General features: G+C 47.6%; 43 protein-coding genes (2 of these 43 cut by a window edge). 23 read left to right on the top strand and 20 right to left on the bottom strand.

The features are described 5' to 3' along the window. The 3 genes from NC994_RS06945 to patD all read right to left on the bottom strand — a co-directional run. Nucleotides 1–1,410: the 5' portion of an ABC transporter ATP-binding protein gene (locus tag NC994_RS06945; RefSeq protein WP_190437057.1), read on the bottom strand. Its footprint begins 249 nt before the window's first position; 1,410 of the gene's 1,659 nt are visible here — the first part of the coding sequence; the start codon lies at nt 1,408–1,410; its stop codon lies beyond the left edge, outside the window. A gap of 64 nt (nt 1,411–1,474) precedes the next feature. Then, nucleotides 1,475–2,044: a zf-TFIIB domain-containing protein gene (locus tag NC994_RS06940; protein ID WP_190412661.1), complete on the bottom strand. Its 570-nt coding sequence runs from the start codon at nt 2,042–2,044 to the stop codon at nt 1,475–1,477. A gap of 166 nt (nt 2,045–2,210) precedes the next feature. After that, nucleotides 2,211–2,600 (bottom strand): heterocyst frequency control protein PatD, encoded by a 390-nt coding sequence (gene patD / locus NC994_RS06935; RefSeq protein ID WP_190437054.1) that lies wholly within the window; start codon nt 2,598–2,600, stop codon nt 2,211–2,213. A gap of 375 nt (nt 2,601–2,975) precedes the next feature. Here patD and NC994_RS06930 point away from each other — a divergent pair, with 375 nt between their 5' ends. The 11 genes from NC994_RS06930 to NC994_RS06880 all read left to right on the top strand — a co-directional run bounded on the left by NC994_RS06930 (nt 2,976) and on the right by NC994_RS06880 (nt 20,396). After that, complete coding sequence (locus tag NC994_RS06930; RefSeq protein WP_190430481.1) at nt 2,976–5,282, top strand: bifunctional (p)ppGpp synthetase/guanosine-3',5'-bis(diphosphate) 3'-pyrophosphohydrolase; 2,307 nt, start codon at nt 2,976–2,978, stop codon at nt 5,280–5,282. 108 nt (nt 5,283–5,390) lie between these two features. Beyond that, the gene (locus NC994_RS06925) at nt 5,391–6,377 is read left to right on the top strand and encodes a YegS/Rv2252/BmrU family lipid kinase (RefSeq protein WP_190412886.1); all 987 of its coding nucleotides are present in this window, start codon (nt 5,391–5,393) and stop codon (nt 6,375–6,377) included. Nucleotides 6,378–6,861: 484 nt separating this feature from the next. Next, nucleotides 6,862–11,550, top strand: coding sequence for a response regulator (locus tag NC994_RS06920; protein ID WP_199299676.1), 4,689 nt, complete (start codon nt 6,862–6,864; stop codon nt 11,548–11,550). Between the two features lie 56 nt (nt 11,551–11,606). Further along, on the top strand, nt 11,607–12,539 hold the full coding sequence (locus NC994_RS06915) for a PleD family two-component system response regulator (RefSeq protein ID WP_190437050.1): 933 nt from the start codon (nt 11,607–11,609) through the stop codon (nt 12,537–12,539). Nucleotides 12,540–12,713: 174 nt separating this feature from the next. Continuing rightward, nucleotides 12,714–13,547, top strand: a complete 834-nt coding sequence (locus NC994_RS06910; protein ID WP_199299675.1) for a FecR family protein — start codon at nt 12,714–12,716, stop codon at nt 13,545–13,547. Nucleotides 13,548–13,797: 250 nt separating this feature from the next. Continuing rightward, nucleotides 13,798–14,148, top strand: a complete 351-nt coding sequence (locus NC994_RS06905) for a hypothetical protein (RefSeq protein WP_190412657.1) — start codon at nt 13,798–13,800, stop codon at nt 14,146–14,148. Continuing rightward, complete coding sequence (locus NC994_RS06900) at nt 14,088–15,983, top strand: diguanylate cyclase (protein ID WP_190437047.1); 1,896 nt, start codon at nt 14,088–14,090, stop codon at nt 15,981–15,983. The genes NC994_RS06905 and NC994_RS06900 overlap by 61 nt, the downstream gene beginning before the upstream one ends. A 491-nt stretch (nt 15,984–16,474) precedes the next feature. Then, nucleotides 16,475–17,089, top strand: a complete 615-nt coding sequence (locus NC994_RS06895; RefSeq protein ID WP_242030581.1) for an outer membrane beta-barrel protein — start codon at nt 16,475–16,477, stop codon at nt 17,087–17,089. 184 nt (nt 17,090–17,273) lie between these two features. Next, complete coding sequence (locus NC994_RS06890) at nt 17,274–17,426, top strand: hypothetical protein (RefSeq protein WP_190412655.1); 153 nt, start codon at nt 17,274–17,276, stop codon at nt 17,424–17,426. Between the two features lie 117 nt (nt 17,427–17,543). After that, entirely contained in the window at nt 17,544–19,526 is a 1,983-nt protein-coding gene (gene sir, locus NC994_RS06885; RefSeq protein WP_190412654.1) for a sulfite reductase, ferredoxin dependent, read from the top strand. Between the two features lie 300 nt (nt 19,527–19,826). Beyond that, nucleotides 19,827–20,396: a general stress protein gene (locus tag NC994_RS06880; protein ID WP_190429239.1), complete on the top strand. Its 570-nt coding sequence runs from the start codon at nt 19,827–19,829 to the stop codon at nt 20,394–20,396. 165 nt (nt 20,397–20,561) lie between these two features. Here the strand turns inward: NC994_RS06880 and NC994_RS06875 are convergent, their stop codons facing one another. Continuing rightward, nucleotides 20,562–23,015, bottom strand: a complete 2,454-nt coding sequence (locus NC994_RS06875) for an ATP-binding protein (RefSeq protein ID WP_347276595.1) — start codon at nt 23,013–23,015, stop codon at nt 20,562–20,564. A gap of 868 nt (nt 23,016–23,883) precedes the next feature. Between NC994_RS06875 and NC994_RS06870 the strand changes: the two genes are divergently transcribed. The 5 genes from NC994_RS06870 (at nt 23,884) to NC994_RS06850 (ending at nt 31,952) form a co-directional block, all read left to right on the top strand. Further along, nucleotides 23,884–24,048, top strand: a complete 165-nt coding sequence (locus tag NC994_RS06870) for a helix-turn-helix domain-containing protein (protein WP_339380422.1) — start codon at nt 23,884–23,886, stop codon at nt 24,046–24,048. A gap of 114 nt (nt 24,049–24,162) precedes the next feature. Beyond that, entirely contained in the window at nt 24,163–29,097 is a 4,935-nt protein-coding gene (locus NC994_RS06865) for an ATP-binding protein (RefSeq protein WP_190437174.1), read from the top strand. Nucleotides 29,098–29,856: 759 nt separating this feature from the next. Then, nucleotides 29,857–30,036: a hypothetical protein gene (locus tag NC994_RS06860; protein ID WP_347275937.1), complete on the top strand. Its 180-nt coding sequence runs from the start codon at nt 29,857–29,859 to the stop codon at nt 30,034–30,036. Between the two features lie 191 nt (nt 30,037–30,227). Next, nucleotides 30,228–31,295: a zinc-binding dehydrogenase gene (locus NC994_RS06855; RefSeq protein WP_190437032.1), complete on the top strand. Its 1,068-nt coding sequence runs from the start codon at nt 30,228–30,230 to the stop codon at nt 31,293–31,295. 63 nt (nt 31,296–31,358) lie between these two features. Continuing rightward, a complete protein-coding gene (locus NC994_RS06850; protein ID WP_190437029.1) occupies nt 31,359–31,952 on the top strand; it encodes a hypothetical protein in 594 nt (197 codons plus the stop codon). A gap of 160 nt (nt 31,953–32,112) precedes the next feature. Here the strand turns inward: NC994_RS06850 and NC994_RS06845 are convergent, their stop codons facing one another. Further along, nucleotides 32,113–32,397 (bottom strand): hypothetical protein, encoded by a 285-nt coding sequence (locus NC994_RS06845; RefSeq protein ID WP_190437026.1) that lies wholly within the window; start codon nt 32,395–32,397, stop codon nt 32,113–32,115. Nucleotides 32,398–32,749: 352 nt separating this feature from the next. On the opposite strand from NC994_RS06845, the gene NC994_RS06840 reads away from it, so the two are divergent. Next, nucleotides 32,750–33,235 carry a hypothetical protein gene (locus tag NC994_RS06840; RefSeq protein WP_190437022.1) on the top strand — a complete coding sequence of 162 codons (486 nt, stop codon included), beginning with the start codon at nt 32,750–32,752 and terminating at the stop codon, nt 33,233–33,235. Nucleotides 33,236–33,541: 306 nt separating this feature from the next. Here the strand turns inward: NC994_RS06840 and NC994_RS06835 are convergent, their stop codons facing one another. From NC994_RS06835 to NC994_RS06810, 6 genes are all read right to left on the bottom strand, one after another. Then, nucleotides 33,542–34,510, bottom strand: coding sequence for a polyphosphate kinase 2 family protein (locus tag NC994_RS06835; protein ID WP_190437018.1), 969 nt, complete (start codon nt 34,508–34,510; stop codon nt 33,542–33,544). Between the two features lie 383 nt (nt 34,511–34,893). Then, nucleotides 34,894–36,603, bottom strand: a complete 1,710-nt coding sequence (locus NC994_RS06830; RefSeq protein ID WP_190437160.1) for an ABC transporter permease subunit — start codon at nt 36,601–36,603, stop codon at nt 34,894–34,896. A 143-nt stretch (nt 36,604–36,746) separates the two neighbouring features. Further along, complete coding sequence (locus tag NC994_RS06825; protein ID WP_190437013.1) at nt 36,747–37,502, bottom strand: phosphonate ABC transporter ATP-binding protein; 756 nt, start codon at nt 37,500–37,502, stop codon at nt 36,747–36,749. 8 nt (nt 37,503–37,510) lie between these two features. Further along, nucleotides 37,511–37,966, bottom strand: a complete 456-nt coding sequence (locus tag NC994_RS06820) for a GNAT family N-acetyltransferase (RefSeq protein WP_190437012.1) — start codon at nt 37,964–37,966, stop codon at nt 37,511–37,513. A gap of 5 nt (nt 37,967–37,971) precedes the next feature. Then, complete coding sequence (locus NC994_RS06815) at nt 37,972–38,886, bottom strand: putative selenate ABC transporter substrate-binding protein (RefSeq protein WP_190437157.1); 915 nt, start codon at nt 38,884–38,886, stop codon at nt 37,972–37,974. A 418-nt stretch (nt 38,887–39,304) separates the two neighbouring features. Next, the gene (locus NC994_RS06810) at nt 39,305–39,436 is read right to left on the bottom strand and encodes a hypothetical protein (RefSeq protein ID WP_277881134.1); all 132 of its coding nucleotides are present in this window, start codon (nt 39,434–39,436) and stop codon (nt 39,305–39,307) included. Between the two features lie 166 nt (nt 39,437–39,602). On the opposite strand from NC994_RS06810, the gene NC994_RS06805 reads away from it, so the two are divergent. The 5 genes from NC994_RS06805 to NC994_RS06785 all read left to right on the top strand — a co-directional run bounded on the left by NC994_RS06805 (nt 39,603) and on the right by NC994_RS06785 (nt 45,226). Further along, nucleotides 39,603–40,988 carry a serine/threonine-protein kinase gene (locus tag NC994_RS06805; protein WP_190437008.1) on the top strand — a complete coding sequence of 462 codons (1,386 nt, stop codon included), beginning with the start codon at nt 39,603–39,605 and terminating at the stop codon, nt 40,986–40,988. 198 nt (nt 40,989–41,186) lie between these two features. After that, nucleotides 41,187–41,816, top strand: a complete 630-nt coding sequence (locus tag NC994_RS06800) for a DUF4178 domain-containing protein (protein WP_190412641.1) — start codon at nt 41,187–41,189, stop codon at nt 41,814–41,816. A gap of 7 nt (nt 41,817–41,823) precedes the next feature. After that, the gene (locus tag NC994_RS06795; protein ID WP_190437005.1) at nt 41,824–43,287 is read left to right on the top strand and encodes a spermine synthase; all 1,464 of its coding nucleotides are present in this window, start codon (nt 41,824–41,826) and stop codon (nt 43,285–43,287) included. Beyond that, on the top strand, nt 43,280–44,338 hold the full coding sequence (locus NC994_RS06790) for a peptidoglycan bridge formation glycyltransferase FemA/FemB family protein (protein WP_190437002.1): 1,059 nt from the start codon (nt 43,280–43,282) through the stop codon (nt 44,336–44,338). The genes NC994_RS06795 and NC994_RS06790 overlap by 8 nt, the downstream gene beginning before the upstream one ends. A gap of 36 nt (nt 44,339–44,374) precedes the next feature. Next, nucleotides 44,375–45,226, top strand: a complete 852-nt coding sequence (locus NC994_RS06785) for a DUF350 domain-containing protein (RefSeq protein WP_190436999.1) — start codon at nt 44,375–44,377, stop codon at nt 45,224–45,226. A 1-nt stretch (nt 45,227) separates the two neighbouring features. On the opposite strand, the gene NC994_RS06780 is transcribed toward NC994_RS06785, so the two are convergent. The 7 genes from NC994_RS06780 to NC994_RS06750 all read right to left on the bottom strand — a co-directional run bounded on the left by NC994_RS06780 (nt 45,228) and on the right by NC994_RS06750 (nt 52,310). Beyond that, nucleotides 45,228–45,587 carry an S-adenosylmethionine decarboxylase gene (locus tag NC994_RS06780; RefSeq protein ID WP_190436997.1) on the bottom strand — a complete coding sequence of 120 codons (360 nt, stop codon included), beginning with the start codon at nt 45,585–45,587 and terminating at the stop codon, nt 45,228–45,230. 11 nt (nt 45,588–45,598) lie between these two features. After that, nucleotides 45,599–46,813, bottom strand: coding sequence for a bifunctional phosphopantothenoylcysteine decarboxylase/phosphopantothenate--cysteine ligase CoaBC (gene coaBC, locus NC994_RS06775; RefSeq protein WP_190436992.1), 1,215 nt, complete (start codon nt 46,811–46,813; stop codon nt 45,599–45,601). After that, nucleotides 46,814–47,026 (bottom strand): DUF2555 domain-containing protein, encoded by a 213-nt coding sequence (locus NC994_RS06770; RefSeq protein ID WP_190412635.1) that lies wholly within the window; start codon nt 47,024–47,026, stop codon nt 46,814–46,816. Between the two features lie 228 nt (nt 47,027–47,254). Then, nucleotides 47,255–47,875: an alpha/beta hydrolase gene (locus NC994_RS06765; RefSeq protein WP_190427142.1), complete on the bottom strand. Its 621-nt coding sequence runs from the start codon at nt 47,873–47,875 to the stop codon at nt 47,255–47,257. Nucleotides 47,876–47,899: 24 nt separating this feature from the next. Next, nucleotides 47,900–48,529: a Crp/Fnr family transcriptional regulator gene (locus tag NC994_RS06760; RefSeq protein WP_190436990.1), complete on the bottom strand. Its 630-nt coding sequence runs from the start codon at nt 48,527–48,529 to the stop codon at nt 47,900–47,902. Nucleotides 48,530–48,847: 318 nt separating this feature from the next. Beyond that, complete coding sequence (ilvB, locus tag NC994_RS06755; protein WP_190427129.1) at nt 48,848–50,710, bottom strand: biosynthetic-type acetolactate synthase large subunit; 1,863 nt, start codon at nt 50,708–50,710, stop codon at nt 48,848–48,850. Nucleotides 50,711–51,053: 343 nt separating this feature from the next. Then, on the bottom strand, nt 51,054–52,310 hold the full coding sequence (locus NC994_RS06750) for an MFS transporter (protein WP_190436987.1): 1,257 nt from the start codon (nt 52,308–52,310) through the stop codon (nt 51,054–51,056). A gap of 457 nt (nt 52,311–52,767) precedes the next feature. Between NC994_RS06750 and NC994_RS06745 the strand changes: the two genes are divergently transcribed. After that, the gene (locus NC994_RS06745) at nt 52,768–53,082 is read left to right on the top strand and encodes an RNA-binding protein (protein ID WP_190412631.1); all 315 of its coding nucleotides are present in this window, start codon (nt 52,768–52,770) and stop codon (nt 53,080–53,082) included. A 463-nt stretch (nt 53,083–53,545) separates the two neighbouring features. On the opposite strand, the gene NC994_RS06740 is transcribed toward NC994_RS06745, so the two are convergent. Together NC994_RS06740 and NC994_RS06735 are read right to left on the bottom strand one after the other, a co-directional pair. After that, nucleotides 53,546–56,401 carry a hypothetical protein gene (locus tag NC994_RS06740; protein ID WP_190436984.1) on the bottom strand — a complete coding sequence of 952 codons (2,856 nt, stop codon included), beginning with the start codon at nt 56,399–56,401 and terminating at the stop codon, nt 53,546–53,548. A gap of 105 nt (nt 56,402–56,506) precedes the next feature. Next, a protein-coding gene (locus NC994_RS06735) for a hypothetical protein (protein WP_190436981.1) crosses the window boundary here: on the bottom strand, nt 56,507–57,671 show its 3' portion. The gene runs 1,001 nt beyond the window's last position; the window shows 1,165 of its 2,166 coding nt (coding positions 1,002–2,166); its start codon lies beyond the right edge, outside the window; its stop codon occupies nt 56,507–56,509.

The raw sequence follows: 57,671 nt of genomic DNA, 5'->3' as shown, positions 1-57,671 counted from the left end.
TAGCATACTCACTGGTTCATCGCAGATTAGCAGTTTGGGTCGAGTAATCAAAGCACGAGCGATTGCGACCCGTTGCTGCTGTCCCCCCGACAAATCCGAGGGATACCGCTGATAATACTCGCTTGTAGGCGTTAAACCTACTCGCTCTAGCATCTGCATTACCTGCACTTTCGCTTCATCGGGGCTAGCCAGTTTGTGGATAAACAGGGGATCGGCAATACTTTCACCGACTGTCATCAGCGGATTGAGACAAGCATGGGGATCTTGAAACACCATTTGCATTTGCCGTCGCGATGCCCTCACGGCTTTAGTAGACATCTGAGCTAAATCCTGTCCCAGAAACTCAACGCTTCCTTTCGTTGGGCGAATTAACTGCAAGATCGTCCGGGACAAGGTACTCTTCCCGCATCCGGATTCTCCCACTAAGCCTAAAATTTCCCCTGGATAAAGTTCCAAGTTGATATCATCTACCGCTTTAATAACGGGGACATTCTTGGAAAGAAACTGTCCGATGAAATTGCTCTCTAAGGTGTAGTACTGCTGCAAATTTTTGATTCGCAGAAGGGGAGTTGGTAATGAATGATTGCTCTTCGGCTCCTCAACTTCCGTGTCATATTTCCTGATGTGAAAAGCCGCGTCCAAAAGCGATCGCGTATATTCGTGTTGCGGTTGCCGAAAGATAGACTGGGGTGAGCCAGTTTCTACCATCTTCCCGGCATACATCACTGCAATGCGATCGCAATACTCTCCCACCATTGCCAAATCGTGAGAAATCAGCAACAATGCCATCTCTCGTTCCCGGCACAGTCGCGTCAATTCTTGTAAAATCTGTGCGGCTACGGTTACGTCCAAACTGGTCGTAGGTTCATCTGCCACAATTAGCTTTGGGTTGAGAAGCAAGGCCAGCGCGATCGCGACTCGTTGCCGCATTCCTCCACTAAACTCGTGAGGATACTGCGACCATCGACTTGCCGGGATCTTCACCGCATCCAAGGTTTCGAGTACCTTTTCCTTCATCTGCTGCCGTGACAGATGAGGTTGATGACTCTGAAGCGTTTCCAGACAGTGCTTCCCAATCGTCATCAGGGGATCGAGGCGCGTCATCGGATCTTGAAACACCAGCGCCACCGCTTCCCCCCGAAACCGCCGTAACTGTGCCGGAGTCAGATCGAACACGGAATTCCCAGCAAACGTCACCCGCCCCTCAACGCGAGACGAAGCTGGTAACAAGCGCATCGCCGCCCTTCCCAGAGTTGATTTACCGCAGCCCGATTCTCCCACTAATCCCAGTTTCTCTCCAGGTTCTAAAGTGAAAGAGACATCATCCACTGCCCAAGAAGGCATAGCAGTAGATCGACGGCTGGGATAAGCAACCCGCAGATTTTCTACACAAAACAGGCTCTCAGTCATTCGGTAACGGGGAATAAGGAATGGGTGATGAACAATTAGTAATCCAACAAGGTCGCAATTTCCGCTATTTTGTGACGCCTACTTGCCGCATCAGATAGGCGACACCAAAATCTCCATTCGGATGTTTTGCTAACTGTTCCGCCAGCTCAAACACACGCGCTGCCAATTCGGGACCGAGTTTTTCCATTGTGGCTTCACGTTCTTTCTCGGATTGTTGCTGTTTTTCCACCTTGATCTGCCATTCACTGGAAAACAGCTGCTCAATCGTCGTGTGCAACCCTAATTGAGATAGTACCTCCCACTCTCCGCGATCGCACCAAATCCCATTACAATTCAGGCAACGCTCTACATAAAACGGCGTTTTCAGCCTTACCTTGGCGCGAGATAAATAACGACCGCACTCCGGACACAGTGCTGCTTTGGTATCAAAGGGAGACTGCACAAAATCCACATTTAGGATTTGAGCGATAGATTCCGGATCTGCGGGAGTCAGTTCCGGTTGCTGTGCTTGCCATGCTTCGTATTCCGCAGAGGGAATCCAGGTTCCCTTGCAATCGGTGCAGTGTTTTACAGCTAAATTTCCCGCTAGGGTGCCATCGAGTAGCGATACACTCTTACATTTTGGACAGTTCACCAGTTTTTCTTCCTCTCCTAGTTTAATTTTTTATTAATTTACTCTGTTTTTTCGGACATCTTGCACTTGCACCAGGACAGCGACTCCTGCGATCCCTTGCTGTCAAAGCGGGTGGGTTTATCAAGGCAATCTGCGAGATACCAGAGAAAGCCGGTGAAATCCGCCCCTATATTTCTCCCTGGCTTTCCCGATCTCCGTCTGCTTGCAGGAGGGCTTGACAGTAGCCAATCAGGGTTGATAAGCGATCGCTTATCGCCGCTTGTCGAGGATTAGCGGTTGCCGAACGGCGAGACGCCTGTAAAAATGTCATATCCATCTCTAAAAGTCGCAGCGCTCGATAGATTTCCGTCTGGAAAGACCTCCACCGAGGCTCAATCTCTGGGTCTAATTCATCACCCGTCAAACTGGTAATTTGCTGTGCAAAAACTTGTTTGACGTGTTGAAATTTTTCACCGGTCCCTTCTTGTTCTTGATTAGCGGCTGTCATTGTATGCAGCAGCTGTTCTAGAGCTGTCAAAAGTTCCTGATAACGTTGTTGGTAAGACTGAGGCAACATTGGCACGTTGTTCCGCTAGAATCAATGTAAAGAATTTTGTCTATTCAACAAGGCAATTGCTAAGCACCAGCTAACTGGTGTAGGCTTGCAATCTTCAAGCAAGCTTTAGGTAAGGGCAAGAGCGATACGTCGCACCGGAAGCGCGACGCGCAGTAAGCGTAGGCATTAGCCAAGCGGTATCTTGGTGGATCGCTCTATTTCTGACAATATTCTTACCCTCGACCCTTGACAATTGAAAATCCAAAATTCAGCGAACCTAGGGACTCTTCAATGCAGACCCTAGGAGATGCCCTTTTAGCCTCTAGACAAAATCATTTTCCACGTCAGCACAACTCCTCGCTATTTTTACTCTTTATGCTCGACCTGCTCAACACTATGAACTCACAAGCTCCAACTTCTACAATTAGTTGTGTCATTCCTGACTGGCTACAGGAATGTTTGATTGCGCGCCATGAGGACAATCAAACCACCAAACAGCCCACAACGCCCGAAGGGGGAAGTGTCAAAGTTTTCCCAACGCCTGCGGACGCTGATTTAATCTGCCGCGCCTTTGAATTTGCTTACCAGTTACATGAAGGTCAGACTCGTAAATCCGGGGAAGCTTACATCTGTCACCCGGTCGCCGTTGCTGGTCTTTTGCGAGACCTAGGCGGTGGCGCTGCCATGATTGCAGCTGGCTTTCTGCACGATGTGGTAGAAGATACGCCCGTCACCCTCGACGAAATCGAACAGCGCTTTGGCTCAGAAGTGCGGCTGCTGGTAGACGGTGTCACCAAACTTTCTAAATTTTCAGAAACCTTTTCCAGCAAGACCGAACGCCAAGCTGAGAACTTCCGCCGAATGTTTCTGGCAATGGCTCAAGATATTCGGGTAATTGTGGTGAAGCTAGCCGACCGGCTGCATAATATGCGGACGCTAGAACACCTGCCTGATGCCAAACGGCGGCGAATTGCCCAGGAAACGCGAGAAATCTTCGCACCCCTGGCAAATCGCTTGGGGATCGGACGATTTAAGTGGGAACTGGAAGATTTGACGTTTAAGTATCTCGAACCCGAAGCCTACCGGCAAATACAAGAGTTGGTGGCAGAAAAACGGGCAGACAGAGAGATTCGATTGGCGAACGTCAAAGAAATTCTGCGGCAGGGACTCGCCTCATCTAGTATTACCTGCCTTGACATCAGCGGGCGTCCCAAGCATTTGTATGGGATTTACCAGAAGATGCAGCGGCAACAGAAGGAATTTCACGAAATCTACGACTTGGCAGCAATTCGGATGATTGTCCAGACGAATGAAGAATGCTACCGCGCCTTAGCTGTCGTTCATGATGCCTTCCGACCGATCCCCGGTCGGTTTAAAGACTACATTGGTTTACCTAAGCCCAACCGCTATCAGTCTCTGCATACGGTAGTCCTCGGAATTACGGGTCGTCCCTTAGAGGTGCAAATTCGGACTTTGGAAATGCATCACATTGCCGAGTATGGGATTGCGGCTCATTGGAAATATAAGGAAACGGGAAGTTCCAACCGTACCCAAATGACCGCAACCGATGAGAAGTTTACCTGGCTGCGGCAGCTCTTGGAATGGCAAAGCGATCTCAAGGATGCTCAGGAATACCTGGAAAACGTCAAAGACAACTTATTTGACGATGATGTTTATGTGTTTACGCCCCAAGGGGATGTGGTGCCTCTAACTGGGGGTAGCACTCCCGTCGATTTCGCTTACCGGATTCATACAGAAGTGGGGAATCACTGTGCGGGGGCGCGGGTCAACGGACGGATGGTGACGCTGGACACGCTGCTGAGGAATGGAGACATTGTTGAAATTATCACTCAGAAAAATAGCCGTCCCAGTTTAGATTGGCTGAATTTTGTGGTGACAACCGGGGCGAAAAACCGGATTCGCCAATGGTACAAGCGATCGCATCGGGATGAAAATATTACTCGCGGTCGAGAACTCCTAGAAAAAGAATTGGGCAAAAGTGGCTTTGAATCTCTGCTGAAGTCAACCCCCATGCAGTCGGTCGCCGAACGATGTAATTACCACAGCGTCGATGATTTATTGGCTGCTCTGGGTTACGGGGAAGTCACTCTCAACCTGGTAGTCAATCGCATTCGAGAAGCCGTGAAAGCAACTCAAACGATTGCGACTGCCCCCGACCCAATAAAAGATTTTGCAGCGGCTGTTGCACTTCCAACCTCGAAAAGCCCCATCCCAGCTCCCAGCACCAAAACGCCTATCGCTGGTGTGGAAGGGTTACTGTATCATCGTGCTGGATGTTGCGGGCCGCTCCCTGGTGAAGCGATTATTGGTGCAGTCACACGCGATCGCGGAATTTCCATTCACCGCCAAGGGTGCAATAATGTGGCGAATGTCCTAGGCGATCGCTTAGTCCCCGTTAGCTGGAACCCCACTGACTCAAGCGGACGTCCTCAAACCTATCAAGTTAGTATTCAAATTGAAGTGCTTGACCGCGTTGGAGTCTTTAACGATATCCTGTCCCGTTTAAGCGATGACAATATTAATGTGCGGGGTGCAGGCGTGAAAACATCCGACGGGCGACCGGCAATCATCGACCTATGCATTGATATCCGAGATCTCCAACAACTGGAGCGGTGTTTTACCCAAATTCGCCAAATCAGCGACGTTCTCAATTTACGTCGCTTCGGTCAAGGATGTGAATAGAGATACTGCGGTGATTCGTCATTCGCCACTGGTAATAGACTCATACAGTGGGCGAATGACAACGACTCACCGCTGATCACAACGGACTAATGACTAATGACTAATGACATAAAACGCTCTGCCTGTCTCATCTTTAATCCAGTTGCCGGTCAAAGCGATCCCGATCAAGATTTGGCAAAAATCCGGGCACTTTTAGAGCCGGAAATTGACCTAGATATTTATCTGACAACGCCTGAAATTGACGCTGCTCAACTGGCAAGAGAAGCAGTGGAACGCGGTGCCAGTACCATCATTGCCTCTGGTGGTGACGGTACCCTCTCAGCCGCCGCCGATGCCTTGGTGGGGACGAACATTCCAATGGGCGTGATTTCAAGAGGAACCGCAAATGCCCTGGCGTCTGCTTTAGGGCTACCGGATACGATAGAGGCCGCCTGCGAGACAATTTTGGGAGGTATAACGCGGGTCGTGGATGCCGCCTACTGCAACGGCAAACCGATGATATTACTCGCGGGGATTGGTTTTGAGGCAGAAGCCGTCGAACGGGCGGACAGAGAGACGAAGAACCGCTTGGGGATGATGGCATACATCCTGGCAGGAATTCAACAGTTGCGGCAGTTCAACACGTTTGAGGTTGAGATTGAGACGGAAGACAAAATCGTGAAACTAACCGCTGCTGCTGTAACAATTGCCAATGCTGCACCCCCCACATCCATTTTGGCTCAAGGTCCAGCGGGCATTCTTTTTGATGATGGGTTGCTCGATTTAACCGTTGTGGCACCGAGTAATGTTGCCGGAGCGATCGCTGCCTCCTATCATTTACTTCAAACTGCCCTAAGCGGCAGTGCCACAGAACGAGATGACATCGGCTATCTGCGAGCCAGACGGATTCAGGTACGAACCAATCCACTGCAAAAAGTTGTCGTAGATGGGGAAATTATCGGCACCACTCCGATTGATGTCGAGTGCATTCCTGGCGGCCTAACGCTCTTAGTCCCCCTTCTCGAAGAATTGCCAGTTACAGAAAAACTTGAAGGTTTACCCAGTGTAATCATCGAATCCAAGCAGGACTTAATTCCGCCTGAAGAGGTTGATTAGTCTGTCATTCGTCACGATAGCGGTTCTCGCTTTGTTGCAATATATCCTCGTAACCTCACCCTAAAGCCCTCATCGAAAAGCAGTGAAGGGTTTGGGGTGGGGTTAAACTCTTAAGACGTTGAGGAGCATAGGTTTGAGGGACGAAACTCATCATTGTCAAGGGTTTGATGTTAACGAAACGCGCTCTACCTATCCTCCAAATCATTAACTTTGTCTGTTAGGGCAGTCATACCCAACCAAAGACTCGTAACTAAGCGCTAAAAACGACTCACAAGTGAGCGATCGCCTAGCGCCAACGAATATGCTTTCTTAAATGTAAGGGCAGCTTATATTGGACACAGGTTGAAGTGGGAGTTATCTGCCCGGAAAGTTAACCTGGAAGCCGAACAACCGCTCGCAAAAGCCAGACAGACCTTCAGGGGATGAAAGCCCGCAAACATCAAAGGAAGAGTTTCTGGGGCTGTATCGGCTCTAGTTCATATTGATGATGAAAATCCTCCGTCCTATCCTGCGATCGCTATACAGACACCTTAGCAAGCCGCCTCTAAGGTATTTGCTGTTTCAGCAACCCAAAAAAAACCCAAGTCTTCTGCCTCAAGGGGAGAGCGAATATTCTTCTTTTGAGCCGCAACCATTCTTGCCCCTAAACAGCGACGCAGCCAGCCTTGAGGCTGAAGCAAATCGGCTCAAGGCACTTTATCGCTATGAAATTCTCGATACTCCGGCAGAACAGGCATTTGACGATCTGACTGCACTGGCTTCCCACATTTGTAACACTCCCATTGCCCTCATCAGCCTGGTTGATGGCAATCGCCAGTGGTTTAAGTCAAAAATTGGTCTGAAAGCAACAGAAACAGCAAAGTATTTAGCGTTCTGCGCTCACACAATTTTAAAATCAGATGAATTATTAATTGTACGCAATACGTTAGTTGATGAACGTTTTGCCAGAAATCCTCTGGTGACATCTGACCCTTATATCCGGTTTTATGCCGGAGTTCCCTTGGTAACGCCCGATGGCTTTGTTTTGGGCACCTTATGCGTAATTGACCAGATTCCTCGAAAGCTAATGAGCCAACAAATTGAAGCGCTCAAAGCGTTGGCGCGGCAAGCGATCGCTCAGATGGAACTCCGAATTCATCTCAATCAATTAGAACGCACTGTTTCTCAGCATCAACAGGTAGTGGAAGCGTTAGGAGAAAGCGATAAAAAATATCGCTCTGTCGTCGATAACGTCAAAGAAGTAATTTTTCAAACAGACGTCACGGGTTTGTGGACCTTTCTGAATCCGGCTTGGACAGAAATCACCAAATTCTCGATTGCCCAAAGTCTTGGCACTCACGTTCTAAACTACGTTCATCCTGAAGATCGCCAACGCAATATAAAACTGTTTCAAGCTCTGATTCAATCCCAAACAAAATTTTACCGACAGGAGATCCGCATCCTAACCGCTGATGGCAGCTTTTGCTGGCTTGACGTTTATGCCTGCGCGACACTGGACGCTAGCGGAAGTATCGTGGGTATTTCCGGCACCTTGAATGACATTACGGATCGCAAGCAAACTGAAGAGGCACTCCAAAAGACAACCAGCTTGCAGCGGGCAATTTTGGATAGTGCCAACTACACGATCGTATCTACAACACCAGATGGCACAATTTGCACCTTTAATGCCGCCGCCGAGAGATATTTAGGATACGCTGCTGCTGAAGTCGTGGGCAAAACAACACCCCTGCGATTTCACGATTCACGCGAAGTATTCCGGCGTGCCCAAGAATTGTCACAGGAGTTGGGAATCCCCATCGATCCAAGGTTTGAGGTTTTTGTTGCCAAGGCGCGTCGTGGAGAAGTGGACGAGCGCGAATGGACGTTTATCCGCAAAGATGGTAGTCGTTTTCCCGTGCTGGTGTCGATGACGGCGTTACGGGATACTGAGGGCAACATTACTGGGTTTCTCGGAATTGGCAGCGACATCACGCAGCGCCAGCAAGCGGAACACGAACTGCGAGAGAGCGAGGCAGGGTTACGAGCGCTGTATGAAGTGACGGCAGCTCAAGGCGGAAAAGGAACGCCGCTACACTTCGACCAACGCATCCAGCGGATGCTGAAAATGGGATGCTGGCGATTTGGCTTAGAAATCGGGACGCTAGCGAAGATTGAAGAGGATAAATATTACCTGATTGCTGCTCAGGTGCCCGAAAACTCACCCATTCATCTTGCCAAAGGAAATCTTTTCGATGTTAAGCAGACTTATTGCGGTGAAGCACTGCGCTGCGACGAACCGATTTGCTTTGAGTCCGTTGAGCGATCGCAATGGTACCAGTATCCGGCAAATACCCCTTTCAGAATAGAGGCATATATTGGTACTAGGGTAGTGGCAGGCGGGATTGTTTACGGTACCCTCAGTTTCTCCAGTTTAAAGGTGCGATCGCAACCATTCACGGTGGTAGACAAAGAGCTAGTGAAGCTCATGGCACAGTGGGTAGGAGGTGAAGTTGAGCGGGCAAAAGCCCAAGAAGCCCTACAACAGCAAGTTACCAGGACTTTGCTGCTTAAACGGATTACCCAAGAGATTCGCGCCAAGCTAGAAACACAAGAAATTTTTCAAACGACTTGTAAGTTATTGGGCGAAACATTCGCCGTGAATCGCTGTTTGATTTACTCATACATCGCCACCCCTAAACCACAAATTCCCCTAGTGGCGGAGTATTTGGAGACTGGGTATGATTCGATAATGGGTGTACAAATCCCCGTTGTTGGCAATCCCCATGCCGAACAAACAATTGCTCAAGATCGCGCGATCGCTTCCTCAAATGTCTATGCCGATTCGCTGCTCAAAGAAACTGTTTCTCTGTGTCAGCAAATTCAACTCAAATCGATGCTGGCGATTCGCACTTCCTATCAAGGAGAAACCAACGGTGTGATTGGCTTGCATCAATGTAACACCTTCCGTGAGTGGACTAAAGAGGAAATTGAATTACTCGAAGCAGTGGCAGATCAAGTCGGTATTGCTCTGGCTCAAGCTTGCCTATTAGAGCAAGAAACCCGCCAACGCGAACAATTAGCTCAGCAAAATGTTGCCTTAGAAAAAGCAAAACAAGAGGCAGAAGCAGCTAACCGTGCTAAGAGTGAATTTTTAGCGACCATGAGCCACGAAATCCGCACTCCCATGAATGCGGTAATTGGCATGACCGGGTTACTACTGGATACCGAACTCAAACCACAACAGCGAGACTTTGTAGAAACCATTCGCAACAGCGGCGATGGCTTACTCACAATTATTAATGACATCCTTGACTTCTCTAAAATTGAGTCCGGTAAGCTGGAACTGGAACAGCAACCTTTCAATCTGCGAGATTGTATCGAAGAATCGCTTGATTTGCTAGCTCACAAAGCAGCAGAAAAAAACTTGGAATTAGCGTATTTAATAGATCCGTCTGTACCGAAAATGATTGTGGGGGATGTGACGCGACTCCGCCAAATTCTGGTAAATCTAATTGCGAATGCAGTTAAATTTACACACCAAGGGGAAGTTGTGATTTCGGTAAAAGCTCGTCAATTGGGAGAACGAGGCAGAGGGACAGGGGGGCTGGGGAGCTGGGGAGCGAATTTAGAACAAGAAATTGCTCATCTTACAGATGAGATGAACAAACCGATTTCTGTTGAAGAACTAGAAGAAAAAGCTGCAATCCAACATCGGAAACCCAAAATAAAAAATCTCAAATATGCGATTCGTTTTACCGTTAAAGATACCGGAATTGGGATTCCTTCTGACCGTATAGACCGTCTATTTAAACCCTTCAGCCAGGTTGATTCCTCTACAACTCGTAACTATGGCGGTACGGGGTTGGGATTAGCGATTAGCCGACAATTAACAGAAATGATGGGCGGTAGAATTTGGGTAGAAAGTGAAGGGGGTCAGGGTTCCACATTTTATTTTGCTGTTGTCGCCACCTCCGTTCCCACTTCAACGCTTGCTGACAGCAGCGACTCCCAACAACTGTTAGCTGGAAAACGGTTGCTGATTGTGGATGATAACGCGACCAATCGGCAAATTTTGACTTTGCAGGCGATCGCGTGGGGAATGATCTCCCGCGCCGCCACCTCTGGGGAAGAAGCCCTGAACTGGCTGAGCAATCAGGAGACCTTTGATATTGCGATTCTGGATATGCAAATGCCGCAGATGGATGGCTTGAATTTAGCCGCAGAAATTCGCAAACTACCCAATACTCGGACGTTGCCATTGGTGATGTTAACTTCTCTGGGCAAGTCGGAGATAGAGCTACAAGCACAGCAAGCAAATTTTGCCGCCTTCCTGAATAAACCGATTAAACAATCTCAGCTCTACAATGTCTTGAGCGGTCTGCTTGGCGAACCCGCTGCGCTGCCAAGTCCGCGTCCCCATCCCGAACCGATTGACCCAAATCTAGCGCAACGGCTACCACTACGAATTCTGTTAGCCGAAGACAATGTCGTCAACCAAAAGGTGGCGCTGCATCTATTGGGGCGTCTGGGATATCGAGCGGATATCGCCAGCAACGGTTTGGAAGTGCTGCAAGCGCTGCAACGCCAGCCCTATGATGTTGTTCTGATGGATGTGCAAATGCCAGAAATGGACGGATTGAGCGCTACGCGACGGATCTGTGAGGAATGGCCCTACGAGCAACGTCCCTGGATTATTGCCATGACGGCGAATGCGATGCAGAGCGATCGCGAGGAGTGTTTGAGCGCGGGGATGGATAATTACGTCAGCAAGCCGATCCAGATGGAGGCGCTGCTGAAGGCACTCGCTGCTTTGCAGCCGCTTCCCCGCCTCCCCATCTCCACCTCTGCCGTTGATTTCCAGGCAATCCAAGCGCTTTGCGATATGTTTGGAGAGAATGCTTCATCCGTTCTGGTGGAAGTCATTGATAGCTTTTTGGAAGATACCCCCCAAATATTGCAAGTCATTCGGAATGCAGTAGATGCTGGAGATGCCGTGGCGCTGCGACAAGCGACCCACACGCTTAAGTCAACCAGTGCGACGCTGGGTGCTATGACCCTATCCAATTTGTGTAAGCAACTCGAAGCGATCGCGAAAGACGATACTCTAGCAGGGGCACCGGAAATCGCATCGCAGATGGAGGCGGAGTATGAGCGCGTGCGCTGTGCGTTGCAAGATTTTCCTCTTTGCTCGTGATTGAAACCTCCGTCCGGAGTACATCCTATACCAATTTACGGATAGGTCTAATAAAAATGCTTTCCCTTCCCCAAGAACCCTCTATCGTCCTCGTGGTAGACGACGACAGAATCATGCGTCAGCTACTGTGTCAAGCAATGCAACAGGAAGGATACCAGGTTGTTGAAGCGAGCAATGGAGAGGAGTGCTTGAGTGCTTATGTTCGCTTTCAGCCGCATATTGTCTTGCTCGATGCCATGATGCCGGTAATGGATGGCTTCACTTGCTGCTCCAGGCTACAAGACATCCCTTCATGCGATCGCACTCCCGTATTGATGATTACAGGTCTTGACGACAAAGAATCCGTTGACCGAGCTTTTGAAGTCGGAGCCATTGATTTCGTTACCAAACCTATTCACTGGCCCGTACTGCGTCAGCGGGTGAGGCGTTTAATCCAACAATTTCAACTTTATCAACAACTGGAGGTGGCAAACCGAGACTTGCAGCGACTTGCGACCTTCGACAGTCTGACGGGACTGGCAAACCGCCGTCGATTTGATGAGTATCTTGGTCAAGAGTGGCGGCGAATGTTACGCGAACAACTGCCCCTGTCTCTCATCTTCTGCGATATCGATTTTTTCAAAACCTACAACGATACTTACGGGCATCAAGCTGGAGATATTTGTTTACAAACTGTTGCTAGTGCCCTGTTTCGGGTGGTCAAGCGCTCGACAGATTTAGTCGCACGCTATGGCGGCGAAGAGTTTGCAGTGATTTTGCCTAATACCTCTGCTGCGGGTGGGTTGCAAGTCGCAACGGAAATTCGACAGGCTGTGAAATCTTTAGAAATTGTTCATGCCAAGTCTGCTGTTAGCCAGTATGTAACGCTGAGTTTGGGTGTTGCTGGCGCGATTCCTTTGCATGACGCCTCGCCAGAAGCGTTACTTAAGGAAGCTGATGAGGCGTTGTATCGGGCAAAAGCAGGGGGACGCGATCGCGTATGCTCCTAGACGCAGCTTCTTGCGACGATGCATCGGTGGATACAATCAGCCACGCAGATATAAAGGGCGATATTAAAGTGCGATCGCACGAGTCAAGTTAATATGCACAAATCATCTGAAAAAATTAAAACTGCAAAATCAAATTAGTAATTTTTAATTTTTAATTTCTACAAGAGGTGAGCGGTGAAAAGTCGTAGAGCATTCGTGTCTCTCCTGCTGTTGGTGGCTCTCTTAAGCATCGGTACAGACTCAGTGGCAAAACCTTTGCAGGTTCGACTCAACCGACGGTTAGAAGTCGTTTCCTATGCAGGTAAAGTCACCTATAAACTTAGAGACGCTGCCGGGTCGGTTAGAGTCGGCTTGCGCCTTGAGGATGTGGGGGATACTATCACGACGGGCGACGAGTCTAAAGCCGTCCTAGCCGTCGATACCGGCGTTGGCTTCGTGAATGTCTCAGAAAATACCACTCTGCAAGTACAACAATTGCAGACAATGCCTGATGGGGGAAGAATTACGCGACTTCAAGTAAAGGGGGGACAAGCTCGCCTGGAGGTACGACCGTTTACGAATCCTAATTCGCGGTTTGAAATTGAAACACCTGCCGGTTTGAGTGGCGTTCGCGGGACGCAATTTGGTGTGAGCGTCAAACCCAATGGCAAAACGAGCGTTGCCACCCTAGAAGGGAGCGTGGTCGAGGAAGCTCAGGGGCAAGCGGTAGAAGTCAATGCTGGGTTTCGGACTTTAGTGATTCCTGGCGAACCCCCTTCCCAACCAATTCCTTTGAAAGAAGAGGGTGAATTAGAGATCCGAGTTCTAGCGGCGATAGAGGGCGATCGCGTACGCATTCGCGGTCTAATCGATCCGTTCAATCTGTTGATCGTGGCGTCTACTTTACAGAATGTGGAGCGCACGGGTGAATTTGATATTACAGTACCACTGCCTAAGCAACGGAAAATTCAAGCGGTTGTGGTAACTCCTTTGGGACAACGGCAGGCGTATGAACTGCTGGTTCCGTAAGGTTGCTCGTTAGACTTGCTCAGTGCATTTTATCTGCAACCCTTCTCCCTAAAATCGCTTCGCTTTTGCCAACACATTTTATGTTCGCAAAAGCGAATTACGCGATCGCTTAAACCTTTCGACAATAATAGAATTTAGAACCTTGGGGCATCTCAACTGACTTTTTTGGATGACCGGGGAGTGTCGTTTTGATTTAAACCCCCGGTAGATTGAGACTCTTTAAAACACCCCTCTTAAACAACAAACTCAAATGCGCTTTGATTGCCCAGCTTCCTGGCATGATTTCCAGGATGAAGCCTTCGTGCTTACGTTCCAGCAACCCCAATCGCATCTAGAACGTCGCCAACTAGAGAAAGCGCTGCGTCAAAAGGTAGGGAAATTGAAGCAATATTTTAGCACCCTCTTCCAACCTGCCTCGATGTACTTCATCCCAGTGCAGGTGGGGACAAATCAACCGCAAGTTTGGAATGCAGGCACATTCGCAGCCGAAGGCAGGAAAAATAAAGCATTCTTCACGGATGCCAACAAAGCGTGCGGGCTGTGTTGGGACAACTTTTTAAAAGTTTTTGCCGATTTATTTACGGGCGCGATCGCTTTATGACGGACATGACTCCTGCTTACCAGGCAGAGGAACGCTATGTCCTAGCCGTTAATGCCGGTCAAGTAGGACTTTGGGACTGGGATCTCCAAACTGGTGAAATGTATCTCACCGCTAGCTGGAAAGCGATGCTGGGCTATCGCGAAGACGAAATTGACAACCGTATAGAGGCTTGGCTCCATCTGGTACATCCGGATCAGCGGGAATGGGTGATGACGGCTGCAAGTATTTATCTCGAAGGGTTGACACCCCAGTATGAAATCGAACATCGGATGATCCACAAGAATGGCAATATCCGGTGGTTTCTCTGTCGGGGGATTGCATTTCGAGATGAGCAAGGCATACCTTATCGTATGGCAGGGTCAATCACTGATATCACCGAGCGCAAGCGAACCGAGGAAGCGCTTCAGGAAAGCGAGTATCGGTATTACACCTTAGCTAAAATGTCGCCGGTAGGGATTTTCCACACAGATGTAGAAGGGAACTGTTTGTATGTCAACGAGCGCTGGCGCGAACTGGCAGGATTAACCCTGGCGGAAGCACTCGGAGAAGGTTGGACGAGAGCGCTGCATCCCGACGATCGCGATCGCGTCATCAGCGAATGGAAGCAGGCGATAATAGAAAACCGGCGATTTGCCTCAGAGTATCGGTTTGGGCGTGCGGATGGAGTCGTCACCTGGGTGTTTGGTCAGGCGGTGGCGGAACAAGGAGTAGCCGGTGCGACGGTTGGTTTTATTGGCACGCTCACCGATATCACCGAACGCAAGCAGGCGGAGGAGGCACTGCGACTGCAAGTTCTCAGGGAGCAACTGATAGGGGCGATGCTAGAGCGCATCCGTCAGTCTCTCAATCTCAGCGAGATTTTGAACACGACGGTGGCAGAAGTGCGGCAATTTCTAGCCTGCGACCGGGTGATTATTTATCGTTTCGAGGCAGGCTGGCGCGGGGTTGTGGCGGTGGAGTCTGTAGACCCCAATTGGACTTCGATGCTGGGAACTCCCGTCTACGATCCCTGTTTTAAGGAAAAGTACGCCCAGCTGTATCAGCAGAGTCGGGTTCAAGCAATCGCAGATATTTACAACTCAGGACTGGGCCAGTGTCATATCGATGTGCTGGAGCAGTTTCAGGTTAAAGCGAACTTAGTCGTTCCGATTCTGCAAGGGCAACAGTTGTGGGGGTTGCTGATTGCTCATCATTGTTCGCAACCCCGACATTGGCAACCGTGGGAAATCGATCTGCTCTCTTCTTTGGCGATGCAGGTGGGTATTGCGATTCAACAAGGGCAACTCTATGAACAATTGGAGGCAGCTAACCAAAAGTTGCAGCGCCTTGCGACTTTGGACGGTCTGACGGGTCTGCCGAACCGACGCCGGTTTGATGAGTACCTAGATCAGGAGTGGCGGCGTCTGAGACGAGAAAAAGTCCCCCTGTCTCTGATCTTGTGCGATATTGACTTTTTCAAACTCTACAATGACACCTATGGTCATCAAGCCGGGGATACTTGTTTAATTACCGTCGCCAGTGCGATCGCTCAAGCTGTCAAGCGACCAGCGGATTTAGTCGCTCGATACGGGGGCGAAGAATTTGCCGTAATTTTGCCCAACACTACACAAAATGGGGCATTGCAAGTGGCAGAAGAGATTCGAGTGGCAGTGCAAGACTTAAAGATTGTCCATAGCCATTCTTTAGTTAGTCAGTATGTGACGCTGAGTTTGGGCGTTGCGACTACGGTTCCCGACTGCGATACTTCACCAGAAATATTGTTAAAGACAGCGGATGAGGCGCTTTATCAGGCAAAAGCTCTGGGACGCGATCGCGTTAGCCGATGCTGCTCTTAGCCACTCTTCGGGTTAGTGTCTGCGGTTCTTAACAGCTATAACCATCCGGCACTTTCCCGATGACCTGTGATGAGTGAAGTTTAGTCTATTTTTAAAAATATCGTTACAATTATAACTTTTTAAAGTTGTTTTCCCTAATCCAGCCAGCTCCCAACTTCTTAGCTTTATAGAGCAATTTTATAGGGTTATGAGACTTTACGATTACTTTTTTTTGATGAAAATTGCCCTTAAATTTTAGACTGCTAAGACAACAAAATAGTTCCTTGAATCTTTCATAGATTTGTGCCACTTTCCAAACAGTCCACTGGTAGGAAGCCTCTATTTGAAGAAATGCTACTTCAACCCATTGCCAGAGGTAAAAACATTATTCAGGCACTAAAATATTTACTGTTATTTTGGGATTTAAAGAGCTTAAAGCCATTGCCTGTAGGGGAATACTGAGACTTAAAAGATTTAGCAATCCTTGATTTGAGCGGGCGGAAAAAATTTTTATGGATTTCTGGAACCTTTTGCTTTGGCTAACGACTTTGAATGTAACAAAGCAACTGAAAACCAGAGAATTGAAGGAAGTAATTATGAATCGCGCTCTCAAATCCGTAGCTAAGATTTCCGTACTATCTGCACTAGCGATCGCTCCTGTTTTAATGTCTAGTTTGGATGCTTCTGCAAAACCCACTGGAACACGAGCAAATTATGTCGGAGTTGGTGGTTCTGCTAGCGTTACAAATGGCGGACAAGATGGCGATGCTGCCGCAGTCGGCGGTGTGATTCAAGGCCGCTATGCGGTTCCCAAGACGCCAGTTTCTATTAGAGGTTCCGTGCAGTTCACCAACGAAACCAGCACTATCATTCCGATGGTTACTTATGATGTGCCTGTTACCAATAAAGCCAACTTCTACGTTGGTGGTGGCTACGGTTTGCATGAATCGGAAGGCAAACCATCTACCTTCGGCAACCGCAATGCGCCTGTAGTCACGGCTGGCGTCGAAGCAGAAGTTGCCAAGAACGTTGTAGTCTTCAGCGATGCCAAACTGGGAATCAAGCCTTACGAAAACAGTCCCGCTTCTTCTGTTAGCGTCCAGCTAGGAGTCGGCTACGGATTCTAAGATTAACGCTCTCTCTATCGTTCTTGGCGGTGTTTGGTTCGAGATATTTTGACTTAAGTGACTTCTAACAAAGTGGGACAGGTTGATAAAGCCTGTCCCACTTTGTTTTTATAGCGGTTCTCACTTGGGTTTGATACACCGCACAGTAGGGTAGCTATGCTAACCTACCGATGGAGCTGATTCAATGGACGGCTTAAGACTGCTTGGCTCAAAAATCGGGTTAGGCACGAAAGACTTGACGCTCTTACTTGCATCACTGCATCACTGCATCAAGGTGTGGCAAACCCAAGGGCGTCCTCTGGGGATATCCCTTTCTGCAAGAATTGTTAAAATCTAGGGATTTTCTCACCTATCGCTAAAGATTAAGAATGGTGATAGTACCATGAATGTATACGCCGTAATCCCGATAGATTTTCCGGTGATCCAGTTCAACCGTTCAGCCCCCTAGTTTCCGATGGTTAAATCTCCGATTTCCCCTGTTCAAAAGCTTTCTAAAGTAGAAGGACTCAAAGAACGCAGCAACTTTTTACGCGAACCTGTGGCAACTGAGCTACTGGAAGACACCAACAGCTTCACAGAAGATGCCACCCAGATTCTCAAATTTCACGGATCGTACCAGCAGGATAACCGGGACAACCGGGTGAAGGGTCAGGAAAAAGATTACCAGTTCATGCTGCGTACCCGTAATCCGGGGGGCTTCATTCCACCACAACTGTATCTGACCTTAGACCGACTGGCTGAGGAATATGGCAATGGAACGCTACGCGCTACGACTCGCCAGGGTTTTCAGCTGCATGGAATTTTAAAGAAAAATCTCAAAGCATCCATCGCTGCCATCATTAAAAACATGGGGTCAACGCTGGGAGCCTGCGGCGACCTCAACCGCAATGTGATGACGCCCCCAGCGCCTTATAAAAATCGCCGGGACTACGAATATACCTGGGAGTATGCCAACAATATTGCTGACCTACTGGCACCGCAAACAGGTGCATATTATGAAATTTGGCTAGATGGCGAAAAGTCCATTAGCGCGGAAGAAAACCCAGAGGTAAAGGCGGCGCGGCAACGCAACGGCAACGGCACCGTCGTTCACGGGAAAGAAGAACCGCTATATGGCGATCGCTATATGCCCCGGAAATTTAAGTGTGCCGTAACGGTACCAGGGGATAATTCGGTTGACCTCTATTCCCAAGATGTCAGCTTGGTGGTGATTACCAACACCGAGGGAGAACTAGAGGGATTTAATGTCTTTGCGGGTGGTGGTTTAGGACGCACTCACAACAAAGAAGAGACATTTCCCCGGATGGCAGATCCCATCGGGTATGTAGAGAAACAAGATATCTACGATCTGATCAAAGCAATTGTCGCCACTCAAAGAGATTATGGCGATCGCACTAACCGCCGTCATGCGCGGATGAAATACCTAATCGAAGATTGGGGCGTCGAGAAGTTCCGCGCCAAAGTCGAAGAATACTTTGGCAAACCGCTGGCAGCTTTTAAAGAGTTACCGCCCTTTAAATACAAAGATTTCTTGGGATGGAACGAACAAGGCGACGGCAAGCTGTTTCTAGGAATTCCGATTGAAAATGGTCGGGTAAAGGACGAAGGTAACTTCAAGCTAAGAACTGCACTGCGGGAAATCGTGCAGAAGTTCTCGCTACCGATTCGCCTGACACCCAACCAAAACTTGCTGTTTTACGAAATTGACCCGGCGCAGAAAACCGAAATTCAGCAGATTCTTGACCGCTGTGGCGTTCAGGCAGACCCCAATCAACTTGACCCATTGGTGCGCTATTCGATGGCTTGCCCCGCAATGCCGACTTGCGGCTTGGCGATTACCGAATCGGAACGGATCATGCCGGATCTCTTGAATCGGGTTCGGGCGCTGCTGAAAAAAGTGGGATTGGAAAACGAACACTTTATCGTGCGGATGACGGGTTGCCCGAATGGTTGCGCTCGTCCCTATCTGGCAGAATTAGGATTTGTCGGGAGTGCGGCTGAATCTTATCAGATTTGGCTAGGGGCTTCACGCGACCAAACGCGACTCTCTAGAGCCTATATGGATCGGCTGCACATCAACGAGCTAGAAACCGAATTAGAGCCGATTTTCGTTTACTTCAAGCAGTCGCGGCAACCCCAAGAAGGTTTTGGGGATTTCTGCGATCGCGTCGGTTTTGATGCGATTCGTCAATTTACAGTTGACTATGAGTCAGAAGCAGTCTCTCCTCAGTCAGATACCGGGTTGATTAATGAGGTGGTGCTGCCAGAAGAATCAGAAATTGCAGTTGCAGCTAAAATCCGTCGTCGGATCAATGTCCGGGATGATGTTTACAGCCGCTTGAAAGCAGAAGCAGCCCGTCAGGGTAAGCCCATGACTCAATTGGCAACTGAGGTAATCGAAGCTTTCTTGCAGGCGAATCAAAAGCCTAACGAGTAATCCGGCTGGCGACTCAGTAATCTTAAAGTCTGGTTGATTCCCCTAATTTCCCAGAACCCCAACCCTTTCCCGCTTGCGGGGAGGGGTTCTTTATATGATGGGCAAGTAGACGGATTTGAGATGAGTCTTCAATCATTCAACTCAGCCGTAACAAAACGCCCGGAGAGACTCTACCTCCGAGTTACATCTAGGGATTGATGGATCTAGTAGCAGAAAATACCAAAATTTCAACATCAAGGATTAAAAAATCAATTCTGCATTTGTGGATTCGCGATGCAGATATGGCAATCGGAGGGAAAAATGACTGTAGCTGAAAATAAGCGTGCTGTGGGGGTATTTTCTAATCGTCAAGATGCAGAAACTGCACTCGATGAAGTTAACAAAACTGGCTTCCCAATGGATAGGGTTTCGGTAATTACCACACAAGCAAAACCTGACGATCAACTTGCCGGTGCGAATATGAGCGATCGCATTGGTGATGAAGCTAGCGTCACTGCTGCCACAAAAGCCAACGCAAATACTAACGTTGGGCTGTTTGGTGGCATATTCACCAGTCTTAGCACTTTAGCAGTTCCTGGTGTGGGGGCTGTAATGGCAGCGGGTGGTCTGGGCTTGACACTAGCCGGTACGATTGCTGGTGTTGGGATTGGAACAGCGGCAACGAATCGCCTGATTGAGGCATTAACCGATCTCGGCATTCATGAAGATGATGCTAAAGTTTATAGCGATCGCCTGTTCTACAATTACTATTTGGTAATTGTGGATGGAACAGACGAGGAAATCGCCAAAGTTGAAGGAGTTTTTCGCGAGCGGGGAATTCAAGATTGGGCTGTTTATAACCGACCCAACGATTCACCTGTCTTGTCCTAAATTTCCAAGAATACCAAGATCCAATTTTCACCAAGTTAGGTGAATCTAGATTTGAGAAAGTTTCACTAAACTTTTCTCAAATCTATTTTGTCCTTACTTTTTTGTTGATCGGTAGTGGGGAATTGTGCCCTAACTTTCCCCCTAAACTGATTGCTCAATCAATTCCTACGATGGTTGCGGTGATTGTTGGATGGGAATCTCGATCGCAAATTCTGCTCCTCGTCCCGGTGCCGAAATGCACCGCAACTGTCCCCCATGTGTCTCTGTCACTATCTGATAGCTAATTGCTAATCCCATCCCGGTTCCTTTGCCAACCGCCTTGGTGGTGAAGAAGGGGTCAAATAACCGTTGCTGAATATCTTCAGCAATCCCCGCTCCATTATCTGCAATCCGAATCGCAATTTGTTTTGATGCCAAAACTTGCGTGCGAATTGTAATTCGACCGGGGTTGGCTTGCCGGTCTTGGTAGCTGCGCTTGAAGTTAAACTCCTCTATAGCATCAATCGCGTTGCTGAGGAGGTTCATAAATACCTGGTTGAGTTGTCCGGCATGGCACTCAATTTTAGGTAACTGACCATACTCCTTGACAACTTCAATGGCTGGATGATCTGGCTTCGCCTTAAGACGGTTTTGCAAAAGCATCAGTGTGCTATCAATGCCCTGGTGAATATCCACATCCTTGACTTCTGATTCATCCAAACGGGAAAACACACGCAGCGAGTAAACAATATCACGAATACGCTGAGCGCCAACTTGCATCGAGGCAAGGAGTTTGGATAAATCTTCTTTGAGAAATTCCAGTTCCATGTCCTCTGCTTTGTCTTGAATCTGGGGCGTGGGCTGAGGATACTGCTCTTGGTACAGCTGAATCAACTCTAGTAAATCTTGGATGTAAGAGCTGGCATGAGTGAGATTGCCGTAGATAAAGTTGACTGGATTATTGATTTCGTGGGCAATGCCTGCTACCATCTGACCCAAACTAGACATTTTCTCGCTCTGGACCAGATGGAGTTGGGTCTGGTTAAGTTTGCTCAGCGTTTGGTTGAGCAGTGTAATCTGTTGTTGGGTTTGGTTGTAAAGCTGAGCCTGAGTAATGGCAACTGCTAACTGATCGACAACTGCTTTGAGTAATTCCCGATCTAGTGGACTTAGGGAATGAGCGTGCAACCCAATGAGATAGCCGCAGCAGCCATCTAGAAGCGGGATAGGGAGTGCAAGGTAGGCGTGAGCTTTCAACTCTAGAGGTGTTTGCTCTAACTCAGCATCAACAAACAACAGATGAAGTGCTTCTGTCTGCTGTAGACAAGCTGCTATGTCTATACACGAATTGGACTGAAACTTTCTTGGCTGAATCGTCAATGTTTGGGCGTGAGAGTCGCCAACCAGCTCAAGGGTTTGGGATTGGGGATCGTACCAGCCAAACAGCACTCTATCAAGCTGTGTTAAGGTTGCCAGTTCTGTAACCGTCGTCTGAACAATGGTTTGTAGCTCTAAAGATTCTCGAATGCGACGCACCAAACGATTCAGTAGAGCTTCCTGTTCGGCACGAGTGCGAGTTTGCTCAAACAGCTGCACCTGTCGCCATGCACCCATTAGGGCAATCAGCAACAATCCGCCTAAAACGGTCGCTAGGAGGTTGAGTGCGCCTAAGTTAGATTCGATATTCTGGCGAGGAATAACCAGCGCAATTGACCAATCCGCTTCCTTTAGGGGCACGTAGGCAACGTAGTTCCAGCTGTCATTGACTCGTATTAGTTTAATCCCTGCTTGTTTGGCAACCATTGACTGGGCGATCGCTGCCAGACCCGGATTGGAAGATTGTAAGAAGCTGGGTGCCTGACGCTCTGCGGAGCCAATCATCTTGGGGTCAGGGTGGGCAATCGCCACCCCTGTGGAGTTGAGTGCAAAGGCATAGCTGCCAGCTCCCTCTTGGAGCCTGCTGACTACCTGAATCACTCGGTCAACTTTAATCGCTCCACCCATTGCTCCCAGCACTTGAGTCCCTGAATCCCCCATAATTGGAGCGCTGATATTGATTTGTAGAAGGCCTGTGGTGCGACTGACTACGGGATTCGCGGCACTGACTTGCCCTGACATTGCCTTGATAAACCATTCCCGGTCTTTAATATTTTTGCGATGAGGACCGACGCTGGTATTCGCACCCCAACCCTCGGAGTTGACAATTGACAGCTGGTGAATTTCTTTAAACCGTTGCAATTCCGACTTTAAATAAGGCTGGGCGACTGACCAATCTATAGAGCGCACGAGGGGACTGTTCGCCAGCATCTCTACCTCAGTCTTCCGATTAGATAGCCACTGGTCAATCTCATCTCGTCCCTGCTGGACTTTCAGTAAGGCTTGTTGCTGGAGGTTCTCCAGAATCAGTCCCCGCACAACCTGATAGCTAACTACAGCGATCGCACTCACCCCCAAAGTTGACCCTGCCAGTATCGATAAAACAATTAGGTCACGAGGTTGCCATCTTTGCTTGTAGCGATGCTGCTTTTTTGGCAGCCTTAACCAAAACGCTTTAGAAAAATTGAATTTCCCCAATTTGGGAAATGCTTCCCGGCTACTTTTTTGGCTAGCTGAGTTAGCCTGGTTGTTTAGGATGGACACTCTTACTGCTACCTGCTATCGACTTGAGAAATAGGAGATTTCCAAGGAATTTAAGATTGCAAAAGTTGAAAGAGTTCAATGTTATGCTCCACAATCAGCTAGTTTTCTCTAAGAATCATATGGAGATGTTCTGCTCTCGCAACTCTTTTACCTGTAAATTTAGATACTACCACCGGATAATTGAACCAGCATTGGCACAATTGCTGAATCTTCATCCTGTTAAAAATCTCAAGTTTAAAGGTCAATTGAATAAATTCGATTCTTCCTCAAGTCGCGAGCAATGAGCGTGTCGAGGGAACTCAAGCTCAGTGCGGCTTAGGGTTAACAATGGATTCGCAAGTTAAGCTCGCATCTTTTCCCTTTTCGGGCAGGGCATTGGGAAAGGATACCTATATTTTCCAGCTTTACAGATATATCGCACATTCTGCACCCCTACTGTCACAATCGGTTATTTCGGTTTTTTTTCCTAACAAAGGTGATTTCTTATACAAAAAAATGTAAATATGTTTTGCGATCGCAAGCCCAAAATTTTTAAATGTCGAAAATTCGGAGTATGGCAGTTTAGGTTGTGGAATGGGGGTTAAATCAGCGTGCAGATAGCGGCTGGTTGTGCAAGCAGCATTCTTCCGCTCCAGGGTCGCCTGCATTAGATGGTACGGGGAGAGATCGCCTGTGAAAATTGACCTGTTCAAAGACAGTTACTTAGTGATAAAAATCCTTTCTGTCAATGACTAGGAGGGGAAGAGAATGAAGAGAAACTAGCCCCATTCTGGCTAATAGATGGAAGGATATCGCACCGGCTATCGTTCAATTTTACGCATTAAGATAGAGGGATTTGTGCCCAAGAACCACACTTGAACAGCTAGAGGTGGCGGGGTTAGTCCGCGAGACTCGCCCGCGGCTTGAACTTTCACAGGAAAAGTTCGCAACGCTACTTGGGGTATCGTTCCATAGTGTGAATCGATGGGAAAACAAACGAACGTGCCCCTTACCACTCGGTTGGAAGCAGATTGAAACACTGCTGCAATCATAATGGGGGAACAGGTCGAAGACGACTAGCCAGGTATTTCGAGGAGCAGGAGTTGCGCCAGTGACATTTGCAGACAAAGGAAGGGCTGCTGACAGCATTTTTGTTACAGGCGGCGAAATGGGGAATTTGATGCGATCGCTCGATTGGTCGCAGACTCCCTTAGGAGATGTAACCTACTGGCCCCAAAGTTTGCGGAGCGCTGTCAGCATTTTGCTGCCTTCAAAAGCTCAGATTTGCCTGTTCTGGGGAACTGAATTGATCGCGCTCTACAACGATGCTTATCGCCCTGCTTTGGCATCGAAGCATCCTTGGGCGCTGGGTCGCCCCGCCCGTGAGCTGTGGAGCGAAGTTTGGGACGCGCTCAAACCCTTGCTTGAGGGAGTTGTCACGACTGGAGAAGCCTTCTGGGCGCGAGATTATTTGTTCTTTCTCAATCGCTACGGGTACAGCGAGGAAACTTACTTTGATGTCTCGTATGACCCCGTGCGGGACGAGAGCGGGGAAGTCGGCGGCGTTTTTTGCATCGTTAGCGAGACAACCGGGCGAGTTCTGGGCGATCGCCGCTTACAAACTTTGGGACGGCTGGCGAACGAAACGGCTCAAGCCAAGACGGTTGAAGCTGCCTGTCGAACTGCAATTCAGGCTTTAGCAACCAATGCTCACGATATTCCGTTTGCTCTGCTCTATCGAGTGGAGGCAGATGGCAAGCAAGCCACGCTGGTTGAAACGGCTGGATTCGAGGCGAAAACCTCAGCAACGCCCACGAGCGTAGACCTGACTCAAGCCAATGACAACTGGGGATTGGGACAGATTTATCAAACTGGGCAAGCAGTCATTGTTGATGTAGCAACTCGATTCGGGAGATTACCAAGGGGAGCCTGGGACAAGTCGCCTGCTGCTGCCTGGGTTGTGCCAGTGACCCAATCGGGACAACCTCAGATTGTTGGGTTTTTGGTGTTGGGAATCAATCCCCATCGAGCCTTTGAGAATGAGTACCGAGAATTTTTTGATTTAGTGGCAGGCAATGTCACGAATGCGATCGCAAATGCCCGCGCGTTTGAAGAAGAACGCCAGCGAGTCGAAGCACTGGCAGAACTGGATCGCGCCAAAACGTCCTTCTTCAACAATATCAGCCACGAATTCCGTACTCCCCTGACGCTGATGCTATCGCCGCTAGAGCAGACGCTAGCCGAATTAGAGGGAAGCATTCCGACCAAAGCGCGATCGCAACTCGAACTGGTGCAGCGCAACGGGAAGCGCTTGCTGAAGCTCGTCAATACCCTGCTCGATTTTTCGCGCATTGAAGCCGGACGCGCTCAGGCAAACTACCAGCCAACCGATTTGGCAACCTATACGGCTGAATTAACGAGTCTATTTCGTTCTACCGTTGAGCAAGCGGGACTGAAACTTACGGTTGATTGTCCTCCCTTGCCAGAACCGATTTATGTAGATCGGGATATGTGGGAGAAGATTGTGTTGAATCTGCTCTCGAATGCCTTTAAGTTCACGTTTGAAGGAGAAATTGCGGTTGTTCTGCGTCCGGTTAGCGACCAGGTGGAACTGATGGTGCGCGACACGGGTACAGGTATCCCATCTGCCGAGCTTCCCAAACTGTTTGAGCGGTTTCATCGCGTTGAGGGGGCACGGGGACGCACCTTTGAAGGTACAGGAATCGGGCTATCGTTGGTGCAGGAACTCGTGCAGTTGCAGGGAGGAGCGATCGCTGTTGACAGTACGCTGGGTCGGGGCAGTACCTTCACGGTTCGATTGCCAATGGGAACGGCTCATTTGCCGAGTGATGACATTCACTCCAGCCGCGCCCAAGCCTCCACCGCTTTTGGTGCAATTCCTTATGTTGAAGAAGCTTTAGGTTGGCTACCCGAAGAAAATGCAGCGCCGAGGTTGCAGACCGCAGAAAACGCTCAACGAACCTCAGATGCTCCAATCTCGACGGCTACCGCCCGGATTCTGCTAGTCGATGATAACGCCGATATGCGCGACTATCTGCACCGCCTCCTCAGCCAGTTTTATCAGGTGGAAATGGCGAAAGATGGCGAAACCGCTCTAACTGCCGTATATAATCGTGCGCCTGACCTGATCCTCAGCGATGTGATGATGCCAGGAATGGATGGTTTTGAGTTGCTCAGGCGGTTAAGAGCTGATGCCAAAACTCGCGAAATTCCATTTTTGCTACTATCTGCTCGCGCCGGAGAAGAATCGGCTATCGCAGGACTGGAAGCTGGAGCCGATGATTATCTGGTGAAGCCCTTTAGCTCCGGTGAATTGCTTGCCCGCGTCGCTGCCAATTTAGAACTCGGGCGATCGCGCCAAGCAGCTAATCAGCAGCGCTTTCGCTTCCTGGCTGAATCTATTCCCCAAATGGTTTGGACGGCTGATGCCAGCGGTTGGGTAGATTATTACAGCCCCGGCTGGTTTGACTACACCGGATTGACGTTGGAGCAAATCCAGGGGAGCGGTTGGCAAAACACACTCCATCCAGACGATCGGCTCCGGACTATTGAAGCGTGGACTCAATCCACTGAAATGGGCACAAACTACGATATCGAACATCGTTTGAGAAGGGCAGATGGAATTTATTGTTGGCATCTCACCCGCGCCCTACCCATGCGCGACGAAAACGGTCAAGTCATTCGCTGGTTTGGTACCTGCACGGATATTACCGAGCGCAAACAAGCAGAAGAAGCTTTGCGAGAAAGTGAGGAGCTAAAGCAAAGCATTCTAGAGAGCAGTACTGACTGCATCAAAGTCTTAGCGTTGAACGGTGAAATTCTCTACATCAATCCTGGTGGGCTGTGTCTTTTAGAAATCGACGAGCCGAAATCTATCCTTTATCGCGTCTGGGCTGATTTGTGGGAGAGCGAAGATTATGAAAAAGCCCAAGCTGCGATCGCTGCTGCCAAAATCGGCAACATCTCTCAATTTCAAGGCTATCGCCCTACCACCAAGGGCACACCGAAATGGTGGGATATCATTATTACGCCGGTGCGAGATGCTAAGGGACAGGTGGTGCAACTGCTTGCTATTTCACGGGATATTACGGAAGCGAAGCGCATTGAAGCCGAACGCCAACAAGCTGAACTAGCGCTGAGAGAAGCCCATGTGCAGTTAGAATCTGCTTTGGCAGCGGGAGCCGTCTACACTTGGCGCTGGAGTATTCCCGGCGATCGCGTTAGGGTCAATGCTGCGTTTGCTCGCCTGTTTGCTGTAGACCCGGTGAGTGCGACATCAGAAGGCTTGCCGATCGAGTTCTTTATCAACTCCATGCACGAGGAAGACCGTCCTCGCGTTTCAGTTGCAATTGAGCAGGCGATCCACACAGGTGAGGAATATGCTGCTGAGTACCGCGTTCGGACTGTCAGTGGTGAGGAACGTTGGCTAACGGCACGGGGTCGAGTTGAGTATGATGCAGCAGGGAAACCTGTTTCTTTTCCTGGCGCACTCGTCGATATTACCGAGCGCAAACAAGCAGAAGTGGCCTTGCGCCAATCAGAGGAACGCTATCGAACGCTGTTTGAGTCCATTGACGAAGGCTTTTGCCTCATCGAAATGCAGTTTGATGCAAATAACAAGCCGATCGATTACCGCTTTTTGGAGACTAATCCAGCGTTTGGGAAACAAACGGGACTCGAACAGGCAGCGGGCAAAACGGCGCGTCAGCTCATTCCAAATCTTGAAAAGCACTGGTACGAGATTTACGGCAAAGTCGCCCTAACAGGTGAATCCATTCGCTTCGAGAATGGTTCCCAAGTGATGAACCGTTGGTTCGATGTTTATGCGTTCCGCGTTGGGCAGCCGGAGAGCCGAAAAGTTGCCGTACTGTTCAAAGATATTAGCGATCGCAAGCGTAGTGAAATCGAACGAGAACAAATTCTGCAACGAGAACAAGCCGCACGGGAAGCTGCCGAACAGGCAAATCGCATTAAAGATGAGTTTCTAGCCGTACTGTCTCACGAGTTGCGATCGCCTCTCAACCCGATCTTGGGCTGGTCTCAGCTACTGCAAAACCGCAAGATGGATCAAGTGCGAACGACTTATGCCCTACAGATCATCGAACGCAATGCCAAACTGCAAGTGCAGCTCATTGATGATTTGCTCGATGTTTCTCGAATTCTCCAAGGCAAACTCAGCCTCAATGTCGATCCGGTCAATCTAGCAACCACCATCACCGCCGCACTGGAAACAGTGCAGTTAGCCGCCGCCGCCAAATCGATTCAAATTCAAACAATTTTGGAACCAGAGGTTGGGCAAGTTTTAGGCGATTCAGGTCGCTTGCAGCAAGTCATTTGGAACTTGTTATCCAACGCCGTCAAGTTTACCCCGTCAGGAGGACGAGTTGAAATTCGCTTAGAGCAGATTGAGGCTGAAGCTCAAATTACGGTCAGCGACACAGGTAAAGGGATTCTCCCCCAATTTCTGCCCCATGTCTTTGAATACTTTCGCCAAGCTGATAGCGCCACGACTCGACAATTTGGTGGATTAGGATTGGGCTTAGCGATCGTCCGTCAAATCGTTGAATTACACGGTGGCAGTGTTCGTGCAGATAGCGCTGGGGAAGGGCAGGGAGCCACTTTTACGGTGAAATTTCCGTTGATGTCGCAGCACTCAACCATTCCTCAAATCGTTCGCGAGTCCAAATCTCTCTCAGGCTTGCAAGGTATCAAAGTGTTAGTGGTAGATGACACGACAGATATGCGCGAGTATGTCGCCTTTGTCTTAGAACAGGAAGGGGCAGAGGTTGTGGCTGTCGGTTCAGCAGCGGAAGCTCTTGCCACGTTAGCTCAGTTTCAGCCAGCGGTGCTGGTGAGTGACATTGGGATGCCCGAAATGGATGGGTATATGCTGTTGCGGCAAGTGAGACGGTTGCCCTCAGAGCAAGGCGGTGAGATTCCGGCGATCGCTCTCACGGCGTATGTGGGGGAACTAAATCAACAACAAGCGATCGCTGCCGGATTCCAGCGGCACCTTTCTAAGCCGATCGAGTCAGCCGCGTTAATTGCAGCGATCGTCGATCTCATCAAGAATGCAAATTAAGACTGCTTGCTTAGTGGTTCAATACTGCCCCTTCTGGGCTTTTTGGTGAGGGATTAGGAGTGAAGTTTCAAATGTATTTCACTCAAGCGACTGCTATCGCAATCCTATTTAAGTTGTGAGCCAGTCCTTCCGATCCCCGACTTCTATCTCGAAGTTGGGGATCTCAGCTTTAGGAATTATTTAGGAGTGCTATATATATTTTCTTTTTTCTGGACAAGGGTAGCAGCGGATTGTGGATATTAGAGGTCGGTAAAGTTTGTTGCAACAGGTTTTCTAGGAACGTGGGCGTGTCAAGTGCCGGTTTAAAGACGAGGGGGAAAAATCAAAATTTTCTTCTATTTTTGTTTTATTTAGGCAATGATTCGCACTCTTTAAAGCTTCCTTTGTCGGGGGGCGAGTGCAGGTGTCTTAGAAACCTCTTGCCATGAGCTTAATCTGGTTTACCCAGGTTAAACACCTGCTAAATTTTTTTGCCCCCCGGAGTCCGGATACCGTACCAGGAGATGATCCCCAGGATAGATGAACAAAACCTATGTTCAGTTCTATCTTTATTTATCAGAGCGGTCAACACGCTTAATATTCGGTCTTAGGGCATTAGCATCTCGTAACCAAAAAGTTTCATTAACCACATCTTTTTTTAAGGTTCGGGAAGCTCAAAGTTAATTTATTTTTTCAGATTGTGTTCGCCTATACATTCGCTTGAGTGACCAAGGCTTCAGGGGTGTACTTTTTGTGAATAAGGAGTTTAATAAAATGCGAATGAATACTTGCCATTGTTGCGGCAGTCCTCTTCTACGTCATGCGCGGCAAAATGGGGTTTATTGGTTTTGTACTTCATGCCGACAAGAAATGCTGCCTGTAGCCCTGGATCAAACACTTCCACTTCATCAAGCGGTTCAGGGAGCGCGATCGCTTTCTCTGAAACTGGTGAAACCATAAAACAGTTCCCTTCCCTTATTTGGGAAGGAAAAAATACCTAACTGTTAGATAAAGAAAAACTGAAAAGTCCGTTTTCAGCCTGGTTCTACTGTTCCCAAGCTGAACCTGGAAACCAATTTGCCGTCATGTCAGGCGTCAAAATTCATCTGCCCTGATAAAATCAGCTTGGACTCGGTTAGGGGCAGTGTATCATGCTGGCAGCGGTACTTTACGGACAAACGGATCTACGCCTAGAACAGGTCGCTGACCCTACACCCTCTGCTGGTGAGGTGGTGATTCAAGTGGCTGCGGCAACGACTTGCGGCACCGATCTAAAGGTTTGGCGGCGCGGCGGTCATGCAAAGATGCTGAAGCCTCCCACCTTGTTTGGTCATGAGGCAGCGGGGCGGATTGTGGCGGTAGGAAGCGGAGTCCAAGGTTGGCAAGTGGGCGAAGCCCCAAGGGGGCGACTCCGGGAAGGAGTTCGCGTCGTTGCGAATAATTCTGCTCCTTGCATGAATTGTTTTTTTTGTCAACGTCAAGAATATTCTCTTTGCCCTAACTTGACGTGGAATAACGGCACGTTCGCACAGTATTTAAAAATTCCCGCCCCGATTGTGCAACACAACCTGTTGCCCATCCCAGATGACTTGCCCGATGCCTTGGCATCGATGACTGAACCATTAGCCTGCGTGCTGCATGGGGTAGCACGTTCTAATGTAAAGTCGGGCGATCGCGTTGTGGTGTTGGGAGATGGGGCAATTGGGCTGATGTTTGTAGCGGTACTGGTGCATCAATCGGCGTCGGTGTTGCTCTTTGGGGGAAATGACCAACGGCTGGAAATTGGGAAAAAGCTAGGCGCTGTGGAAACGTTTAATTATCATCATCTGACAGATATACCGAGTGCGGTAAAAGAGCGAACCGACGGCTGGGGTGCAGATGTGGTGATAGAAGCGACGGGTGTACCCGCAGTTTGGGAGAGTGCGATCGCGTGTGCCCGTCCGGGTGCTACCGTCAATCTATTCGGGGGATGTCCGCGCGATACCACCATCACCGTCAATACCGAACAACTCCACTACAGCGAACTCACTCTAAAAGGCGTTTTTCACAACACCCCAAAATATGTACGAGATGCCTTATCTCTATTGGCGAGTCGCGCCATCCCCTTGGAATTGCTCATCAGCGAACATCAGCCTTTAAAGCATTTAGAGCAAGTGTTCCAAGATATGAAGAATCGTAAGGTAATTAAGGTTGCTATCGACCCCAGCATGGCATCTTAAGAATAGGGATAGCTAAGAACAGGGTGCTGATTGGTGAAGTGTGTTTGCAGGTTTAAGGTCTAAATGAAAAGCGTTAAATTTTGGTCAGTTCTGTCATTGGGAATTTTACTAGCATTAGGAGCCACGAAAAGTGCTGACGCCCTACCCGGACAGAAAACAGAAGAAGTGATTGCCTGGATTAATTCTAATCCCACCCTTCGACCTTCTACAGGCGATGGTCTATTAGTGCAAAAGACCAATACAGCCGCCCAGCGATTTACTTTTCTCGCAACTGTCCTTCCTCCCGGTAGAGTCACTTTTCTTAAAGATCGAGGCACGATTCGCAGCGAACGCTTTTCTTTTTTTGACATGGTTAATGGCGTAACGCCACAACGTCTAAAAGAATCGCTGCGGGTAATTTATGGCCCAGATATCTATCAAGACTACGACCGTTCCCGAATTGTCTACGAATATCCCACACCACAAACTGTAGACTTAGCTCGTCGGCAGCGGCTTCCGCTTTTGGCGGCACAACAGGGTGAACTGCGCTTAGGAGAGCGATTTGGCTACTGGATGGAAATTGCCCAAACCAAGGAAGGGAAGGCGTATAACGGTCAAATGGTCATTTTCTTGAGAGAGGATTTAGACAAGTTGGAGACGGAACTGCGCGATCGCTAAGTTAGAGGAATGGCAAATTGCTAATGATTAACTAGATTCAAAAATTAGCGATTTGTCATCTTAATTTAGTTGCACCGGACTTTAAAAAAAGAGACGCGATTAATCGTGTCTCTCCTGCATCATGAGTGCAATCTGTAACGGCATTAGTCGTTTACAAAGACTACTTATTTTTACCCTTATCTTTGTTCTTGCCTTTTCCTGTGCCATCAAATTGTGTAGTGCCAGTGTTTTCAGGAGTCGATACCTGTTGATTTGGTGTCTCTATCGCCTGGGGGCTTGGCGTTGCTGGTGATGGCGCAGTAGATGCGGCTGGTGATGGCTTTGGAACTTCCGCTGGCTTTAGCGCTACAACCAAGCCGGTTAAAGCGGTGAGAATGGCAGCAGTTGCGGTCATAATGCCCGGAACGGTATGAAACCATCCCTGTGATTTTGGTTCTTCAGACATCGGTGAACTTCTAGAATTTCCTGTTAATTTAATACGGCTAATTACTCGGATTTCCGAATAAACGGTGCGAGTATAACAAATGCGATCGCGTCCGGCAAACGGGAAATATACTAGATTTCACGCTATCTATCGCTTTCCTCTCCCGCCTGCAATCAGGGAGATGCACGCCAAAACTTGATTTTGTTTTCTGGTTCTTCGCGGCTACTGCCAACAGTGGGGGTGAAACTCTCTCCGAGGGTCGCTAGAGTAGATGGTATCCCAACACGGCTAAATCAGGATAAAGCGACAAGGCTAGGAATCGCTAACCAACGAGAAGACCTGATATTTTTGGGTTCTGATAGAAGGTGTATTCATGAGCAGCAAACAAGACTACACTGCACAAATGCTTGACGGATGGATTTACCAAATCGTACTGGGACGCTACGGGCATCATCTGGAGATTTGGAACCCGCAAGGCAATCCATATCGCAGCTTAAAGGCTTTTGTGCAATACGAGGAAGCTGTAGCATTTGTCGAATCCCTAATTGCTTTGAGTAATCACGAAAGCCATTGGGTTCCTAACAACGAGGACAGCGTTCGCTTTGACGGGATGATGCAACAGCTAGTTTGCGTCGAATGCGACGACTTTATCTATCAAGAGTGGCACGTTAAACCCTATGAAGATTCTGACAACAACTGGAATCTTTATGCCATTAATCCAGTCATTGGGAAAACCGAGATTTTACTGAAGCGACAAGCAGATTTACAGGAAGCGATCGCTCTGGTTAAGGCTAAGATTGATGCAATTGAACCGGGTGGCGTGCCAGCAAGCGATCGCGCTAACGCCTTGCTTCGCTAACGTGTACTCCTTTTAGGTCAAACTTAGCCTGAGCGATTTATCGCATTGATTCCCTCAAGATAGATGTGTTTGAGAGGGAGCGATCGCGCTTTTATTCGCATCTTTCTTTAAAAAATCATCAGCTCCACCCAACACGAGTAATTAGTAGCAACCGGATGCTAGAAGCCTAAAGCAAAGATAGCACCGCTACACCAATCCAAAACCAGAGCTATTTCGCTTGTTTCGTTTATTGCGTTCGTTTCAAAATATTGTTCGCGCATTTCTATCACTCTGGTAAAATAATAATAGCAGAGTAATAGAAGAAAGTTAATCAGAAATCAAAATACTTTCTAAGCCCATTTCTGGTTTTGGATATTGTGGATTCATTGCTTCAAGGGTGTCAGCAATTGTACGAGCAATAACTAAATTGCGGTACCACTTATTGTTAGCAGGCACCACATACCAAGGGGCATACTCAGTCGAGCAATTAATAATTGCATCCTCAAATGCCTTCTGGTATTCATCCCAAAATAGACGTTCTTTCAAGTCGTTGCTTGAAAATTTCCAATGCTTATCTGGATCTTCTAAACGACTTTGTAACCGTCGTTTTTGCTCGTCTTTAGAAATGTGCAGAAAAAACTTGATTACCGCAATGTTATTAAGCGTGAGCATATGCTCAAACTCATTAATAATGTGATAGCGCTCCCGCCATACATTCTCTGGTACCAGTTGTTTCACCCGGACGATTAACACGTCTTCGTAATGCGAGCGATTGAAGATAGTAATCATCCCTCGTAACGGCGTCCGCTGGTGATAACGCCAGAGAAAATCATGACCTGCTTCTTCTTCACTAGGTTTTTTGAATGACCAAACCTGGCAACCTTGCGGATTTACACCACCAAATACGTGTTTAATGGTGCCATCTTTGCCTCCTGTATCCATCGCTTGCAGGACAATGAGTAGGCTGCGCTGATGTTCAGCATATAGACGTTCTTGTAAGTTTTGAAGGCGCTGGCGCTGATGTTGCAGTTCCTGCTCAATATCTTTCTTATTTTTATAGTCTTCCGAAGCATTTGGATCGACAGATGCTAAGACAAACTGCTCTCCAGGATGAACCCGATAGTGGGGATAATTGGGTTTTGGGGGTGGAGAGTCAACGACAATTTTTTCGGGTGCCATTTCAAAAGCAACTTTGGCTGTTGCTTTTGCAGCCGCTTGTTGAGTCTTATGTTCTTCTCCTGTAGATGCATCGGTAGTTATCGAACTATTGTTTGGTAGATTGCTTGATTGGCTCATGGTATCTCCTTATTAAAAAGCTTTCACAGCAGCACATTTAATCTTCAGGAAATGGACTTGACAACGTCTGGTAAATTGTGAATTTTGAAATTCTCATGAAAACTTTTTGCCTGTTTGCTTTGGTTATTTACCAGACGGGTAATGTTTTCAGAAGGGATATCAGGCTGCTATTTCTATTTTTAGCTCTAGAGATTCTTTAAAATTAGATAAGCACCGTAAATACATTCAAAAATGATGTAAAATTCCGCAATAAAACGATTTCTTCCATCAATCTGAATTGATGGTGTAACTGGGAAATGTTTTGTTTGTTACATTATCAGTGTTGAACTTTTACCGGGTGTCTACATCAGTCTGACGGTGTAAAGGTTGAGTTTTCCTCAGCATCACCTTAATGTCCGTCGTACTGAGGCACTAATCATATCTACGATAAAAGTGAGGGCGAGAAACATAATTAGAGTTGTCAGGAGACCTTTGTAGTCAAAGCTACTCAGTTGTTCCGCGAGCAAGCGACCTAATCCACCTGCACCCACTAATCCGACGATGACGGTGGCGCGGATGCAGACTTCCCAACGGTAGAGGATATAAGCGATAAAGCGGGGCAACGTGCGGGGTAAGACGCCGTAGAGGAAGACTTGGGAACCACTCGCGCCCAAAGCTTTAAGCGATCGCAAGGGACGTTCATCTAGATTTTCCGTCACTTCCGCCATCAGACGTCCTAGGATACCTAAGTTGTGTAAACCGAGGGCGATCGCTCCCGGTAAGATACCTGGAAACAATACAAACAGAAAGATTAACGCCCAAATGGGTTCGGGGACGGCACGAGCAAACAGTAGTAGGAAGCGGGTAAAAATCAGTACAGCAGTTGCTCGTAGATCCCCCCTAGCCCCCCTTAAAAAGGCGGGTATTAGAGTCGCTGTCCCCTTTGATGAGGGGAGTTTGCTGGATCTTCTGCCAGTATCTAAAATCCCTCCTGGCAACAGGAAATTATTTGCGGCTGGAAAAGATAATAAAATGCCGCCTAATCCAGCCCCAGTCATTGCCAGGATTGACATGGCAAGGGTTTGTGCCGAAAGGGTAAATAGTTGACTTACCTGACTCCCATCCGGTGGGAAGACATCCTGAAACACTCCTGCCAATAGCTGTACGGTTCGCGGTGCCCAAAGCTTTGAGAAATCAGCTTGGACGTACCAGAAGGAGAAAATGACTAAAACAATGCCGCCGAGAAAGGACACCTGCACGACTGGATCTTTTTGATAAAACCGCTGTTTGCGCCCTTGGAGATTTAGGACGTTCAAATCCAGGCGACTCGGCGCACCTAAACGGTGGCGTAGCAAAGCACTCCAAAAATCCGTAGCACCATTTAATACAATTAGGGCGATCAAAAACGTCCACATCTGCTCATAGCGCAGAGATTGGAGGCTGAGGAGAATTTGATACCCCAGTCCACCTGCACCGATAATTCCTAATACGGCGGCGGAACGAATCGAACACTCAAACCGATAGAAAGCGTAGGATAGCAGATTTAGAAAGGCTTGGGGAATCAAGCTATAAGCAAAGGCATTCAGAGGAGGAACGCCGCTATTGAGCAGTGCCATGAGTGGCTGGCGGGGGGTTTCGTCTAGAATCTCCGAGAAGACTTTGGCAGTAATCGCACCAAAAGGAATTGCGATCGCTAACACGGCGACTAGCGGATCGAGTCCAAAAATATTGACAAAAAATAATCCCCAAATTAACTCGTGAATTGCTCTGGGGATTGCCAAAACTCCTCGTACCACCACCCAAGGAGGCTGAGGTTTAAGTTTTGAGTTTTGAGTTTTGAGTTTTGAATTTGAAACAGATTGCCACCATATCTCAGAAGAAAAAACACCCCCCACCAAACCAATCAGCACGCTGAAGAAAGTGCCACACACGGCGTAAGCGAGGGTTTTCAGGGTGGAATCTAGAGTGAGTTGGAGAAATTCCGGGCTGAGATCGGGTGAAAATGCAGCTACGAGAAAGCGCCAGACGAGGTTCCAGCCGCCTGAGTTGATTAAATTGCCTTGGAATACGCCTGCTACGTGCAACGACCAAATGAGGGACGCGACAAACAGCAATCCCCACACAGTACGCCAGGTAAGCGGTGAGGGGCGCTGAGGGAGAGTAGTTGGATGGCGATCGCTTGTTTGTGGCACGCTTCAGATATCGAACCGCTAGAGATGAAAAAAACGCAGAGGAATTTGAATAGAAATATTTAGGATTAGCCCTTGGTTTGGTAGAGAGTTTCAATCATTGCATCGGATAAGTCTTCAGCGGGAATATCAAACAAAATACGCCCATGTCGCAGACCAATAATTCGCTGATAATGACTGCGAGCAAATTCAATCGCGTGGACACTGGTGACTAAAGTTTTCCCGGTTTCTATACTCAACTGGCGCAATAAATCTATAATCTCGCGGCTGCGTTCGGGGTCGAGGCTGGAAATGGGTTCGTCGGCAAGGATGGCGGTGGGATTTTGCACGAGGACGCGAGCGATCGCTACCCGTTGCTGTTGACCACCAGAAAGGCTATCGGTGCGTTCGTACAGTTTTTCTGGAATCCCCACCTGTGCTAGTGCTTTTACCGCTGTCTCGACTTCCAGAGGATAAATTAGCGAACCCGCAGCTTTCAAAAATGACCAACGCCCCAGATGTCCGGCATTAACATTGTGAATCACGCGCAAATTATCAACTAAATGAAATTGTTGGTAAATCGTACCAATTTGACGCTGGACTTGACGCAGCAACTTTGGACGCAGATGAGCAAGGTTTCGACCCAGTACCCAGACTTCTCCTTGAGTGGGTAGCAGCGTACCATTGAGTAAATTAATTAGCGTACTTTTACCGGCACCGCTAGAACCAACCAGCGCCACGCGATCGCCTGCCCAAATTTGCAAGTTAATATCAGCGAGAGATTCAAAGCGTCCAAATTGCTTAGAAACATTTTTCAGTTCAAATATTGGCGCAGATGAGTTCATTTCTCTGCTTAGTTTGCTATCCATTTAGTCATGAGATAGCGATCGTGATCTTTAAAACCAACCTTCCGATATAAATTTTGTGCTGCTGTATTTTTCCGCTCGACTTCTAAATGAAGTGCTTGAATACCTAGAGAAGGGCAAACACTTTCTATAAACTGAATTACGCTCATGCCTACCCCTTGCCCTCGATAACTCTCTTGGATGTAGAGTTCATCAATAAATGCATCACGCCCTCGAAATTCCAAACTGTAGCCAAAGGTAAGGACGACGTAGCCAATCGCCTCATCACCATGCTGGATCAGCCACACTCGTCCTAGAGAATCATCATGCAAAATATTTGATAACGCCGCGCGAACAATGGATTCATCAAATTTTAGGTATTCAAACTCGTAGAACTCTCGTATAAACTCCATCAGAGTTTCGATATCTGATTTTTCTGCAATTTTAAAGTTAGCTTCTGTCATTTACATCACTTTATTTTGCCAATTTTTCGACCAATTTCCTCAATTTGAGCATAATTGGAGTTTTGGGTAGGAATAAATTTAGTTGCTTGTAAAAGGTCGAGAATTTCTTTTTGCTCTGGTACCTTAGGATCTAGTTTCAAAAAGGCATTTTGTACTTTTTTAGAAAAATCCTCACCGTAACGCTTTTTGACCACTGGATTAAGAACCCAGTGGTAGTCGTAATAGGCAGGTGTTTGCCAGAGGACTTGCACTTTGTTTGGGTCTACTTCTTTGGCATCGACTCGCTTCTTCCAGACGCTTTCATTTACAGCACCAACATCGTAGGTGCCTGCTTCCACTAATTTGATTGTCTTATCGTGGTCGCCGGAAAAACCAACTTGACCTTTGAAATCTTCAAGCTTGAGTCCAGCTTGTTGCAGGAAATATTGAGGCATTAAACGCCCAGATGTTGAAGATTCGCTGCCAAAGGTAAAGCTTTGTCCTTTGAGCTGTTTTAAATCAGAAATATTTTTAAATGGCTTTAGTCCAGCCTTTTTGTTGGCGATGAAGAGACTGTGAAATTGGGCGTCTATGTCGCGTTGCGCGATCGCTTCTGCACCGGGCACCTGCAACCGTGCCTGCACCCCCGTCAATCCCCCAAACCAAACCAAATCCAAATCCCCTACTTTGAACACAGTAACCGCCGCCGTATAGTCAGTAACCGGCTTATACTCAACTGGCACACCCAGTTCCTTTTCCAGATAGGCAGCTAGCTTCTCATACTGACGCTGTAACTTTTGCGGATCTTGATCGGGAATGGCACCGATGGTCAGAGGCTTTGCCTCAGTTCCACCGTTCGTCGCTGAAGTCCCGGAGGGGTTGGGCGAACACGCTGCTAGCGGTAGCAACAACAACAAACCGGACAACAATATTTTTTTCATCCCTGACTTGGCTCTCCTCATTTTGACTGGCATACAAACCTACGCTAGAAGCGACCCATGCTGGAAATGGGGTGTAGCGAGGGTGCCAGAAGTCAGTGTAAGCGAACGGCTACCCTTATGCCAAAATTAACCCTAGTGTTGAGGCGGCTTTAGCAATGGTTTGGCATCGTGGGCAGAAGTTGCAGGGCGGACGATATATTATTGAGAGGCATTTGGGTAAAGGTAGCTTTGAGATCACCTATCTTGCTGAGAATAAATGCAATCAAAAGAAGGGCAAGCGATCGCATTCTCTATTCACGCCTGTCTTCAAGCCAATCTTGCCCGCCCGGTAACTGAGTTAAATACTCATCAATGATGTCAGGTAAAATACTTGCTGAATGAGCATACGTCAAAGCAAGTAATTGTTGAGCTGTCAGGATTATCTGAGTTCTATCCACCTTTTCTTCATCCCATCCAGCCCACCTAAAATCGTCAAAGTTTCTTTGTCGCGTCCCTCAATGATGCTATTTCGTAAATCCATGAGTTCCTCAGTCATAACAATTGTCTTCATCTAGGCGTTTCCACGCTGAATATATCACTCAAAAATAAGAGCGATCGCTCTTCTCTCACCTTTGTTTCCTTCCGTTATGGAGCCTTCTAGAATAGGTCAAATACTTAACAAAACTGGCACCAAGGGTATGGCAAAATTAGCCTAAGTGTCAGGGAAAGTGTGAGGAATGGTTTGGGCCTCTGGGCAGATGTTGCATGGTGGAAGATACATCGTTGAAAGGGTGCTAGGAGAAGGAGGCTATGGCATCACTTTTCTAGCTAGGGACAAAAAAGGGAATTTTGTCGTCATCAAGACGCTGAATGAACGGGTACTGACTAAACGCGAATTTACAGCGTACCGAGACAAATTTAATCGAGATTTCCAGAAAGAAGCGCTGCGACTCGCTGTGTGCCGACACCCTAATATTGTGCAGATTGACAATGCCTTCTCTGAAGGACAGTTACCTTGCATGGCGATGGAGTATGTTGAGGGAGAAAACTTAGAGCAGCGCGTACTTAATCTGGGTGTTTTGTCGGAAACCGAAGCATTACACTACATCCGCCAGATTGGTGACGCACTAACTTTCATCCACGATAGGGGCTTTTTGCATCGGGATGTGAAGCCATCTAACATCATGGTGCGTGCCGAAAAATTCCAGGCGGTACTGATTGATTTTGGCATTGCTAGGGAATTTATCCCCGATATAACGCAGACTCATACGCAAACCTTTACTCCAGGCTTTGCTCCAATTGAACAGTATGCTCAGCAAGCAAGACGGGGCGAGTATACGGATGTTTATGCACTCGCGGCGACGCTCTACTATTTGCTGACTGGAGAAGTCCCGCTACCTGCGCCTGCGAGAGCTGCGGGGATTCGGTTAAATTCACCGCAACGCCTCAATTCCAGTATTAGTAATTTAGCCAATCAGGCGATTCTTAAAGGGATGGAATTTCAAGCGGAGGAACGCCCTCAGTCGGTGCAGGAGTGGCTAGAATTGCTTAATCTTAATAAGATTTCTACTTACAGTTTTAAGCAGCCAGTATCTAGCAATATTCCGGTTTCAAAAACTTATAATGCCAGTTCGATCGCTACAAATCGGAATTTTTTAACAAATCGGCAAAGTTCAGCGTCAAAGATAGATTACCGGCAACTACAGACTTTTTTAGCGTTAGGAAAGTGGCAAGAAGCGGATGAAGAAACCACGACGGTTATGCTGAAAATTTCTGGTCGAGAAACAGAAGGTTGGCTGAGAGTAGAAGATATCAAAAATTTTCCAATGTCAGACCTTCGGATCATTAACCAACTTTGGATAAAACACAGCAAAGGACGCTTTGGTTTTAGCGTCCAAAAATATATCTGGGAAAGGATCGGAGGGACGAGAAGCGCAAATTATGAGATTTTGTGTATTTTAGGCGATCGCGTCGGATGGCGGATTGATGGCGCTTGGGTTCCTTATGAAGAATTTATCTTTGATTGCGATCGCGCTCCCGCAGGTCATCTTCCTAGCGGATATGTTTTTTGTGAAGTTGGTTGGTGGGTCGGGTTATTGAACCTCTTCTATCGCCTTGAGTAGATGATTATAAAAAATTAATATTTTTATGAAGTCTTATTGATTATTTTATGAAGTTAAGGGCTGTGTGAATATAATAAATGCTGCCTACGCTAAGTCGCTCTATTAACCAGCAAAAATGCCGGATATTATTTTAATAAAATAAACTTAAACTTAAGATTTTTTCTACATTCAAACAAAATTTTAGCAGAGCAAAATTTTATGTATCCCATTACTACGAAAACTCAACTTGAAAATTTACGTCCAGGCGATCGCATAAAATATTATGGCGTTCAGTGGCAGATTAAAGAATACAGCACTTATGACGATTCCTATGGATATGAAACAACGGAGTGGTTGCTAAAATCTCAGGCAGGAAAAGAATACTACTTGCTACGAGAAATTGATCCGCAAAATCCTGAATCCTTAGTCAATTGGTATCTTGCCGAAGAAATTTCAGACCCTAAGATATTTGAACCAGAATCACTGAATAATTTGGCTATTCGTTTTTGGCACGATATGCAAGGAGGAAAAATGCCTTACCCAGAATTACAAGCCTTGGGTAAACGCTATTACTTTGAATCATCAACCAAGGGTAATTATGAAGGGGATGAAGAGGAGACATCTCGAATTACGTGGGATTATTGGGACAAGGATCATCAATGGAATTTAGCAATTGAAGCTTGGCCTGATGGCAAACGACATATTTACTCTACCAAAATAGTAAAACCAGAAGATTTTTCTCACATTGAACGAGGAGCGAAGAAGAGTTTTTTGGAAAGCGTGATTTTCCAAGCATTAGTAGCCAGTTTCATGATGGCTTGCGGAATATTGTTGATGGTATTCGGATAGTAAAAAAATGCCTACATCTTTATTTATTGAACAACATAACAACGGATTGGCTTTTTATATCAATGGTGATTTGCAATTTGATACCGCTGATGAAGCCATTTATCACGAGTATTTAGTGATCCCATCGGTAGCGCTGGCAGTCAAACGATTTCCTCACACAGAGTTGCAAGTCTTGATTTGTGGCGGTGGGGATGGATTAGCTGCGCGGGATGTGTTGCGCTTTCCGGAAGTGAGTCACGTTGATTTAGTGGATTACAACCCAGAAGTTTTAGAACTCGGTAAAAATGTATTTAAAGAATTTAATGAGGGCAGCTTAGAAAGCGATCGCTTGACAATCTACACGCAAGAAGCTTTTGAGTTTTTATCGACACTCAAGGAAAAATCTTATCACGTCATTATTTGCGATTTCACCTATCCTAGTTGTACGGAAGAGACGGCGATATACAGTCAAGAATGGTTTAGAACGATTAGCCGGGTTCTTTATCCAGGTGGGATTATTAGCACGAATGGTGTTTCTCCAGAAAATCGGACAACAGGTTTTTGGTGTTTATATCAAACCTTGTTAGCTACTGGATTGATGGCAAAGCCTTTACAATTAACAATCCCATCCTTTCAAAGGCATGATTATGGCAATTGGGGGTTCTTCTTAGCGTCTCCAGTTACAATTCAACGTGCTGAACTAGAAGCCATTATCCTACCTGAAAATTTACAAGCGATCGCGCTTAAAAATCTGCTAAAAGTGTTTGAGTTTGAGAATGCGATCACGCATAGCCGCCACAGCGTCAATATTCACACTCTGGATTGCCCGCAGCTATTTTACTACTTACTAAATCCTCATATTCAATCGCCTCAAATTATCGAAGCAATTGATGAAAAAACCATTAATTTTTTAGACATTGAAGAAGCTGGAACTGGACTGATAGGGTTGCGGGATCTCCTTCAGCTAGAATCAACCGCCCAAAGGTGGTTAGAAGAAGTTCAGGGTAATGAGATAGATACTAGCAAACTATTGCCGGTACAACATCCTTATCACAACCCAAAGATGACAGCAGAATGGTTAGCCCACCTTCAAAAATTACTATCAGAAATCGATTTATCACGTTTATTGGGAAGTATTTTAGAACGTGCTCAAGAACTGCCGCCTCAGCTTGCCGCTGAACTAAAACAATTGTCTGATAAAATCCGCACTGGACAGCAAATTTTAACGCTATCACCACGAGCAGCAGAATTTATTATGATGCTCTCAGTAACTTTATTAATGGCCAATTTAGCATCTCCAGATGCTGTGTTTGCCAAGGGATACTATTCAGGAAGTAGCCATTCTCCTGGCTCTAGCGGCTATTCGGGAGGAAATACTTATTATAGCGAAGGAGACTGGAGTTGGTTTAATAGAACTATAGGATTTGTTTTGACGGCGGCTGGTGGTATTTGGTTGATAAACTTATTAACAAATCGCTCGAATAATGACTGACATTTTAGATGTAAATAATGGGCACAAAATTCAATTAGAAGAATTATCTTTAACCCTTAGACTACTAAATTCAGAAGAACGCCATCATTGGGACTTGCTTGTGCAAACTGCTCCCGCAGGATGCTTTATGCAGTCTTGGGCTTGGGCAGATTTCAAAGAATTGGAAGGATACAAAACCTTCCGTTATGGTTTATTTTACAAGCAAGAATTATTGGGAGGATGCATTTTTTATTTTTATCCACATCCTAATAAAGCCAATTTATTAGTTGCTCCCGGTGCCCCTCTGCTACCTGAAAAATTGGAAAAAGAAGGAATGCAGATATTAGTGAAAGAAGCGGTATCTTTAGCTGAAAAAATAGGAGCGATTGCCCTACGAATTGAACCTTTATGGCAGCAAAAACTAGATTGCCTTTCCGGGTTTATGCGTGCCCCTGCTGATTTATTGCCCTCGGAAACTCTGTTAATTGATTTACAATTAACAGAAACTGAAATGTTAGCAACTATGAAGCCAAAAGGACGATATAATTTGCGTTTGAGTTGGCGTCATGGTGTAGAAACTGAATTTAGAAAAGACTCACAGGCAATTCCTGTGTTTTACGATATTTTTTGGGAAACGGTAAAACGCCAGCAGTTTTTTGGTGAACCCTACAAATTTTTCATTAATCTTTGCCAAACCTTGTTTAAGGCAAATATGGCAGAGCTAGGTTTCGCAATCTGGCAAGGAAAAATATTAGCAGCTATCTTAGTTGTTTATTGGGGCGATCGCGCAACTTATCTCTACGGCGGACGTAGTTTTGAACATCCGGAAGTCATGGCAACTTACAGTTTACACTGGGCTGCAATGCAACGGGCAAAATCACGCGGTTGCACTTTCTATGATTTCTATGGTTTCACTCACGATCCTAATCATAGCTATGCAAAATTTTCCCGGTTTAAAAGTCAGTTTGGTGGCGTACCAGTAAAAACTATCGGTGCTCATGATTACTTTTTTTATGACCAACTAGCAGATACAATGATTGGCTTATTACAACACTTAAAAATATCGAATTAATTGAATATCAAAGAAATATTGAGAAGGAGTTAAGTAGTGGAACAAGTTAGTCAACTAGGATTTATTCTTCTAGAGCTAGTCGTAGGCTTTGGGTTGTTCTGGCTGGGACAACTCGCTTACCAAAAACTATTTCGTCGCATGGAATTAAACTTGGAACTATTTGTTAAAGATAATCCAGCCGTAGCGATCGCTCTCGTCGGATACTACCTCGGCATCGTCATTGCACTGGGTGGTGTTTTAGGACAACCTTCAGAAAATTGGCAGGACAAATTACTCAATTTGGTAAGCTATGGGTTAACAGTCATTTTATTCATGTTAGCTGGCGCTTGGGTAGGCGATCGCTTAATTTTGCGTTGCTTTGATTGTAAGCGCGAAATTCTTGAAGAACGGAACACAGGCGCTGCTGCTGTAGAATTTGGCAATCACATCGCTAATGGACTCATTCTCAGCGCCGCACTCGGCGGGGAAAGTGGCACTTGGCTGGTAGGGTTTGTCTGCTGGATCGTTGGCTTAGGCGTACTCGTTTTGGTGAGCGTTCTCTATCCTCGTGTCACTAAATACAATGTATTTGGAGAGATTGAAAGGCGCAATAATCCTGCTGCTGGTGTGGCGTTAGCGGGCTTACTTATTGCCACAGGTAATATCGTGCGCATAGCATTTGCCGCCGAGTTTCAAAATTGGGTAATTAGTTTTACTCAATATGGTTTAACACTCCTATTTTGCTTAGCCTCACTGATTGTAATTCGCTGGGTAGCAGATTTAATTTTAGTGCCAGGAGTAAAAATATCAGACGAAATTGCACGTCAACAAATCCCGAACTTGGGTGCTGGACTAATTGAAGCTTTTGCTTATATTGCGGCTTCATTTTTAATCGCTTGGGCTGTTTAAATTAACCAGTAACGCAGAAATATTTCCACTGCTCATTATTGGAATTGTCGCCAATCTCCAAAGTAAGTAATTCAGCAAGAGTTTTTGCTTTTTCGTAATTATCTTGCTGATAATCACACACATGGATATCAACGGTAACTTTCCCTTCTTCAGGCCAAAAATGCAAGGCGACGTGAGATTCTTCCAGTAAGAGAACTGCTGATACTCCCTGTGGTTGAAAAGTAAAAGAAAGCTGACCAACGGGGGTTAGATGGGCATCTTGAGCCGCACTTTTTAATGAATCTAAGAAATCGGCTTCTGTCCAATCAAAAATAGATGGAGAAGCGATGAGAATCGCTGAAAAATGATGGGATCTAAGCACCGCTTGTCCTTTTAGCCAGCACCTTGAACAAAGTCAAATAAAGCGTGAGCCATCTGCAATTTACTACAGGGTTCAATCTCTACTTTGCGCCCTTGATTGTCAAGAAATACGGCTTGGTTGTTGTCGCTGCCAAAACCAGCATCGGCTTGATCGATGGGATTGGCAACAATGGCATCCAAATTTTTCTTCTGCAACTTCTCCAAGGCTGGCATCACAATATCCCCAGTCTGGGCGGCAAATCCAATTAATGTTTGATGCGGCTGTTTGAGACTCGCCAATTCTGCCACGATATCGGGTACAGATTCTAGAGGTAAGGAAGCGGGAAGCGATCGCTTCGGCAATTTCTGGGTACTATACTCGGCGGGTTTCACATCTGCCACCGCCGCCGACATCACAATCAAATCGGCATCGGGAAAACACTCTAACATCGCCTGCTGCATCTGCTGGGCGCTCATCACACCAATCGATTTCGCCTTTTGTAGAGAGGCGATTAATGGTGTCTCCATTGGCCCATGCACCAGGGTCACAGATGCACCGCGATGCAGTGCAGCTTGTGCTAATGCGAATCCCATTTTGCCAGTCGAAGGATTACCGATGAAACGCACCGGATCGAGATGTTCTCGCGTTCCTCCAGCACTAATTAAAACTCGTTTCCCGGCTAAATCTCGCTTACCGCCAGTGTGCAATAGAGATGTAATTTGCGGCAAAATTTCAGCAGGTTCTGCCATACGTCCAGCACCGACGCGATCGCAAGCTAACAGTCCAGCACCGGGACCAACACTGTGATAGCGTTTATCTGCGAATACCTGTTGCCAATTGCGTTGCACTGCTACCTGTTCCCACATATCCGTATTCATTGCCGGTGCTAACAGCACCGGACACGTGGAAGCGAGGACGGTATTCGTGAGCAGATTGTCAGCGAAACCATAAGCCAACTTGCCTAAGGTATTCGCAGTTAGAGGAGCGATCGCAAAAACCTCTGCCCATTCTCCTAACTCAATATGCAAAGGGCGTCCGCGTGTCGGTTGCCAGAAATTTTCATCCGTATAAGCAGGATGACGGGACAGCGTTGCCACGGTTAGGGGAGTGATAAATGCTTGAGCAGAATCAGTAAGAATTGCGCGAACTTCCACCCCAGTTTTCGCAAGCGCCGAAATTACCTCACAAACTTTATAGGCGGCGATACCGCCGCCTATCCCTATGAGAACTCGTCTGCCACTTTGCATTTAAGCTTCATCGAAGGGTTGAAAATCCAGTAGGTAGAGGTAGGGTTCAACTAAATCTGGACGTTGAAAAGCGATCGCTCTGAGCAAATGCCAATCATCCAATCCTTCAAAAGGATTGGTGTAATTATCTTGCTCTAGCCGTACAGCCAGATGTTCCACTTCAGTTGCCGTTACAGCAGAAATATCCCGGTTGGAAATGCTAACAGTTGTCATTGACCGCGCCTCCCTCAATCTGCATCTGTGCCATGTATTATACAGATGCAACAAACCATTTTATCTTAACGCCATTACTGGCGATCGCTTAATATAAAAAACGTCAAGTTAGCGGGTCTACTAGCTTTAAACCGGAGATTTCACCGAGTGGGAATGGGGAATGGAAGGGAAGACTCGACACCCACTACCCATTTCACTCTGACGACTGCTATTAGCGGCTAGCGCCGATCAGATATTTGCCTTGACAAACTTCCGCATCACTTCTAAAGCTGCCGGTTGAACCTCATGCCCCATATCAAATTCCTGGTATTGTACCGATATTCCTAGTGCTGTTAAAGCGTCCCGTGCCTTCTGGGCAGCACTCAGCGGCACCACAGAATCTTGTCTCCCATGCAAAATTAATACAGGTGGATAAGTCGCATCAGGTTTTGGAGAGAGAGGATGCAAATAGCCGCTCAACACGACTAAACCCGCTAAAGGTAAATTCAATCCTACATCCAGCGTCATTGCTCCGCCTTGAGAAAAGCCACACAAAATTGTGCGTGAAAGAGGGACGCCGGTAGAACTTTCTAAAGATTTGAGCCACTCAGTTAGCATTTGCTGACTTTTGACTAAATCCGCAGACTGCGAACCTCCTGGCTTTCCAAATTCGTACCACATTCGCCCCCCCGCTACATAGGGATTTGTAAAAGGGGCATCGGGCACCAAAAACTGATACTCCGGTAAATTCAAAAATGGGGCTAAGGATGCCAACTGTTGGGCATTCCCTCCAAAGCCATGCAATACGACAATCAACCCAGCAGGCTGTTGATTCGTTGCCGATGGAACCGAAATTACTGAGAGAGACAGAAGCTTACTCCTAACAAATGCGACTCACCAATCAGAGATGCTGGCAAAGCTCTCATCTTTTAGGATAATGTGGCGATCGCAATCCAGGCTAATCGATCCCTGTTGCTGTAGCTTGCTGAGCAATCGCGTGATTGTCACGCGGGTGGTACCGATGGCACTGGCGATATGTTGATGGGTGAGGCGTGCCCCCAGACGAGTTCCACCCGCCACAGGTTGACCGATTTCTTTTTTTAACAGCAACAACAGTCGCTGCAAGCGATCTTCGACCCGTCGCTGTCCGACAATGGCTAAAAGTGCCTCTGCTTGACGCATCCGTCGTCCCATTTGCGGCAAAATCATCTGAGCTAGACGTGGGGAAGCTTCAATTTCTGTGACTGAAAACCATCTTAAGTAGACATCACAGAGCGCCGTTGCCTGATAGGCTTGCAGCAAGGTCATCCAAAGACCAAAGAATGTTGCAGTTCCTGCCCAACCCAGCAACACTTCTTCACCATTCGGGCAAAGGGTACTCAGCTGCACCAAACCTCGATCGATCTGCCAAATGCCCTGTGGCACGAGGGGAATTAGGTCTCCCTTGGCATAAAAATGCAAACGACGCCCTTCATTGGGATCGTATTGCTCGATTGCTAGAACTGCTTTGGAAGTTGGAGGCATGGCTGTAATTATTTCCAGCTATGAAAATTTGGCGATGGATAGCCACTGCCACTGTAACCCCCAAAGGTAAAGGATAAGTAATCTTTTGATTACTAAAGGCTTAAAAAACAGTGTGCGAATCCTTTTAGATGGTGCCATCGCACCTTTGAAGGGTAAAGGCGATCGCATCTAAATTGTTCCAGATTCACCCTGAAAATAAAGAGACTGGCGATTGATAGCCAGTCTCTGTTTAATATTCCAAGGGAAAAAATCGGTAATCCAAACGCTAAGAATCCATCAGTAATTGGTCAAAAACTCATCACCAATCACTGATTACCCTTAGATTTTGGTGCCGCAATCCGGACAGAAGTTGTTGCTGGCGATGTTTTTCGCACCGCAACCGCTGCAATAGACTAGCTCTGTGGCTTTTTCCAACTTGCGGCGTTCTGGCAAGCCAATCATTTGAGCGTTACTCTTGCCAGGAGCCACCATTGGGTAACAGTTTTCGTCCCGTTTAACTTGGGCTTCCAGCAAAACGGGGCCATTGTGAGCCAACATTTCGGCGATCGCATCTTTCAGTTCTGAGCGATCGCGGATCGACATTCCCTTAATCCCAAATGCCTTAGCGAGCATCACAAAATCCGGCATCCCCACTTCCATATTTGAGGACGAGTAACGCTCTCCGTAGAACGCCTCCTGCCACTGACGCACCATTCCCTGCCAGCCATTATTGATAATAACGGTCTTGACATTTATGCCGTATTGTGCCAGTGTGCCCAGTTCCTGTAAATTCATCTGGAAACTGGCATCGCCGCTAATACAAATCACCTGTTCGTTTGGCAGCGCTACCTTAGCACCCATCGCCGCTGGCATCCCATACCCCATCGTGCCTAAACCGGCACTAGAAATCCACCGACGCGGCCCATTTTTGAGAAATTGCGCCGCCCACATTTGGTGCTGACCTACATCTGTCGTGTAGTAGGCTTGGGGAGCTTGATTCGCTAGTTCTGAAATCACCTCTTGCGGTGCCAGACTATCGGGGTATTGGGGCACCACGAGGGGATAGTCTTCCCGCCAGCGATTAATGCGTTCCAGCCATGCTTTCGTTTGATTTGGCTCAAAAGCCGCGTTGGTTTCCTGACATCGGCGCAGCAAGTCAATCAACACGTTCCGCACATCGCCGACAATGGGAACTTCCGGAGCGCGATTTTTTCCTACTTCTGCGGGGTCGATGTCAATATGAATGACCTTGGCGTGAGAAGCAAATTCATCCAACTTACCCGCCACGCGGTCATCAAATCTAGCTCCCACCGCAATCAGCAAGTCGCACTCGCTGACTGAAAAGTTAGCGTAGGCGGTGCCGTGCATCCCCAACATTCCCAGTGAGAGGGGATGGTTCTCGTCAAATGCACCAATGCCCATCAACGTCGTTGTTACGGGGATTTGGAAGAGTTCCGCCAGTTCCTGAATTTCTGCATGGGCACCAGATGTAATCGCGCCTCCACCCACATAGAGCAACGGCTGCCGTGCTTGCCGAAGTAAGGTACACGCTGCATTGATCTGACGAGGATTGCCCTTCACTGTAGGACGATATCCCGGCAATCTCACTGTATCCGGCTCCACCGGCACATAGTCAAATTCCGCTAATGCCACATCTTTGGGCACATCAATCAACACGGGTCCCGGACGTCCCGTACTGGCGATGTGGAACGCTTCTGCCACAATCCGCGCCATGTCTTCGGGATCGCGCACAACATAGGAGTGTTTCACAATCGGCAGCGTAATTCCGAAAATATCGGTTTCCTGAAACGCATCGCTGCCAATCGCGTTAAGAGCCACCTGCCCCGTGACTACCACCATTGGAATCGAGTCCATGTGGGCTGTTGCAATGCCTGTCACTAGGTTCGTTGCCCCAGGGCCAGACGTGGCAAAACAGACACCTACCTTGCCAGTGGCACGAGCATAACCATCCGCCGCGTGAGCCGCGCCTTGCTCGTGTCTTGCCAGAATGTGATGAATCCCGCCATCCGTTTGTGCCCGATACAGTTCATCGTATATCGGCAGAATTGCACCACCCGGATAGCCAAAAATATGCTCAACACCGTGACGCTTCAGACTGTCAATCAGGGCAAAGGCACCTGTTCTGCGGCTGCTCATTTGACGTATTGATTCTTTTTCCGAGACGCTTTGCGATCGCACCATGAAACCTCTCACTATAGCTACGTTCTTTTTTAAGATTTCTATCTAATTCAGCATTAGAAATAGGGGTTTAATTCTTAAGTCTAATCCTGATATCAATTCCTGTCGAGGGATTAACCCCCCAAAAACTCGCGAGTGTTTATTTTCTGTGACTTTAAGGTTTATTGTTTCGGTTCACGCCACCAAGAAGGAGGTGCGCCAAGGATACTGGCTAAGGGCGGCTGACTTAATGAACGCGCCTTCAATCGGGTTGTAACGCTGAGCGCGTCCCCTTACCCAGCAAAAGGCAAAGGCGTTTCTAGGAAGGACTGGCTACAAGATGTTACTCCTCAGTCCTCCTTTCAAGCTAGATGACATCTTCCAAAACATTACGGGTACTGAGCCACGCCCAGACACCAACGATATTCACGATAATGCTCATGCTTAAAAGAACGCCTCGCAAGCCAAATTGATCCGTAAGCGGGCCAGCGATCGCTAGCGGCGCACTCAGTGCAATATTGACAGCATTATTCTGAAACCCAAAGACTTTGCCGCGCATATTTTCTGGGGTTGAGGCTTGAATCAGAGTTTGCATGGGTACGCCAATGAGCGAGGCACCCAGCCCCAACAGCGCACTTAATCCTAAGCCCATCCAGAGATTTGTCGTCAACGTAAACACACCCAACACAAAGCCCATACTCAAAAAACCCAATAGAGGCAAAGGCTTGTGGTGGAAGCGATCGCCCCAATGCCCCAACACCCCCGCACCAAAGACCATACCCACCCCAGCAGCGGATAATAAAAAGCTAAATTGACCCGGCTCATTGAGACCAATTTCCTTTGCCAGCTCAATTGCCAGTACAGTTAAAGCCGCAAACACCGAATATAGAATCGTCAGTTGTACCATCGCAGTCCGAACCAGGCGTTTTTTCCATAAATAACGGAAGCCTTCTTTAAGATCATTCCAAGGATGAACTGCGATCGACTCAATCGGAATCGGAGCTTCTACGACTTTCACTAACTGGCTGAGACCAGCAGCCAACAGATACAGAAGCGCCACCAAAAATTCTTGACCATAGATTCCCCCCCAAGTTCCGGCTAGACTTAACAGCGGCTCGCCCACGGAGAAACCGACAATCATAGAACCCATCATGGTGGTTGTAAACAGCGCGTTTGCCGTCATTAAATTTTCGCGTTTAACCAAGAGGGGAATCGCCGCCTGCTCTGCTGGGGCAAAAAATTGCGTAACTGTCGAGAGCAAAAACGTAATTACTAAGAGAACTAAAAACTGCTTTGGCAATATCGGAAGCAATAGTATCAATAAAGCGCGAATCCAATCAGAAGCCACCATAATTTGCTTCTTTGGAAAGCGATCTACAAAAATACCGGCAGCTGAGCCAAAGAAGATTGCAGGTAGTGTGAAAGCTACCATGATGGCGGAACGCATAGAATTTGCCCCCATCAGCGACGTCTGATAGTTTTCCAGCAACGCAATCAACAAAATGAAGAAGACCTTGTCTGCTACCTGAGACACGATCTGCCCTACCCAAAGAATGAGAAAAGGCCGATTCTTCATCAGAGCGCGAAAGCCACTACCAGAAGCCGGAGGTTCAGCTGGAAACATAAGAAGAGTTCAGGAGCCTCTTGAGTACATCTTTAAGTGTGCGCTGGCGAGAGTCACTTGTGCCAGTCGAGTAGCCACTTTTTGTCAAAGTTCTTAAAAGCCACATCTGCCATAATCGCTATCCCACTCTATATGCTAAGAAGCATCCAGTCTCGTAAAGATTCCAAAACCCATGACTTTTCCCGCATCCGTAGGGGTTAGAACCCCTGTATAGCTGTTGTTTTTACCTTGTGTATAAACCGCAATGCTTCGCAGAAAATTGTCACTCTTTAAATTACGAAATCATTCCCTTGACAAATTTCATATTGTTTTCCTTGATGGCGAATGCCTGAAGCCCGATCCTGTGCTAAGTTAATCACTGAGAATTTAATTCGGCTAAGTGAGTTGGTTGTCTACGTTGACAGGCGTCTCTCCGAATCTAAGTCTCTACACCATCTGCAGAAAGCGAGATACTTCCATGTCAATCTATGTAGGCAACCTATCCTACGACGTCACCCAAGAAGACCTCAGCCAAGTTTTTGCCGAATACGGAACTGTTAAGCGGGTTCAGCTACCCACTGACCGCGAGACAGGCCGCCCACGGGGTTTCGGTTTTGTAGAAATGGAAACTGAAGCTGAAGAAACGGCTGCCATTGAAGCTCTAGATGGAGCGGAGTGGATGGGTCGAGATTTGAAAGTTAACAAAGCCAAACCTCGTGAAGATAGAGGACCCTCTGGCGGCGGCGGTGGTAATCGCAGACCCAGTAGCGGTGGCTTCTCTCGGCGCTACTAAGTTTTAAGACAAAAACATTAACAAGTCTAGTCTCCAGCAGATTGACACTTCCACTGCTCCACGCTGTTTTTACTTTCTATATATAGAATGGGCGTTCTAGCAGTGGATTTTTATTTAAAAATGCTGACATTTCTAAAATCCTGAATTGTTAACCTTCCTTTACATTTTTGTTGGCATCAGGTATTAAATAGTGCTGATTCAATAAAATTTTGACGGGTTTTAGAAACTTTTTAGTCGCAAATTCCCTACTCCTTTAATTAAGATTGACAGAGCCGTAAGGGGGAAAAGCTAATTAAATACATTGCTCCCAACCCAAGACCTAGTCAGTAAGTAGGATTAATTATTTGTGGGATGGGCTAAGCGATCGCGTCACCCCTGTAAGTGTTGGGCTTGCTAGGTCAATCCCACCTCCAAAAATCTTCAATTGAATTACATTCGCTTACTTACCCAGCAGTTAATTCAGTCAGTCAGGACGGGGGGGTAATTCAGAGGGCGAGAGCGAACCTGGTTCGCTGGGGGTTGGTACGGTAGCAGGATTGGCAGGAGTACCAGCGGCAGGAGTAGCAGTGGCAGTACCGGCAGCAGGAGTACCGGCAGCAGGGGCACCCGTGCCAGAAGCCTCTGGGGTACCAGGGGCAGAGGTTGCGGCGGGGGCACCCGCTGCTCCGGGAGGGGGCGCTGGGGGCAGCGGCGGTGGGACGATTGGAGCCGGGGCTAAGGTAGGTGGAGCGGGGACTAAGGTAGGTAGAGCCGGGGCTAAGGCAGCAGGTGGCGGTGGGGGTGGCGGTTCAAAAGTTTCAATGGTAACCGCTCTGCTAATTTGTTCGCCAGCTCCATTGGTGACTTGCAGCGTAATCGTTTCACTACCCGGTTTCTGACTGAGAGTGTAGGGGATACTGCCCTGAACGGGAACCGTACCGGGTGCCGGAAGCAGCTCAACTTTAATATTGCTGCCGCCTTCTACTTTCCAAGATATTTTAATAATTTCACCAGGTTTTACCTGATTGACTGGAACAATATATTTGGGTAAAGCTTCTTGATTGTTGATTTTAAAATTAACAATTCTCGAAGGTTGGGCTGTAATTTTAATCGCATCCGTCTTCTTGGAATCTGATGGTTCCTGCTGTCCTGTATTGGGAACGACCATCATTTCAAAGATGTAGTCTCCTGGTTTGCGGGCATCTGTAGGCACATTTTTACAGATTAGCGCTGCTTCGGCAGTACAGTATTTTGCCAAACCCTTTGCAACACCTTTGCTGAAGTCAAACCGCTTCAATACACTATTTACCGTACCGTCAGGCGAGCGCCCGATCAACTGCAACTCCTTGATCTGCTCTGGATTCACGACTCTCCAATTGAGGTGAATTTTATTGGCATTGGTGGACTTACCAGGGACTTCTGCATAAATCGGTCTTGTAGAGGAAAACTCGATAATTTTTGGGGGAGGCTCCGGTTCAATTTTGATCGGACTCGTCTTCAGAGTATCCGATGCGACATCTTTTCCTTTTTTGGAGAAGACTTTCAGTTCAAAAACATAGTCACCGGCTTTGCGGGCATCTGTCCGCACATTTTTGCAGATTAAAACCTGACGAATCGCGCAAAATGACTTGAGTTGCTCTGGAACACCCTGGCGGAAATCGTAAGAAATGGGTTCAACGGTAGCTGTACCATCGGGCGATTGCCCGGTGAGCAAGAGCGACTGGATCTGATTTGGGTGGCGAATTTGCCAACTCAGACGAATTAAGTCATCTTCAGAGGCTTGATAGAGAGCATCTGAAGAGCTAAATTGAAGAATTTTTGGCGACGGCTTTGGCTTAAAGAAGATCAACCAAATCAGGAAAGCGATCGCTACCAGAATTCCTAAAGAAAGCAGTAGTACCAACAGGAACTGCCACCAAGGACGGGGTTCCCAATACAACGTCCCTTGTGGGGCATCATTAATTAAGGGCAACTGCTGCGTATCTTCAACTTCAACGCCGAAGCCGATCAACCTCCCTCCCCCATACAGAGGGCGACGCCACCACTTGAGCGGTTTTACCTGAACTTCGGCGATGGCTAAAGAAAAAGGCGCTATCCGTATCAAGGAAGGCGACACCGTGTAAGAACACACATCCTCCTCATCCAAACTTTTGGCTCGCAGGATAACCTCGCGCGAGGTGTTGCCCCCATTGTTTAATCTGAGTTCGTACAATCCCGATAGGCGTCTCACCTTACCGACCAGGGTGCGGAATTCTACGGTCAGAAGGTAAGTCGGGAGAATTTCTAGGTAAATGACATCCAGCAATACCAAGTCTGGATTGTTAACAGAATATAAGCGAACGGTAGGATAGTAAGTTCCTGCCAGCGCGTCCATTGGCGGGTTTAACACCAGCAGAATTTGCCCAGTATCTCCGGGGTTGAGGTCTAATCCTGTCGTTGTTGTCACCAGTCCCGGCGACTCTAGCCCTTCCGGATAACGCACGCTAAACCATTTCTCGTCCAAATCCGGGCACATCAGCCGAAACCGATCGACTCTGGCAGAGCGGTTGTGTACGTTCACCACAACTTGCAACAGCGAACCGGGTTGGAGACGAGCCGGAACCGCAGAACTGGTGATTGGCTGAAGACTAAAGGTAGGATCGCTAACCCGAATGGCAGTCTCAATCGGCGGTAAAACCTGAAGTCGCGCTTGATGGCGGATCGGGGTATCTTCCGGGTAGTGCTGCGGCGCATCGACGACCAACAGGTAGGGGTAGGTGCCCGGTTTCGTCTCGACTGGCACCTGAAACTGAAAGATGACCTCGCTGGTAGAGTTGGAACCTAACGCCAGTCGCTGATGGGGAGAAGTACACCACTGACGGAGCGGTTGGGATACTTCATCGATAAAAATATCAATTAAGGCGCTTTGATTGCCCTTGTTGCTGACCGTGATGCAGAGATCGAAGGTCGCTCCGGCGACGAGGGCGTAGTCTCCGGAAGGATTGAGGATCACCGCGAGGGGATTACCGGGAGCCAGCGCTTGGTGGATGGTTTTAGGTAACTGCTGAGCGCCTCGTTTGGCAGCAAGACGCATCCGATAGCGTAATTCGCCTGCTACTTCCGTCTCCTGTACAAAGCCTTGAGCAACCAGATCGTCCAACAGCGCGATCGCTACGTCTTCCCCTGAGCCTGTACGATCTGCCACCTCAGCCAGACTAACTTCGGATTTTTTACGCATCATCCATTGCACGATCTGTCGCTGGGACTCAGGCAGCGTCAGGACATCGACCATTGTGAGACCACCGGCTTTTTCATCCTGTCTCTCTAAGGAACCAGCATCGAACGGTTGTCTCGTTGTCATTGTTTCCCTCCCCAGAAATAAGGACTGAGGAGACGCGATAAATCGGCGTCTCTACACGGCTGAAAACTCAGTGAGGCTTCTCGCTCAGTTCTCCGTTTTTTCACCTCAGTTTTGTTGGTCGCACTGTAGTTGGGGTAGCCGATCCGCACGTTTTAACCTCACTTCAGTATCGTCACTACCACTCAGCACAAAGATAGAGTTTCCGACCGTCTTAATATCTACACTATTAATATGCCAAGACTGACCAAACGAGCCATCGATTTTTCTGCCTTTTAACTGAGAATCCCGCTTACCTTCAGCAGTCAGAGGCCAAAGCATCACTCGTCCGTCATCCCCTCCACTCACCAAGTAGCAACCATTTGCGCTCAATGCTACCGAGCGAACTGACTTGCCGCCATGACCATCCGACCATTCATCCAAAACTTCACAAGGTCCCTGCTCGGCAAGACATTTTTGCATATTCCATAAGGTAATGTACCCCTGGTTATCAGCAGTGACTAAAAGATTTGGCTTGTATTCAGCACTATCCAAGCTGACGATGTAATCTTCCTGACCTCCTTGCCGGGGATAGGATACGCGCCCCCACTTGTCTTTTGCCAAATTCCAGACGACAAATTGGTTGAAGCGTCCTGCGATCGCTAGGTTTTTATCCGCTTTTCCCACCAATGCCAGAGCATTCACGACAAAATCAAATTTCTTCCCTCGCAGCGGTTGATTGGTAGCGTTAGGATTGTCGAGGTCGCGTTCCACATCCCACACTGCAACTAAACCACTCCCGTGACCGCTTAATAGATAACGCGAGTCTTTGGTGAATTCTAGAGCTAAAACCCGATCGTCCTTTTGGAACGAGAAAGAATTTATCGGTTGCTTTCTTTCTCCCGATACATTCCATAGCTGGATCTCTCCATTCTCCAAGCCTGCGGCAACCACATCATTGTCTACTGGTTTATAGCGGATGACCCGCACAGCTTTACCCGCCTTTCCCACAACTCCCATTTGTTGATTAAGCAAGGGATTTAGAAAGCCTGAAGTGCGCCATCTAATTGCGGTTTGGTCATTCGAGCCAGTAATGAGTTGCTCTCCGAGTCCATTAAATTGCACCGACGTGACAGAAGCTTTGTGTCCCCAAAATGGGTTGTAAGGGTTTAGCCACGACAGCGCCCAGAGCAAGAAAAGCAGCAAGATTAATCCAGTTAACTGCATCCAGATAGGGAGAACTGGCCGGACAAGCAGTTTCAAGATTTGGGTGTCATTTCGGACATCTAAGCGC

This window comes from Trichocoleus sp. AS-A1 (assembly GCF_039962015.1).
In the GTDB taxonomy this organism is placed as follows: Bacteria; Cyanobacteriota; Cyanobacteriia; order Cyanobacteriales; family FACHB-T130; genus FACHB-T130.
Note: the sequence above shows the minus strand (reverse complement) of the source record. Positions and strands in the feature narration are given on the sequence as shown.

Excerpts from the sequence above, each read along its gene's own strand:
- patD (WP_190437054.1), bottom strand. The coding sequence starts at position 2,600 with ATGTTGCCTCAGTCTTACCAACAACGTTATCAGGAACTTTTGACAGCT.
- NC994_RS06930 (WP_190430481.1), top strand. The coding sequence starts at position 2,976 with ATGAACTCACAAGCTCCAACTTCTACAATTAGTTGTGTCATTCCTGAC.
- NC994_RS06920 (WP_199299676.1), top strand. The coding sequence starts at position 6,862 with ATGATGAAAATCCTCCGTCCTATCCTGCGATCGCTATACAGACACCTT.
- NC994_RS06915 (WP_190437050.1), top strand. The coding sequence starts at position 11,607 with ATGCTTTCCCTTCCCCAAGAACCCTCTATCGTCCTCGTGGTAGACGAC.
- NC994_RS06905 (WP_190412657.1), top strand. The coding sequence starts at position 13,798 with ATGCGCTTTGATTGCCCAGCTTCCTGGCATGATTTCCAGGATGAAGCC.
- NC994_RS06895 (WP_242030581.1), top strand. The coding sequence starts at position 16,475 with ATGGATTTCTGGAACCTTTTGCTTTGGCTAACGACTTTGAATGTAACA.
- NC994_RS06890 (WP_190412655.1), top strand. The coding sequence starts at position 17,274 with ATGGACGGCTTAAGACTGCTTGGCTCAAAAATCGGGTTAGGCACGAAA.
- sir (WP_190412654.1), top strand. The coding sequence starts at position 17,544 with ATGGTTAAATCTCCGATTTCCCCTGTTCAAAAGCTTTCTAAAGTAGAA.
- NC994_RS06880 (WP_190429239.1), top strand. The coding sequence starts at position 19,827 with ATGACTGTAGCTGAAAATAAGCGTGCTGTGGGGGTATTTTCTAATCGT.
- NC994_RS06865 (WP_190437174.1), top strand. The coding sequence starts at position 24,163 with ATGGGGAATTTGATGCGATCGCTCGATTGGTCGCAGACTCCCTTAGGA.
- NC994_RS06860 (WP_347275937.1), top strand. The coding sequence starts at position 29,857 with ATGAATACTTGCCATTGTTGCGGCAGTCCTCTTCTACGTCATGCGCGG.
- NC994_RS06855 (WP_190437032.1), top strand. The coding sequence starts at position 30,228 with ATGCTGGCAGCGGTACTTTACGGACAAACGGATCTACGCCTAGAACAG.
- NC994_RS06850 (WP_190437029.1), top strand. The coding sequence starts at position 31,359 with ATGAAAAGCGTTAAATTTTGGTCAGTTCTGTCATTGGGAATTTTACTA.
- NC994_RS06845 (WP_190437026.1), bottom strand. The coding sequence starts at position 32,397 with ATGTCTGAAGAACCAAAATCACAGGGATGGTTTCATACCGTTCCGGGC.
- NC994_RS06840 (WP_190437022.1), top strand. The coding sequence starts at position 32,750 with ATGAGCAGCAAACAAGACTACACTGCACAAATGCTTGACGGATGGATT.
- NC994_RS06835 (WP_190437018.1), bottom strand. The coding sequence starts at position 34,510 with ATGAGCCAATCAAGCAATCTACCAAACAATAGTTCGATAACTACCGAT.
- NC994_RS06825 (WP_190437013.1), bottom strand. The coding sequence starts at position 37,502 with ATGAACTCATCTGCGCCAATATTTGAACTGAAAAATGTTTCTAAGCAA.
- NC994_RS06820 (WP_190437012.1), bottom strand. The coding sequence starts at position 37,966 with ATGACAGAAGCTAACTTTAAAATTGCAGAAAAATCAGATATCGAAACT.
- NC994_RS06815 (WP_190437157.1), bottom strand. The coding sequence starts at position 38,886 with ATGAAAAAAATATTGTTGTCCGGTTTGTTGTTGTTGCTACCGCTAGCA.
- NC994_RS06810 (WP_277881134.1), bottom strand. The coding sequence starts at position 39,436 with ATGAAGACAATTGTTATGACTGAGGAACTCATGGATTTACGAAATAGC.
- NC994_RS06805 (WP_190437008.1), top strand. The coding sequence starts at position 39,603 with ATGGTTTGGGCCTCTGGGCAGATGTTGCATGGTGGAAGATACATCGTT.
- NC994_RS06800 (WP_190412641.1), top strand. The coding sequence starts at position 41,187 with ATGTATCCCATTACTACGAAAACTCAACTTGAAAATTTACGTCCAGGC.
- NC994_RS06795 (WP_190437005.1), top strand. The coding sequence starts at position 41,824 with ATGCCTACATCTTTATTTATTGAACAACATAACAACGGATTGGCTTTT.
- NC994_RS06790 (WP_190437002.1), top strand. The coding sequence starts at position 43,280 with ATGACTGACATTTTAGATGTAAATAATGGGCACAAAATTCAATTAGAA.
- coaBC (WP_190436992.1), bottom strand. The coding sequence starts at position 46,813 with ATGCAAAGTGGCAGACGAGTTCTCATAGGGATAGGCGGCGGTATCGCC.
- NC994_RS06770 (WP_190412635.1), bottom strand. The coding sequence starts at position 47,026 with ATGACAACTGTTAGCATTTCCAACCGGGATATTTCTGCTGTAACGGCA.
- NC994_RS06760 (WP_190436990.1), bottom strand. The coding sequence starts at position 48,529 with ATGCCTCCAACTTCCAAAGCAGTTCTAGCAATCGAGCAATACGATCCC.
- ilvB (WP_190427129.1), bottom strand. The coding sequence starts at position 50,710 with ATGGTGCGATCGCAAAGCGTCTCGGAAAAAGAATCAATACGTCAAATG.
- NC994_RS06750 (WP_190436987.1), bottom strand. The coding sequence starts at position 52,310 with ATGTTTCCAGCTGAACCTCCGGCTTCTGGTAGTGGCTTTCGCGCTCTG.
- NC994_RS06745 (WP_190412631.1), top strand. The coding sequence starts at position 52,768 with ATGTCAATCTATGTAGGCAACCTATCCTACGACGTCACCCAAGAAGAC.
- NC994_RS06740 (WP_190436984.1), bottom strand. The coding sequence starts at position 56,401 with ATGACAACGAGACAACCGTTCGATGCTGGTTCCTTAGAGAGACAGGAT.